This is a genomic window from Synechocystis salina LEGE 00031 (genome assembly GCF_015207985.1).
Lineage (GTDB): Bacteria > Cyanobacteriota > Cyanobacteriia > Cyanobacteriales > Microcystaceae > Synechocystis > Synechocystis salina.
This window is the reverse complement of sequence record NZ_JADEVV010000036.1, coordinates 1-42,194: the sequence shown is the minus strand read 5'-3', so window position 1 is coordinate 42,194 and position 42,194 is coordinate 1. Positions and strand designations below refer to the sequence as shown.

The window sequence follows — 42,194 nt, the reverse complement described above, 5'->3', positions numbered from 1 at the left end:
AAATAGTCCTTGGCCTGCTGAATTTCTTCTGGGGTCATAGATTTTTCCTGTTTTTCTTATTTTTACAGCAATTTTCTCTACTCACATCACTAAGCATTTATACTCAGGGCAAAAGTGGGATGCTCCCATTTATTTTGATGACTTACCGTGTTATTTGTTAATGATTTGGACAAATGAGTGGGCCGCAATTTGAGTTTGATCCCAGAAAAAGCAAATCTAATAAAATCAAGCATGGAATAAGCTTTACTGAAGCTCAATTTTTATGGTCAGACAATCAGAGAATTCAGATTCCAGCCCGCACCGATGATGAGCCTCGCTTTCTCGTAATTGGTATAATCGAAGATAAGCACTGGTCAGCGGTGATTACCTATCGTGGTAAAAAAAATTAGGATTATTTCGGTTCGTCGTTCCAGAAGAGAGGAGGTGATGCTCTATGAAGGCTGAGAATTTTGATCGTAAGTTTGACGCAGGAGAGTCAATTCTTGAATACTTGGATTTATCCCAAATTCAAAGAGGAAATAATCACGAAAACGAAGAAGAAATTATTGCGCTGGCATTGCCGTCGTCCATGATTCTTGCATTAAAAGCAGAGAGTCAGCGGAGCAACCTTCCATTGAATATAGTGCTAAAAAATTGGATTGAAGAGAAATTATCGGCTCCATTTTGAGCAAGCAATCTAAGGCTTTATGTAAATGTAGGTTGTTGGAATATTGGGTAAAAATTTTTATCAGTGTTAAGAACATTTTGGAAACGTATTTAAACGCCTTCCCTGGTCGTAACTTTGAGTAGAATTCGGATTGGAATTCTCCCATGTCGCCAGGAACTTTCTAACGCATTTCAAACACTATCGGAGGACATTTCCCCTGAGGTGGCATGGAAAAAACAAAGTTTCTTTTCTCTAATATTAATTCAACCAAGCAAAAATGCCGCAATTGGTTGTCCTTACTCAATAGCAATGCCGGTGAGATCAGCTAGTTTAGTTTAGTGTTTTTGTTTTTAAATCGTTTAAATTTACTGAAGTGGTCTAAATCTAGCTATAGTATCCCCATCAACCATCTTGATCAATGCCATGGGAAACACTATCAAAGCACCTCTGACTATCCAGGGAGTTGGACTGCACTCTGGAGTGGAAACCACCGTTACCCTCTGTCCAGTGATAGCGGGGAAGGGTCGCTATTTTCAGCGGGTTGATTTGCCAAAAAAGCCAATTATTCCAGCGGATTTGACCTGGGTGCGGGAAGCCATGCTTTCGACGGAGCTAGGGGAACCCGGGGCAACGATCAGGACAGTGGAACATTTACTGGCAACCCTAGTGGCCTTGGACATTGGTGATTTACGCATTGAAGTTAACGGTCCGGAAGTGCCTCTGCTGGATGGTTCTGCCTTGAGTTGGTTAACGGCGATCGCCAGGGTGGGGATTAGGCCCCAATCAAAGAAAAAGCAAGGGCAACCCATTGTGATTACGACCCCTTTGACCTGCCAAATAGAAGATGCGTTTGTAGCGGCTTTTCCCTGTGCAACTACCCGCTTCAGCTACGGTGTGGATTATCCCTATCTGCCCATTGGTAAACAGTGGTACACCTGGGAACCGGCCCAGGAAAAATTTGCCACGGCGATCGCCCCAGCTCGGACTTTTGGTTTTGCGGATCAGATTGAAAAATTGCGCCAGGCCGGACTAATTAAGGGGGGCAGTTTAGAAAATGCCTTGGTGTGCGACAAAGAGAAATGGCTCAATCCACCTTTACGTTTCCCCGATGAGCCGGTGCGCCATAAGCTCTTGGATTTGCTGGGGGACTTAAGTCTACTGGGTAAAATTCCCCAAGCCCATTTTGTCGCCTACAAAGCTAGCCACAAACTCCATACCCAGTTGGCGCAAAAAATTGCCGACACCTATGGTTAAAAAAGGCGTTTGCCGGGAACGCTCAATGCCCAGGCATGGGAGAAATATGTTTACTTCAATTCTTGCTAACTTTTTTTGATTTTTGAAGACTGTTCACAATGCCCCTTTGCTTACCCAAGCTTGGGGGGAAATCCGACAAAAGTACCTTAACATCAGGGTCGATTTAGGGGGCAAACCAGAACTTTGCTAACAAGCTTTTAGGGGGCCTTCGGTTCGGTCAGAATAATTTTCCGTTGTTGGGGATCGTGACGGGGGCTTAATTCCTCCATAATTTTGCGGCTCTGGCTGGGGTCAAAACTACGGTGGAAGTCACTACGGAGTTGCTTAACCCTGGCCTCCGTTTCTTCTACCTGCATCTGAATTTCGTTCAGTTTGGCCTGTTGGGTTTGTTGATGGGGCAACAATCTGGCGATCGCCATTATGGAAACCACGACAAAAATACCATTGAGGCCCAGCTTGAAAAGAATTTCCCACACTAGCCACTTATGCTCAGGCTGAAACTTTTGTTCAGGGCGCTTACGACTTCTGGAACGGGGGCGACGGGCACTACTGGGTTTGAACGTTTGGGCAGTCATGGCGGGTAATTTTTGAGCCGGAGATAGCAAGAGGTCTGACAACTCACACCGGACTCTAAAGATGCCAGCATTTCCCCTAAAAATCAATAGGGCGCAACGCATCGCGCCCCAAGGATCGGATTATAGGGCCGACGTTGGTCTACTTATAAAGTTCCGTGGAGAGACGGAAAGCTAGGAAAGCAGGCAGGAGAGCAACCACTAAGGCTGCCAAAATTTGGGTGTCAGATAATGCCATGGATAGTTAACTCCTAGATAAAAACAGATCGTGAGAAACATTAACAACACTTTGCAATATGGGGGCAGTTTTGGGAAACAAGTTGTTACAAGTCTTTAGAAAACTCGATACTTACCCAACTCCTATTCCCGGGGTGGCCAACCGGATAACCTAGTCTGGGCTAGAGTTCTCCCCGGATTTCCTCCACCACGCCATCCCGCAGCACCAACTCCACCCCCATTTTTTGCACCAGGTTATCCCCTTTTTGCAGACGGAAAAAGCTCTCCATCTGGCCCTGGATCACTTCCTGGTTGAGTTCTAATAACTGCACCTGTTGCATTTGTTGCAGAGCTTGGTTTTTTTGCTCGAGGATTTCGCTCTTTTGTTGATTGACCTGCATTTGAATGTTTTCAATTTGCTGGCTGACATTGGGGGGCAGGGGCACCAAGCTTTGTTTTTTGATCTCGGCGATCGCCCGTTGACTTTGGGCGTCGAGTTGTTGCACTTGATTATCCATCTGACCCACCTGGGCTTGGAGTTGTTGTTGCATCTCCTCTTTCCAGCGGGGGGTAACAATTACCTTGAGGGTGACGGGACGCTTGAGCAGTAATGTGTTGTTAGTATCGTCCATAAATTAAATTAAACCTAAAACTAGGGAAAGGGTTACATTGCAGTGCATCCCCAGAATATCTCCCCAGTGCGGTTAAACCAAGCTAGAAGCCCTACCAATTGACCCTAGAGGTCATCACCATCAACCAGGGGTGCCACCACCACAGCAGGGCAATAAAGCCCATTACCCCCACATAGGCTGGTTTGATAAATTCTTGCCATACCAGGGTCTGCTTTCCTTCCCAAATCGCTTGAAAGGGAATAATGGAAGTCCTTTGCTTGACCTGCAAAAAAGCTTCGCCATATTTCTCGTACCAACGGCGATCGCCATGCCAGACCGCAAAACAATGGTGGGCAATTAGCCCCAGACTGGTGACCAAAGTAAAAGTAGTTCCTAACCAGAGGGTATGGGCCATACACCAAATTACCTGGCCGACCATTTGGGGATGGCGACAAATGCGAATAATACCCGTTTCATATAGATGGATTTTCGGCTTTTGGATAGCGGCAATTTCCAAGAGGTTAAAAGTGGCGGGGAAAAGGAAGAAAAAGGAAAGGGCAGACAAAATCCACACCAGAGGTTTAACTCCCGTGACTCCCTGTACTTGCCAGAGTTGGAGGCCGTCGTAGCGATGGTTGAAAAAATAAATAATTAGACCCGTGGCCAGGGGAATACTCACCAAGGCAAATAGGACTCGATAGCCCCTAGCGCCAATTTTGCTTTCTCCCCAGGGTCGTAGGGCCGCTAACCCACTATGGGCCACTGCAAACAAGAGAAGATAGGCAGCAATAATGCCATGGCTGGGGGTCAACCAGGGCCAGGGGGAGGAAAGATTAAACAAGGCCAAGTAATTTAGTGGGGAGAATGGGGCAAAAACCATGGAAAAGTCTACTGGGTCAATGGCTAACGGCGAAACGGCGATCGCCAACGATGACAGTTAACCAACAATACATTTTCCCACACCCCCACAGCCAAAGACGGCCTAGAATTGAGCATTGCTGTTTCTGCACCGTCCCGCCCCCTAGGTAATTTGCCATGCAGCGCACCCGATTAAATACCATTGTTGAAGTTCGTGGCCAGCAACTTTCCCAATTTTTCAGGAATCCCTGGCGACGTATTTCTCTGAGTTTATTAGCCTTTTTGTTCGGTTTTTTTGTTGGCACTGCCGTAGCCACCACCGCCGGCCAGAATGCTCAATGGGACGTGGTTTGTGCTGCCTTTATTCTGCTTTTTTGTGAATTTGTCAATCGTTGGTTCTATCGCCGGGGGGTGAAAATGGGAGAATTGCGGGCTGACATATTGAATATTTTTAAAATGGGAGTTTCTTACAGTTTATTTTTGGAAGCTTTCAAATTGGGTTCTTAGGGAGGTATTCAAAAAATACTCCTGCCAAGTTGAGAACGAAAGCGCATATACTACCTGGTATTATGAAAGTTTTAATAGGGACAAATTAAAATTTTATAAACGGAGTTTTAAAGATATTTTCAGGGAAACCATGCTTGATTTAGGGGTTCAATTTAGGTTTAGAAAATGGCATCATTAATCAGCTTTTGGCTATTTTTTGCCTTCAGTTTACTGCAACCTCAACAAAGACAGTTTTTAGCTAGTAAACCTCGGCAAGACTGGTTGTTAGATAGCGCAGGCTTGATAGTGCAGGGGGCAATCATTCCCTTATTGCAATTATTATTAGTAATAAATTTTTATTCCCTCATTATTCCCCAGTGGCAACATAGTTTTAATCTGTTCTTCGGGGGTCAATTTTTACTGGGCTTTGTGGCCATTGATTACGTTTACTATTGGGCCCACCGAGCACTGCACGGCAAATTACTATTTACCATTCACCAAGTCCACCATACCGTTAGTCAAATGGATATGGTTAGCTGTGCTCGCAATACCCTCTGGTCTAGTTTGTTTTTACCCTACGTTTGGTTAAATAGCTTCATAATTTATTTATTGCAGGACGCTAGGGGATATATTTTGGCTATTAGTTGCACCTATTTGCTTGATTTGTGGCGACACAGTTCTCTGAATATAAATAAAGATTTTTTGTTACACCATTGCCTAAATAGTTGGTTGATTTTGCCCCAAGACCATAACCTACATCATCAACAAGCTGTCGGAGGAAATTTTAGTGCTAATTTAAAAATTTGGGATAAACTTCATGGCACTTACTTAAAGGATACATCACCTGAAGTAGTTAATCAGTCCAATAGTTTACAACCTGTGCCCATTAAACTTAACTTAACTCTATGGCAACAACTTGTTTGGCCCTTTGCCAAGAATGGACAAGAAAGTTAGCTCGATTGAAAAAATAGTGATTTTTTAATACTTCAAACTGAGTGGATTCAGCACAATGATTATGTCATCAAATAACTTATAACTTCGTTACTCCATGACTCTGTTAAGTAAACTCCTAGCTTTATTTCCAGGCTTAGTAGTCACTTTAGCCCTGATTTGTTTTATTGCTTGGGTCATGACTCAGGATTGGTGGTGGTTAATATTGCTAATACTAACCATTTACGGCTTACCTTTATTAACCTATCGAATTCATCAATTGTTTTATCCTCTCCAACCAGGGTTTAGCTATCTTGTCGGCAAACAATATAGTCCTTGGTGGGGAACTTATCAAATCCAACTGATTTATAGCGCCTTTCCTGCCCTCGAAAGATTACTACACTTTGTCCCAGGCTTATTTTCTCTTTGGCTCCGGTTATGGGGCTCCACCATCGGGCAAAAAGTGCTCTGGACTCCCAGCATACAAATCCTAGACCGGGGGATGTTACACATTGGCAACCAGGTGATATTTGGTCATCAAGTTACCTTCGTGGGCCACGCCATCAAACCAAAACAACATAATCTCCTGCTTTACGTTGACCGGATCACCGTTGGCAATAATGTTTTCATCAGTGCGGAGGTAGGCCTTAGCCCCGGAGTGGCGATCGCCGATGGAAGTTACATTCCCTTTGGCAAAAAGATTTTTCCACGGCAAAAGGTTGGACCCGAAAAGTAAATCACACCGGGCTAACGGGGGAAACGAGTCATCAAAGCCTGCACCTGTTCCGCATGGTAGGAACTGCGGGTCAAAGGGGAAGCCACCACCTGCAAAAAGCCAATGGACTCACCGTAAACTCGCCAAGCATCGAATTGTTCCGGAGTGACAAATTCCTTAACCCCTAAATGTTTTTGGCTAGGTTGGAGATACTGACCAATGGTTAAAATATCGCAGTCCACCCCTCGTAGATCTTCCATCACCTGTCGTACTTCGGCGTCCGTTTCCCCCAGCCCCACCATAATGCCGGATTTGGTGTAAACCTTGGGCAAAATTTGCTTAGCTTGGTTAAATAGCTCTAAGGACTGGCCATAATCTGCCTGGGGTCGCACGCGTTTATAAAGTCTGGGTACTGTTTCCATATTGTGATTTAACACCTCTGGAGCCGCTTCCAATAATGTTGCCAAAGCCTGCCAATTGCCGCATAGATCCGGAATTAAAACCTCAATGGTGGTGCCTGGGGAAATCCTGCGAGTTGCTTCAAGACAACCCACAAACTGGGAGGCTCCTCCATCGGGTAAATCATCCCGATTAACCGCGGTAATCACCACATGCTTGAGATTTAGCCTTTTCACCGCGGCCGCTAATCTTTCCGGTTCCGTCGGGTCGAGGGGCTGGGGTCGCTTTTCAAAGTCGATGTCACAATAGGGGCAAGCCCTTGTGCAAGCAGGGCCCATAATCAAAAAGGTAGCCGTCCCGGCCTGGAAGCACTCCCCAATGTTGGGACAGGAAGCTTCTTCACATACGGTGTTTAATTGCAAATCCCGTAGAATATCCTTAACACTGCCCACCCTCTGCCATTGGGGCGCTTTGACTCGGAGCCAATCCGGTTTGACGGTCACGTCCAATCTCTCCTGCTATGGGAGATCCGATTGTACCAAAAATTCCTAACAGCCTTTCTCCGCACCTGGGGGAAAAGGGAAGATTTCTGCTCCACTGACCCAGGCAAACGGGGAAATTTAGATTGACGGCTGAAAACTTTGTTCCATCTCTCCATTCATGGTCAAGGTCCGAAACCCTAAAACTACTTGGGTTTGCCGGTAAATTTAGCTCCCAGGATAAAGTTGGCAAACCAACCCTAAAAGTTAGAATGGTTGGCGGACAAGGTTTTCCCCATACCGCCATGACACAAGCCAATGCTGATCCCTGTTTTGAAACCGGACATATTTGCCCCATTCAGCATGTGGTGGATTTACTGGACAATAAATGGTCCATTTTGGTGTTGCGAGAACTGTTCAAGGGACAACGACGCACGGGGCAGTTGTTGGATGCTTTGCCCGGTTGCAGTACCAAAACCCTGACCCTAAGACTTAGGCAACTGGAAACCCATGGCATCATCAATCGGGATGTGTATCCAGAAATCCCCCCCAGGGTGGAGTACTCCCTCACTGCTAGGGGTAGGGAAATTCAGCCAGTGCTGATTGCCATGCACAAACTGGGCTCCGACTGGCTAGAGCAAGAATCCTGTGAATGCAGTATTGTGACCGGCGAGGGGGCCAACTGATACGCCCTGCAAGGTTTTCTCTCTGGGGTCAACTCTGCACTATGACCAGAGTTTCTGCTTGGCTCCGCTGTTGCATTAACTCAATCTTCCCACTCTAACCATGACCAAACGCAATTCTTTTGGCCTTGGGCATTGCTAGGAGCTAGGGAGATGGTAATCCTGGTTAGACCCAACCTAGACAAACCTAGACAGTGGTGGCCCAAGCAAATGCCAGACTGGCGATCGCCGTTGCCGGGAACTCAACAGCCGCTAGGATATTAAAAAGCCCATTTGCTTAATCTTGTTGAGAGTGCATCGCCATGAATCTAGTCAGCCTCGAAAATTTTTTAGACAATACTGCCTTCCTTGTGCTTTTGCTGACCATGTTTGCCTACTGGGTGGCGGTGGTGTTTCCTAAACCATGGTTAATGCAGGGGGCCAGTGGAGCCATGGCGATCGCCAATTTGACTATTACGGCTCTGTTGGGGGCTCGGTGGCTAGAGGCGGGCTATTTTCCCATTAGTAATCTTTACGAATCCCTATTTTTCCTGGCCTGGGGCATTACGGCGGTCCATTTCATTGCTGAGCGCATGAGCCAAAGCCGTTTTGTCGGGGCAGTCACCAGTCCGATCGCCTTGGGTATTGTGGCCTTTGCCACCTTGACCTTGCCGGTGGATATGCAACAGTCTGCTCCCCTGGTACCGGCGCTGAAATCCAACTGGTTGATGATGCACGTCAGTGTGATGATGGTCAGCTATGCCACCCTCATGGTGGGCTCCCTATTGGCGATCGCCTTTTTGTTTGTTACCAGGGGTCAGGCAGTGGAGCTCCGGGGTAGTTCCGTTGGTACGGGGGGGTTCCGGCAAGGATTGGTGAAAGGCAATAACCTCAATACAGTGAGTGGTCTAAGTCCTGCCCTGGAAGGGGTAAACAGTAACTCTGGCAATGTGGCGGTGCTGGAAAAAACCACTGCCGTTCCCACCATCACCCTTTCTCCCCAACGACTTACCCTGGCGGATACTTTAGACAATATTAGTTACCGCATTATTGGTCTAGGCTTTCCCCTCCTCACTATTGGCATTATTGCCGGAGCCGTATGGGCCAACGAAGCCTGGGGTTCCTACTGGAGTTGGGATCCCAAGGAAACCTGGGCGCTAATAACCTGGTTAGTGTTTGCTGCCTATCTCCATGCCCGCATCACCAAAGGTTGGCAGGGCCGCAAACCCGCTATTTTGGCCGCCAGCGGTTTTACGGTGGTCTGGATTTGTTACCTGGGCGTCAATTTATTGGGTAAAGGTCTCCATTCCTATGGTTGGTTTCTGTAATTCTTTTACAACCTAGGGTTGCTATCCAAAAACCTATAGGGCAGTGGAAACGCTGACACCTTTACCGGCCGCTCTTGCAATTCAAATATTTACTCAGGGATGTGTGCAAGCACATCTTTTTTTTGCTGAAAGTTGCGGCCAGAAGTGGAATTTCGGCAATCCCACCAACATCTTTCCTGGAAACCGAATCTAGCCTAGGAGGGGAAATTTTAAGATGGAACCATCAAAGGTTAATCAATCCCTCCCATACATTAGGAGTTAACATTATGTCTCTCATTCTTTACAATCCCCTGCGGGAAATGGATAGCTTCCAACGGCAAATGAATCAACTGTTTGATGAAGTTTTTGTGCCTTCAGAGCGTCATAGCGATCGCCAAGAATTTAGCCCTAAAGCAGAATTAACTGAAACCGAAGAAGCCTATGTGCTCAAGCTCGAATTGCCCGGCATTAGCCCCGACAATTTAGACATCCAAGCCACCAGGGATGCGGTGACCGTCAGCGGCGATCGCCAGGATACCCACAGCACGGAAAAAGATGGTGTGCGGCGTACCGAGTTTCACTATGGCAGTTTCCACCGAGTTATCCCTGTGCCTGGACTAATTCAAAATTCAGAAGTTAAAGCTAACTATGATGCTGGTATCTTAACTCTCACTTTACCCAAAGTGGAAGAAGCAAAAAATAAAGTAGTGAAAGTTCAACTGTCTTAATAGTTCCATTCCCTTAGCTGGGGCAATCACCATTTGAAATTTGTCAAACCTCCTTTCCCTAGGGATTGGAGGATTTTTTTGTTTCTTTATAAAAACATAATTAATAAAGTTATTATATATTGATTAATTTAATTGGATTGATAAAATTAATTTTTCTTAACTTAAAATTTGTCTTGTTTTAAATATTTAGATATTATCCAAGGGACTTGTTAGCCTTAATTTTTAATAGAAAATGTTCAGATCAGAAATTTTTCTGGAACTTCCAATAATCACCAAGGCAGCACCATTGCTTGGTCAAATTTCCGGTGACATGCCAAATATAGCCGGAGTAGCCGGAGAAAATCTAACGGAATCTCTCATTGGCTTGGGTAAAGCCCTGGTAATCCTAATTGTCGGTTGGCTGGTGGCCAATATCTGCCGGAGTATCACCACCAAAGCATTCCAAAAAACCCATTTGGACAATATCCTTGCCGCTAAATTTCTCGATAGCGACGAAGCTAAAACTCCCCCCGTGGAGCGATGGCTGGGGGACTTTGCTTTTTGGATTGTGCTCCTATTTACCCTAGTAGCTTTTTTTAATGCTCTGGATCTAGAAGCAGTATCGGAACCCCTGAACGGCCTACTTGAGCAAATTACTGTTTTCTTCCCCAGAATTATTGGGGCTTTAATTTTGGGTGCCTTGGCCTGGGCGATCGCCACCTTGGTGAAGCTTGTTTCCAGCAAAGCCTTGGGGGAATCGGGTTTATCCCAAAAACTGGGTCTGACATCCGAGGACGATGACTCAGAACAAGCCAGCAACGCCGCCAATAACCTGGGGGAAACCATCGGCAATGCCCTGTACTGGTTTATTTTTCTATTGTTCCTACCTTCAATTCTCAACACCTTGGGATTACAGGGAACTTTAGAGCCAGTGCAGGGATTGTTAGACCAAATCCTGCTGGTACTGCCCAACGTCCTCGGCGCAGTCATTATCGGCACCGTGGGCTGGGTGGTGGCTAAAATTGTCAGTCAAGTGGTCACTAATTTGGCCGATGGCATCGGCATTGATAGCTTAGGGGAGCGTTTCGGACTGCGGGGAGGAGAAGGTCGCCAAAATTTGGCCGATATTCTCGGTGTTTTTGTCTATGTACTAATCTTGATTCCAGTGGCCATCACGGCCCTAGACGCCCTGCAAATTAACGCCATTTCTGAGCCAGCTACGGCTATGCTTGACCAGGTAATGGCTTTATTACCGAAACTTTTTGCCGCCAGTGTGGTGATGGTTTTAGCCTTTGTGGCGGGTCAATACGTTGCCAACCTAGTTAGTAGCCTGTTGAGTTCCATTGGTTTTGACAATCTCTTTGAACTGCTTGGCTTTGATCTCAATAGCACCCAAGAGTCCATTGACCAATCCGTTGAAGTGGATGGGGAACCCAAGGTAAACCTTCCCTCCGGTGTGGCGTTGAAAACTCCCTCTCAGTTGGGGGGCATCATTGTCCTAGTGGGCATCATGTTGGTGGCGACCCTGACGGCGGTGGATATTCTGCAAATTGCCGCCCTCACCACGGTGATGGGGGTCATTCTCCAGGTGGCGGCCCAGGTGTTAATTGGCTTGGTGATTTTCACCTTTGGTCTCTATCTGGCCAACTTGGCGTTTAAGTTGATTACCAGCACCGGCACCCGTCAATCCCGTTTACTTGGTCATACCGCCCGTATTGCCATTTTGGTATTGGTTTCGGCCATGGCTCTGCAACAAATGGGCATTGCCCCCAATATTGTTAATTTAGCCTTTGGTCTTTTGACTGGTGGTATTGCCGTGGCGATCGCCTTAGCGTTTGGGCTTGGGGGTCGGGAAGTGGCCGGGGAAAAACTTCGCCAATGGCTGGATTCCTTTGATGAAGAGAAATAGAGCCATATTGCCAAATCAATATTTCCCCAGTCCCCGTTAAATAATGATGGGGGCTTTTTCTTAGCCAAAAGCTTCTACTTTTTGTAAAAATTCCTGGGTTAACTTGATAAAAGCCTTAGACCCCGCCGTATTGGGCATGGAAGTAACCACCGGCATAAAACTATCCACCGCCTTGGCCACATTGACATCTATGGGGATGGACTGCTGAAAAAGTTGTCCCGGGGTGAAATCCGTTTGCACCCGCCGCATTACTTGGTTATAGTAACGACTCATCAGGCCGCCACCGGAGAGGATGAATACCACTCCAATTAGGTTGATGTTCAGGGGATCATCAGACGCTTTATGGCTTTCTTTCAGTTTTTCAATCCTTCTTTCTAGTAACTGCATCCCCACCACCGATAAAGGTTCCGGGCGGGCTGGCAACAAATAAAAATCACTGGCCGCAATGCCACTGCGGGTCAGCAGATTATAACCAGGGGCACAGTCGAGGATGACAAAATCGTATTCCTCCAGCACTGGCGCTAACATTTCCTTGATCAACGTCCCCTCAAACTTATTCCACACCGTCTCAAAGTTCGGATTTTCCGTGGCGATCGCCGCTTGGTGGAGCTTTTCCGAAACCAGGTATTCATCGTAAAGTTCAATGTCTCCGGGTAGTAGTTCCAAACCCTCAATCTGACAAATTTCTGGGCAGATAATATCGAAAATATCTAATTTACTGTAGGGATTGGGCTGGATAGCATTACCCAACAAATAACTGAGGGTTTTACCTTTTTTGCGGATGCCAGCAAAATCATGGGGCGCCATCAAACTGAGGGTGGCACTAATTTGGGAATCCAAGTCCAGCACCAAAACCCGTTTTTGAAAATATTTAGCCAGGCAGGTGGCCAAGTTAACGGTCAAAGTGGTCTTGCCAACTCCTCCCTTCATATTGACGGTGCTGATGATTTTGGCCATGGGCAATAGGAGTAATGAAAAACTTTGGCAATGGTACAGGCAAGGGGAACCATGGTAGGTAGCCCTTCTAGCAGACAGGGCACTCCCGGTCCGAGGTTCCAGCCCAGCAATCAAATAAAAAATCAATGGATTTCATTGATCCCATAGGTGGAAGCTATGCCAAGCCGAGCCGCCATAAAGACGATAAAGTTGGACCAAACCTTGGCCAATGGCTGTTTGGCGTGCCATGGACAACCCTTAAGCAAATGTTAAGAAGTCCTCACTTAACTCGGTAAACCTTGACATAATTTTGCAAAAACGTAAAAATGGATACAGAAAGTAAATCGTTCATCTTCTCTTTTTGAAGAAGACGGAAGTAGGGATATATTCCTGAAGGAACGCGCCTCCTCTACCTTCAACAACAATTAGGAGCGCACTATGCAATTAAGTTACCGTGGAGTCAGTTACGACTACAATCCCCCCAAAGTGGAAACCGAAGTTTTGGGGCTGGCCGGCAGTTACCGTGGTTTGGACTATCGTTTCCGTCGCACCACCGCCAAAAACGTCATTCAACCTAACGTCAATCTAACCTACCGGGGAGTTTCCTTTAACCCCGCTCGGGATTTGCAGCCCGAACTGTACACTGCCACCAAAAAAGTGGAAGTTGCTGCGGCCCTCAGCCAAATTTCTTTCCAGGACCGGGTCCGGGCCCGTCTGCACAGCAAAACCCAGGCTATTAAAAAACGCCAGCAATCTTTGTTGGTACGTTTAGCTGAGGAAATTGGTTTGAACACCGACCAAGCTGTCAACAGTGCTGTCCGCATCCAAGGTAAAGTTTTGGCTAATTTTCGTTCCGACTATGCCAGTCAAGGCGTGGCCATGAGCTAGTTTAATTTGACTTTCGGGGCCCAAGTTAGTTACTCTTACCTACTAATTAGTCGCCTCAATTATTCTATTTCCCCCTTGGGCACTGCGCTTGGGGGAATTGTTTTGCCAAGTTACTCATTCATGTTGCGATAAGTCGCCACGGCGGAGGGAGAAATGCCGTTCAAATAACGGAAGATCCAATATTTAAAGACTGTGTCTAAAATTACCGGAAAAGTAGCAATGAAAAGAAAGTTAAAATCTTGATTTTCCGGCAAGCCAAAATGACGGGCAATACTAGCCAAAATCACTTCCCAACCGTGGGGAGAGTGAAAACCCACAAACATATCCGTAAAGAGAATAATCAAAAATGCCTTAGCTGAGTCGCTCAAGCCATAGACAATTTCGTCAATAAATTCTTTTAAAACTTCGATTTCCCGTTGACTATTAATCAAAACAACCGAAAAGGCCACCAGGGAAAAAATATCAGCAAAAATGTTGGCGATCGCATTAGTGCTAACCTGGCGGTAGGTTTCGGAAATTTCCTTGGCTTTTTCCGCTAGCTTTTCCTCTTTCTCTGCCGGCGAAAGTTTGTTGCCAAAGCCCAACAGTTCTCGAAAGCGGAGGGATTCTTCAAAATGGCTCAATTCCTGATAGGCTTCTGCTTCCATACTCTGGTTAATGAACACAATTTCATTATTGCGCTCAAAAAATGATTCCACTGAAGGCAAAAGAAAAAATGTTTTAGTTAATTGGTGGGCCAGCAGAGGCACAATAATTAAGGTTAAAATAAATTTAATGGAGAGGGCAGTTTTATAGCGGGAATTGCGATACTGTTTGAGCACCTTTTGCTCTGTGTCGCTGGACTGGGGGTCCATTTCCTGCTTCAAACGATCGATGGTACGTAAAAAGGAACGGGGTAAAACACCAGACTTCTGGGTAGCAGTGTCGACCTTTTGTTGGGTATCTTCCCGCCGAATGTATTGAAAACCTTCCCGACGTTTTTTGCTGACTTGTCGTTGTTTGTTAACAGCTATGGCAGGTAAATCTAGCACCCCACCATTGGCAATTTGCTTGGGGGGATGAATCTGGGGGAGTTCGCCATCGTAGCGCTGTAATATGTCATCAATAAATTGCAGTCGATCAAGAATATATTCCGTTTCTGGATCCTGTTTAACCGCCGGATCTAGACCAAGAATTTTGACAAATTCTTGGTCACTGTTGAGGTGGTAAATTTCCTGCTCTATTTTCCTCAAATGCCGTTGAATTTGGTTGGCAAAATAAGTGACGGTGTCGGCACTGTAATCGCAATTTTCTGGCCCTATTTTTTTGCCTTGAAAGTATTGATCTTCAATTTCCTTTATTTTTAGTGCAGACCGGAAGGCTTGCTCCAGGGATTTTTGTGAAGATCTGCCAAACCACTGGGTTGCCCCTTGCCACCAATTTGTTAAATCCATTGACTGATGATTGGGTGAAAAAACAGCTAAGATGTTGTTTGATAAGGTTGTCTGATAAAGTTTTGGTTTACGTTCAAGCTGCCCAAACTACGGTGGCCTAGGGTTTGACCCGTAAGGTTTTGGGATTGAGCAATACAGGGAATCTTAGCAGAACCAACGGGAACTATCAGGGGTAAAAGATTTGGCAGAAATAATCTGGCTAGAAGGGCGATCGCTCAGCGGCAAAACCCATCGATTAACCCAGTTATATGGCCAGTGGTGGCGAAGTTTAGAATTTCACCGGGGTCTGGATCAACCGACATTGGCTTTGGTATTGGCGGCCAATGGCCAAACCCGACGGCGCTTAAGCCGTAGTTTGGAGCGGGAAATCGGCGGCGACGCACCGGTAATGGGCAAAACCCCCCTGGGACTGATGAGGGAGGATGTGCATTTATTTTGGCCACTATTGCTAGGGGAAGGGATTACCCAGCAACTTTTCCCTACCCAGTTGCGACCGGAAACGGAACAATGGTTGGCGGTGGAGCAATGGCAGAGTCAATATCCAGGGCGGGATAGCTCCTTAAATGCGGCCCAGAGGTCTAGGTTAGTCCGTAATTTGTTGGATTTGGGTCAGTTGGCGGGGGCGGCGGGTTGGCAAGATCGCCAGGTGCTAGAACGATTAACAGCAGGGGAAATCAGGGTAACCCCAGGGGAAATTACCCCAGAAGAGGCGATCGCCTTTTGGCAACATTGGCGGCAATGGTGTTTGGAAAAAGGATTTTTGACCTACGGGCTGATTTTTCACTGTTATGGGCAATATTTACTGAAAAAAACTCAATATCAGCAATATTTACGACAACGCTACGACGCAATTTTTGCCGATGACGTGGACGACTATCCGGCGATCGCCGTGGATTTATTTAGTCAGTTCCAGTCCCATTGTTCCTGGGCTGTCTTTAGCTTTAATCCAGACGGTCAGGTGCGTTTGGGGTTAAATGCCGATCCCGATGCTTTGGCGGTGCTGGCCCAGGGGGCTAAGGTGGAACGGTTAGAAAGACCAACAGGCATTGTGCCCCAATTATCGGCCCAGGTGTTGACTCTGCTCAAAGACCCCCGATCGCCGGATAGATTGCCGCCTCAAGTACAGACTCTGCAAACCTTTTCCCGGGCCCAACTGCTCCGACAAACTGCAGATCAGATTATTGCGGCAGTGCACCAAGGGGAAATTAGGCCCCAGGACATTGCCATCATCGCCCCCGGTCTGGACGAAATTGCCCGCTACAGTTTTTTGGAAATTTTTAACAAAGCTGGCATTGACACCATTGCCCTCAATGAGCAACGCCCCCTTAGTAGTGCCCCCTTAATTCGCAGTTTATTAACCCTGTTGGCCTTGGTGTATGACCTGGGGGAATGGGCCCGCCGAGAACAGGTGGCGGAAATGTTGGTAATGCTGAGTGAACGACGCTCTCGAAGTCACACCACTCTGGCGATCGATCCTGTGCGGGCAGGGCTATTGGCGGATACCTGCTACGCCATTAATCCCCAAGCCCCGGCTTTGATGCCCATAGAGCAATATCCCCGCTGGGACCGTTTCGGCTACCAAGCTAGCCAAGCCTATGGCGCTTTACGGGATTGGTTAAGCCAGCAAAAACAGGCCTTGGCCCAGGAGATTTTATCACCAGTCACCATGCTGGATCGGGCGATTCGTGAACAATTACCTCCAGAACACCAACTTACCTATGGGGAATTGACTTCTTTGCGGGAATTGATGGAAACTCTTCAGCACTTTTGGCGCGTACAAAGCAAACTCCAGGGTAATTCCTACCCCAACGGGGAAAGCCTGCCCCAGATACGGGAAAAGCTGGCCCTATTTTTGCAACTGCTTAGTCAAGGCACCGTCACAGCCCAACCCCGACCGGATATTCCCGATTGGTTACCCCCACCGCCGGCCATTACCCTGGCCACCATTTACCAATATCGTTCCCTCCGTAGCCAACACCGCTGGCACTTTTGGCTTGATGCTGGCGATCGCCTCTGGGAAATGGGGGGAGCATCCCAGCTATTTGGATCGCCACTGTTACTACGCCATCGAGAACCAAAGCCCTGGACGGAACCAGAACAATTACAGTGGGACCAGGAACGCTTTGAGCGCATCGTGCGGGATTTATTAGCCAGGGTGACGGAAAAACTAGTACTCTGTCACAGTGAAATTAGCGTGCGGGGCACAGAACAGGTGGGTAGGCTCTTAAATATTATTCAACGGGCGGAAAATTTATCCATTTAGCAATAGCCATGGCAACAGAACAGTTTCAAAACTTAAACCATTGCTTGTGGAAGAATCATCAATACTTAAGCTGGATTAAAGCAAAGGCAATAAAAGCTTTTAGCGGGCTGGTGCAGGATAAATTCTGACTACCAAAGGAGAGGTAATAATGGTGGTAATAATTGCCATGATCACAAACATGGTAAAAATCACCGGAGAAATTACACCTAGTGTTAGACCCACGTTGAGAATAATCAATTCCGTCAAACCCCTTGTATTCATTAGCCAGCCCAAGGCCTTAGCCTCTTGTTTTTCCACTCCCATTACCCTGGTAGTCACATAAACCCCCCAATATTTACCGGCGATCGCCGCCGCCACCACTAAGGCGCACACTGCCCAGAGATAGGGTTTATTTAGCAAACCAAGATCTGTACTTAATCCACTATAGGCGAAGAAAATAGGTAAAAGAAATGTGGAAACAAAATCTTCAGTTTTAGTGGTTAATTCTGCGTTTAGGTTTGTATTTTTAGGTAAGATTGCCCCCAGAATAAAGCCACCAAAAATCATATCAATGCCAATCCACTGCGTGATCATAGCTGAGAGAACAACCATAATATAAATAAAAGTTAATAATCCTTTGTTGAGGTAATTAGTTTGGCCATAATTACGAAGAATATATTTAAATAATTTTTGTCCCAGGGTCACCATAAAAACGGTATAAACAGCGATGCCCAATAGGGTGGGTAAGGCACCGAAAATATTGTCCGTACGGGTCACCGCAATGGCGATCGCCAATAAACACCAAGCACTGATATCATCCACCGAAGCACAGGTTAAACCCAGGGTCCCGAGGGGGGTTTTATCCAGACCGGTGTCTTTTAAAATACGCGCCAGCACCGGAAATGCCGTAATCGACATGGCGGCTCCAATGAAGAGGGCGAAGGGAATAAAGCTGGTTTTATTGGGTTGATTGAGGGAGTAGAGGACAAAAAAAGACAGCACTACCCCCAGCACAAATGGAAAGAAAATACTGACATTAGAAGTGACAATGGCAACTTTTAATTTTTGCCGCAGATGTTGGGGATTAAGCTCTAAACCCACTAAGAACATATAAAAAATTAAGCCAATTTCCGAGAGCAAATATAGAAATGGCTGGGTAGTGGCGGGGAAAAAACTTTTTTCTAGGGTAGGGGACAACAGACCGAGGAGAGAAGGCCCCAACATAATCCCCGCAATAATTTCCCCGATCACAGGGGGCTGTTGAAAGCGGGCAAACAGCAGACCAATCAGGCGAGCCAAGCCAATAATCACAACGATATTGGCAAGAATTAGCAGTAGAGTATTGGTGTCCATGGTTGTTGTGACCCATCCAGGCCTTGATTTCCCAAAGTTTGATTGGGAAAAACAATATCCTGCGAAAAGCACAATATACCAGATACCAAGGTAGACGATGAACTACTAACTACTGCCCCAGGTTTATCAGATCAAGTCTGTTCAGTAAAGAGCAAGCAGTAACTCCCTTTGACATCAGTTACAACAGGTTATAGGTAGTCCCTTTAATTTTGTGTAAACTGGGATTCTAGTGATAGAAAAACGGGACTTCTGGCCAGGTCAAAAGATCAAAAACAACTTAGTGATTTTATGATCATGCCCAACCCTAGGCGGAGGTCACTTCCCGCAAATTGGTTTTGACTTTTAGTAATAAATCCTGAGGTAAAAAAGGCTTTTGCAGATTATCATTCACCCCAGACATTTTGGCCTTGATGCTATGGACTAAATTGTCATTCTCCACCATTAACATAATGGGCACCTGTTTAAGCTGGGGCGATTTACGACATAGAGAAGCTAACTGGTAGCCATCCATTTTTTCCATGTCAGCATTAATCAAAATTAAATCAGGACTTTGACCTTGGAGGGAAGCCAAAGCCTTAAATGGGTCAGTAATGGTGTTAACTCGATAGCCACCTTTTTCTAAGGTATATTCGACAACGTGCTGATGGGTTTGGTTTTCGTCCACACTAACCACCAAAGGACGGTTATCAATGGCAATTTCCTGGTAGGGGAGCATAGTAATATCCCCGGCTTTGATTAAATTCCGCATGGCGATCGCCAATTGGAGAGTGCTCAATTTGGTGGCACTGGCAATGTCATAAAGACAATTCAAATTCTCCAAACTCTGTTGAAAAGCTTTCCAGAACTCTTCTGTGGTCTCGAAATTAGCCTTTGCTAAAGTCCCCTGCAACTTCCGGACATCCTGCACCAAAGGCCGTTGAAAGGGAGAATTAATTTCTGAACGTAATTCCCACCAGTAATTTACTTTCTTCTCAATGGGCCCCACCGCCTGCTCCAAATTCAGATTCAAGAAAAGATGTCTTAATTTGTTGTTAGGATCTAGGCGATATTCAGTTTTAGGTAGGGAAAGGGCCTGGACTAGAGCCTCTTGGGTAAACTGGGTTAACACTGACCGAGTTTGCTGAAAGGAAAAATACTTTTTTTTCCATAGCTCACAGATATAGTTATAGTCACTATCCAACTGGGCGGGCAGTTGCAGATGACCCTGCTGGAACAACTTGCCCAACATATAATTCAGGCGCTTCCCATTACCCACCGCGCTGTTAGCGAAGTGAATTTTGCCGTTACCCAGGTAAATTTGCCAATCAACAAATTCATCGAAGGGATTGCGGATAACCAGTTGACCGGTGAACTGCTCGGCCATTAACTGCTCCAATAGCTCCCGAGGAATCGCCCGTTTAATCTCATTATCTTGAGATTTTTGGAGCCTAGGAAGTTGCAATTGATTAGCCATGGCACGATCCTCGGAAAAGGGCAGGGTCAAAGCGGTCATAAAATTTTTAATTTAGTTATTGATTTAGCTAAAGACAAATAACGGAGCTGATGCCCGAAATTTTAAAAACCTAATGGGCGGCGATCGCCTTGCTCGAAGTTTTGGTGGAACAACAATGGTGGAGATAATGGGTCATCTTGTCTTCGTTCAGGGGGCAACTGAAGAAAAAACCCTGGAGCACATCACACTGCAAAGATTGAAGTAAATGGAGTTGGCTTTCTGTTTCCACACCTTCTGCCACCACAATCAATTGCAAACGTTGACCAAGGTTGATAATGCTTTCGAGGATAACTTCCGCCTTTTGGTGCGTCTCCAGATCCGCTAAAAAAGATTTGTCAATTTTTAACGTGTGGACGGGCAGTTCCTTCAGCACTGATAGGGAAGAGTAACCAGTGCCAAAATCATCGATCGCCAAATATACCCCCAATCGTTGTAGGTCCCGGAGAACCCCAATGGTGTGCTGTAAATCTTTAAAAATTAATCCCTCGGTCACCTCCAACTGTAGTTGGGCTGGGGGCATGTCAGTTTCCTCCAGAATCCGCTGGACCGTCTCGGCAAAATCAGCTTTCTGCAACTGCTGCAAGGATAAATTCACCCCCAACAAAAAGGGAGGCACCCCCTGGGCTTGCCACATTTTATATTGACGACAAGCGGCGCCTAGGACCCACTCGCCAATGGCCGTTACCAGTCCCGCTTCCTCCGCTATGGGAATGAATTCTGTCGGGGAAACATTACCCAACCTAGGATCTTGCCAACGCACTAGGGCTTCTACCCCCACCAGATTAATTCCCTGCCCATCCCATTGGGGTTGAAAATCTAGCCTAAATCCACGCTCTGTTACCGCCTTAGCTAGGGCCTGCTTAATATATTGCTTGCGATCAGTGGAGGCTGGGGTGGCAATCTCAGCCTGAGAAAAACTATTCTCAGCCAAGGACAGGGGAAAGCGTGGAAATATAAACATAGATTTTCCAGGATTCAATAGGGATGGCTCCAGGGGAGGAACTTGGCGACCGGCGGACTCTCTTTGGAGGTCTAGGTCTAGGCACAGGACAGAATCAATACATGGGATTCAGGAAGGGAAATCTTAAGATTTTCTTAAGACTTTACACTAAGATTCTTAAGGGATTGTTAAGCCAGCGTTAAGAATTGTAACAGAGTCTCAGGATAGAAACAATCAGCCAATCGATTTAATCCTCTTGCCAGGCCAGACAGAATCCAAGCTTTGTGGATAAATCTAAATTAACTGGAGCAGATGGTAGCTAGCCTGGCGATCGATAGTCCGTAACATTCAGCACCTTTGCCCTTTGAAAGGGGGGTAACATGCACAAAAGTTACTTTAAGATTGCGTTATTTGCATTTAAAGGTTGACTTCGACCGCAAAATACGAACAGAGGGTCATTAATGTCAAAGCTGGAGTGGGGTTGAGCCGTTGTGTTTGTTTGGGTAATGGTTTTAGAAAGTTGAATTGAGTTTATTCTATTCACTGCGGTTCGCGATGGTCGGTATCAACTGTCACCTTTGAGCCTTAAGTCGGGGGGGAGTGGAGCCGTTAGAGTGATGGTTTCTTGGGTACGGGGATGGAGAAAACCCAGTTGGTAGCTGTGGAGAATATAGCCACTGTCACTTGGCCGGGCGTTGGTTTGATGGTTGAAAGGGACACCGCCGGGGCCGTAAAGGCGATCGCCAAGCAAAGGGTAGCCCAAGCTGGCCAGATGAATGCGAATTTGGTGGGGTCGGCCAGTGGTAATTTCCACCTCGAGCCAAGTTTTGTCCGCAGATCGAGCCAGGATTTTGCCGTAGCTGTGGGATTGTTTCCCATTGGGGGTGGCAGCGTAGATGTATCCCAGTTGGGGGTAGGGACTCTTGCCGATCGCCTGGTGACATTCAAATTGTTCCGGCAAAGTACAGGGACCGATGAGGGTGCGGTAAATTTTGCGGCAACGACGTTCCCGAAATTGACGACTGAGTTCCCGCCGCCCCAGGGCAGAACGACCAAGCAATAAAAGCCCTGAAGTGCCGGTGCCCAAACGATGCAGGGGAAACAACGACTCCTGGGAAAACTGAATTTTTAATTGTTCTAAGACGGTGTGGTAAACAAAATCTCCCCCCGGTAACACCGGTAATCCCGCTGGCTTATCAATGGCCCAGATGTCTTCATCCTGGTACAACACCGATAAGCTTAGGGGCACATCCGGCTCAGCCCAGGGCGATCGCCAATAGGTGAGAATTTGTCCTGATTGCAGAGGGTGATGGGGATTGATGGGCTGACCATTGAGCTGAATTTGTCCCCGTTCAATGCGTTCTTGCCAAGTTTGGCGATCGGAGTGGCCATAGCGTTGACTGTAGAAATCCAACACTGTTTGACCTGCCCCTTTGACGTTGATCCGGTCAGTGTAAAGCCAACCTTGATTAAGCTTATTTCCCAATCAATTGCTCCTCAATTTTCCCCCTTAAGCATAGTGTCACCCATTAGCATTGAATAAAGTCTATTGATATTTTATTGATCATTGACATATGACTGGGTAACTTTAATTCTACTAACTGCCCATTTTGGGTCAAAACTGTTCCATAAATTGACGGTCAATGTAGTCCTTAAGCCTCCACCAACACTGGCAGTAACTAGCCCAAGGCCCCCAAAGGGCGATCGCCTTGCCATCTCCGGTGCCCAGCAAACTCAGGTATTGGGACTGGGGGATAAATGGTTTTAGGTCTTTGCCTAGGCCAAATCTGCACAGATTGTCGAACAATGGCTTTCCTTGGCGCACAGCAAATACCCCCGCCTTGGGTCGAGGCTCGTCTACCATGGTTGCCACATCCCCCGCCGCAAAAATATGGGGATGGGAATAGCTCTGTAGGGTTGGTTTGACCGAGATAAAGCCCCGGCTATCTAGACTTAAGCCGGATTGGGCTAACCAAGGGGCCGGACTAGCTTGGGTTACCAGAAACACAGCGTTAACCGATCGCCAATGGTCATTACTCTCAAGTTTGTAACAGGTTAATTGATTGTCATCGGGGGAAAACTCGCGCTCAATGGTGGTGACAGGACGATTTAGTAACACGGTAATATTTCGCTTCGCCAACAATTTCTCAATCAGTTTTCTGCCCTGGGCACTATGGCGCGATAACAGGGTTGCGCCCCGTTGCCAAATTTGCACATCTAACTCTATGGCGGGGAAAAACTTCGCTAAACGAGCTTGCACATTAAAAGCCAACTCCACGCCCCCGGCCCCTCCCCCGGCGATCGCCAAGGTGAATTTTTCCGGTCGATGCTGGTCAATGTTTTGCAACAGAGCTTGCCAAGCGGCTAAAAATTGGGGCACCGGCTTAGCGGGAATGCCATATTCTGCCCCGACAATATCGTCAATAAAGGGGGTGCTGCCAATGTCAAGGGAAAGGTAATCAAACCTCCACTGTCCCCGCTTCTGGGTGGTTAGTAAATTGCGCTCTGGGTCAATGGCGATCGCCTTATCTTCCCCAAAGTTAACCCCCGCTGAAGCACAGAGCCTGGGTAAATCAATATGACTTTCGGCATGGGAATAAAAGCCCGCCACATGCCCCGGTAACATACCGGAATAGGGAGTTTGGCTAACATCGCTGATTAACGTTAGGTCCACAGCGGCCAGGGGATGACGACGCCAATGTTTGAGCACCAAAGCATGGCTATGGCCTCCCCCCACCAGCAGTAGTTTCTTGGCCATTTTTGTTGATCAACTAGATCAGCATTAGGCGCATTAAATTTCCGCCACAGCCCTTTCAATTAAACGGTGGGCTAGGGTTTGGATGCCCGTATGCTCGTAGTAATTGGTGGACATATCAATAAAGGCGGCCAGGTAATCCATTTTATCCTCCGTCACCTCCATGAAATTCCGCAATTTGCCCAACACTTTCTCCCTAGTAAGCTGGCGATCGCCGACAAAACCGGTCATCCAACCCTGCACAGAACCAAAACTTTCACCGATAAAATCCAGTTGACTGCTGGTGCTATTGCCGGGAATGAGGGGCTTAATTTTGTTAAAAGTCTTGTTTTCTTCCAACTCCTTGGGGGTCAACTTTTCCAAAAAATCCATGGTGGTCAGGACAAAACTGGGACCAAAGGGAATGATGCCGTCAAAACTGATCAGCGCGGCCATGCGCATCAAGGACTCACCGCTGTAATCCGTCAGGGAACGGACAAAATCCCCAATGCTATTGCCGGGAATGCCGTTAATTTGGCAGAAAGCCACCAATTCCGCCACCAATTTAATGGACAGGTCAATGGCCTGGGCCTTTTGGGGATTGGGGGTAATTTTATTTAAAAAACCGAGGAAATTAATACTTTCTCCCACCTTATTGGCCAGGGCCGCCGCTCCCAGAGCACTGTCGGTGGAGTCCACGGTTTGGTAGAGCCAGAGGGCATTTTGATAACCCTGGGACTTATCGTTAAACAACCACACTGCCCGATCGCCAATTTGTTTCACCAAAGCAGGATCAGTTTCCCCAGTCACTTTTTTGATTGTATTTTCAAAACCAACCAAATTTTCCCATTGCCCCGGCACAACAAAATCCAGGGAATTGAGCAACATCACCGTCAACCCGCCCGTAGGTAGGTCATCCACTAACTTAAAAATTGGCTTACTCACGCAAAAAACTCCTGTTTGATCGGTGGACTATGGGTTGGGAACTTTGGTAACTAAACGGTTTTAACTTTTTTTCTAATTTCCTGTTAATTCCTGGCGCTCAAATTTTCTAGCCCCTTGAGATCAAACTTAGCCAGCCAAGCTTCCCGGTCCTGGGGAGTGAAAGACGGCGAACGGGATAAAACCTTGACCTGATAACGATCGCCCACTAACAAAGCCGTGCCAGTGGTACCCTGTTGCACTACGGGAAAACCATCAATCGCTTGGGTGCTGGCCTTAAATTTATCCGCTGCGGTGGGATTATTTTTGACGTCATTGATGGACATTACCGCCACATCTTGACCATTTTGTTTGAGTTTAATTTCCGCAAAGCCCTGCTTTTCCTGGGCAAAGACCCGTTCATACTCCCCCTCAGCTTGGGGGAAAAAGACATTGAACTCTCCCCCTTTGGAGGATTCCTTGGTGACTGCCTCAGCGCCCCGTTGGGTGCTTTCCTGTTGGGCCTGGTCAAACTGGGAAGGGGGTTGACTAGCGCAGGCGGCGGTGCCAAACCAGAGTAGGCCCAGCACCAGGGTGAGGGAAAGGAAGCGGGTGAGTCTTTTTCTCATGGTTAGGGGGGTGAGTGTTGACAGCAAAGGGAAAAATGGTAGATAGGAAGCGAGGTTGGCCGGAGTCGAACCGGCGGCCCAGCGCTTAGGAGGCGCTTGCTCTATCCGTCTGAGCTACAACCTCAGGTCAACAACTTATTCTGCCATATCCCCTAAATCATACCCTGAGCGGTGAAACCGGCCCCCGGTCAATTTCCCTGGTAGGGTACAATTCTTAATTGGCTTAGCTTTGTTTAATTTACAACCCGCCTGTCTTGGACAACGAGGGCCCGACCGGTACCCAGGGGCGTTTAGGATCGAGTGCAGTGGATTTATTTCAAACTTTTCAGACCCATAATCCTGTTATTGGCGTTGTACACCTCCTACCATTGCCAACTTCGGCCCGTTGGGGGGGCAATCTCACCGCCGTCATTGAACGGGCGGAACAAGAAGCCACGGCCCTTGCCGCTGGGGGGGTGGATGGCATTATTGTGGAAAACTTTTTCGATGCCCCTTTTCCCAAACAAAGGGTAGATCCGGCAGTGGTCAGCGCCATGACCTTAATTGTCGATCGCCTGCAAAATTTGGTGGTGGCCCCGGTGGGGATCAATGTTCTGCGTAACGATGCCCATAGTGCTTTGGCGATCGCCAGTTGTGTGGGGGCAAAATTTATCCGGGTTAATGTGCTCACGGGGGTCATGGCCACGGATCAGGGCTTGATTGAAGGCAATGCCCACGAACTGTTGCGCTATCGGCGGGAATTGGGCAGTGACGTGGCCATCCTGGCTGATGTGCTAGTGAAACACGCCCGACCCTTGGGGACGCCCAATTTGACCACCGCTGTAACGGATACCATTGAGCGAGGTTTGGCCGATGGCATTATCCTTTCTGGCTGGGCCACGGGCAGTCCCCCCAATCTAGAAGATTTGGAACTGGCCACCAACGCCGCCAAAGGCACTCCAGTGTTCATTGGCAGTGGAGCAGATGAGGACAATATTGGCCAGTTGATCCAAGCGGCCAATGGGGTAATTGTGGCCAGTTCCCTCAAACGCCACGGCAATATTAACGAAGCCATTGACCCCATCCGGGTCTCCGCTTTCATTGAAGCCATGGCCGAGGGGTTAAAGGCCAAGCCCACTAAGTCGACAGGGGTGGATGCTCCCGCGGGGACAAAATCAGTGGTTTGTTGAGGATTTTGTCGTTTAATTGCAAAATTTTGCTGGATTTAGCCAAATGAGTTTCCCTAGCATCAACTTGGGGACTAAATCTGGCGAAAAACCCGTTTTTTCCTATCTGAGCTAAACAGATGCAACAATCTTCCCCCATGGCGATCGCCAGAATTTTGGATGCCAATTTGAACCGGGCCCGGGAAGGGTTGCGGACAGTGGAGGAATGGTGTCGTTTTGGTCTGAACCATCAGCATTGGGCAGAGGAATGTAAACAACTGCGGCAAGCCCTGGCTCCCTGGCATCAAGACGATCTGCGAGCGGCGAGGGACACCCCTAATGATGTGGGCACCCAGTTGACCCATCCCCAGGAAAGCCAACGGACTGATGTGCGGGCGCTGTTGCAGGCCAATCTATGTCGGGTGCAAGAAGCGTTAAGGGTGCTGGAGGAGTACGGCAAACTACGAGATCCGGCCATGGGAGCCTGTTGCAAACAGTTACGCTACCGGGTTTATGCCCTGGAAAGCGGGTTGTTGGGGGCTAAACTAGTGCAAAAATTAAGACAATGTTCCCTTTACTTAGTCACTTCTCCCCAGGAAAATTTACTAGCTACAGTGGAAGCGGCCCTCCAATGGGGATTGAAGCTAGTCCAGTATCGAGATAAGGACACGGAAGACCAGTTAAGGTGGCAACGGGCGAAGGATTTGCGGCAATTATGCACCCAGTACGGGGCTTTATTTTTGGTCAATGACCGTGTGGACTTGGCCTTAGCAGTCAATGCTGATGGAGTACATTTAGGACAGCAGGATCTACCCATTGCGGTGGCTCGTCAACTACTGGGGCCCGATAAAATCATTGGCCGTTCCACCACTAACCCAGAGGAAATGGCCAAGGCGATCGCCGAAGGGGCAGATTACATTGGTGTGGGCCCCGTGTATGCCACCCCCACCAAAGCTGGGAAAAAACCCGCTGGTTTGGATTATGTACAGTATGCGGCCGCCAACTCCCCGCTGCCCTGGTTTGCCATTGGCGGCATTGATTCAGGGAACTTAGGGGAAGTTATGGAAGCCGGTGCCAACCAGGTGGCGATCGTCCGGGCCATTATGGAAGCCCCAGATCCCAGTCAGGCCACAGCCCAATTGTTAACTCAGTTAGGCAGGATAAATTCTTAGGCGACGGTTCGGTTCATCCCCAAAGCTATCCGACTGCAAACGGTAATGTTCCACCAGTTCGTGTTGCATCTTCCGTACATGGGGCGATCGGGGTAACAGTTCCACCGGTTGCCCTGTGGGAATAACAATCTGCTCCACAGCTAAACGGGCTTCCTCCAGGGCTTCTAACTCATCGTTACTGCCACTGCGGGTAAATAAACGCAGATCGGCCGCCTCAGCTTTGTGGGGTTCGTCCATGCCCAAAATCCGTTTCAGAGCCCGGCTAATTTGGGGAATGGTGTTGGATTTAACCCCATAGACGGGCACTTGGATGCCCTTGGCCATCTGTCGTAATTTCTGGTTGCCTTTGACGTGGGAGCGGAGGGCCAACACTGCATCGGCCTGGTGGACATCTTTGGTAACAGCCACTGGTAATTGCAAAATTTCAATCACCTGGTCTAACTGCGATCGCCCGACGCCGTAGGGGTAAACATAAACCGGCAAATCTTCACCGTTGGGCCCTGGTACCCTGACTTTGGGTTCATCATCCCCTTCCCACTGTTGCCAAGATTGTTCCAGCAACCGCTCAAAATCCCGCACTTGGTCGGCGTTGGCATGGAGAGGGGCTTGGGGTTTCATCCGCCCAGTGGAACGTAAACCTGTGGGTCTTGGCCGCAACTGGCGATCGTCCACTAACCCCAAAGAAAAATAGGGGGGTGGTTGGGGCGTTTTTTCCTGGGATTGGGCTTCCACCGTTTCGATTTGTAGCTCCCCTTGCTCATTCATATACCGTAACTGTTCCACCGGAGGGCGGCCCCGCAACAGATTATCGATGGTCAAAGCCACATCACTATGGATAGTCCATTTTTGCCGCTCCAACATTTCCACTGCCATGGCAAAGGTGGGGGGAGCTTTCCTTTCCAACACGGTTTTTTGGGAACCCCGTCGCCGGGCTTCGTCATCCCCCAATGTCACCGCTTGAATGCCCCCCACTAGGTCTGAGAGGGTAGGATTTTTGATTAAATTCTCCAAACGATTACCGTGGGCTGTACCGACCAACTGCACTCCCCGTTCGGCAATGGTGCGGGCGGCCAAAGCTTCCAATTCGGTGCCAATTTCGTCAATGACAATCACTTCCGGCATATGGTTTTCCACTGCTTCAATCATCACCTGATGTTGCAATTCCGGCCTGGCCACCTGCATTCTCCGGGCCCTACCGATCGCCGGATGGGGAATGTCCCCGTCCCCGGCAATTTCGTTGGAGGTGTCGATGATCACCACCCGTTTATGCAAATCATCTGCCAGCACCCGGGCAATTTCCCGCAGAGCAGTGGTTTTGCCTACCCCAGGTCGCCCCAGCAGCAGTAGCGATTCGCCAGTTTCCACCAGGTCTTGGATGAGGTTAATGGTGCCAAAGACCGCCCGGCCTACCCGACAGGTCAAGCCGATAATTTCGTTGGTGCGGTTACGAATGGCGCTGATGCGGTGCAAGGTTCTTTCAATACCCGCTCGGTTATCACTACTGAACAGCCCCACTCGGTCGATGGCATATTGCAAATCTTCCCTGGCGATCGGACTATCCCCCAAATAGACAGCGGTGCCGGGGAAGCGGGCCTCCGGTAATCGCCCTAGGTCCATGACCACTTCCACTAACTGTTGCCGCTGGGGGTGATCAGCGATGATGGCTTGAATAGAACGGGGCAGAATGGTTAATAGCTGTTCGAGGTCGTCAACGGGGTAATCCTGATGGGCCAGGCTAAATTCCGACATTATGATGGTAAGGGCTGAGTTTATAAAATTTTCTAATTACCTACGAAGATAACAAAGTAATCTCCAAAACTGGGATGATTTCTGCCAAAATCGACTAGTAACGTTGAAGGGCAATGGTTCCCACCGCAGTCAGAGAAAGTCTTGACCGGGAATCGCCCCAAACCAAGGGGACTAAAAATGACAACCACCATATACAGCAGAGTTATCCGCCCATTATCCCTCGGCGATCGCCGGAGTTTGTCCAAGTCTTTACTGAAAAAAATGATGGCAGTGGGCCTGGGATTAACTTTGGCTAGCTTCGGTGTGGCCCCTGCCTTTGCCCAAACCCTGAGCGAAAAAATTGTCGCCATGGAAAAGGCCCGGGAACAGGAATTTGCCGCCTATTTTGGCGAAAGTCTGGCCGAAGTGACCCAAACCCCAGAGGATATTGCCCTCACTCTACAAAAAATTGCCGCAGAAACGGGCAAAAAACCCGCCGTGTTATGGATCATTCCCGAAAAGGAATTTTTACATTTGGTACTAGTTACCCCTGACCTAGACCCCGTGGTGGTGGATTTACACGACGTACCAGAGACAGTATTAAGACCGGTAGTGGCCACCTTTCAGCGGGAATTACAACTATCCCAAACCGTCAATCGCCGGGAATCGGCCCAACAATTGTACCAATGGATTATTGCCCCCTATGCTGAAACCTTAGAAGCCCAAGGCATCGACACCTTGCTCTTTTGCTTGGGTAATGGGGTGCGGGGTTTACCCATGGCCGCTCTATTTGATGGCCAAGAATATCTCCTGGAGAAATATAGTCTGACCAATATCCCTGCTTTTAATTTGATTGATAGTAACTACAAACCACTTCACCCGGGCAATATTTTGGCCATGGGGGCATCGGAGTTTGCTGACCAAAGTCCTTTGCCAGCAGTGCCAGTGGAATTGGACAATGTCCTTTGGGCAATGACCATGGATCGTACAGACGAAAAACGTTGGCAGGGGGAAACTTTTCTTAACCAGGATTTCACCATTGATCGTTTCCAGACAGAGTTGGCCGAAAGGCAACCAAACATAGTTCACCTGGCCACCCATTCTTTTTTTCGTTCCGGTAAACCCAGTAACTCCTACATCGAGTTTTGGGACGATAAGTTGAATTTGGACAAAATGAGCCAAATAAATTGGCCGTCCTCAACTTTAGAGTTATTAGTACTGAGTGCTTGCCAAACTGCCCTGGGGGATGATGAGGCGGAACTAGGTTTTGCTGGCCTAGCCCTCAAGGCTGGGGTTAAATCGGCCTTAGCTAGCTTTTGGAATGTGGATGACGGGGCGACATTGGTACTGATGACTGAGTTCTACCGACAATTGGGTCAAACCTCCACCAAAGCCGAAGCCCTACGCCAGGCCCAACTAAAAATGCTCCGGGGAGAATTGACCTCTGAACTGGAACAGTCGGGCATTTCTCGGGGGGCGATCGCCCTGCCACCATCCCTAATTGATCTGGGGCAAACGGATTTTTCGGCTCCCTACTACTGGGCATCTTTCACCATGCTTAGTAGTCCTTGGTAAGCGTTGGTGAGCACCGGTAATCCATTAAGTTCTTGGCAGTACCCTTTGTTACTCCAGGTGGAAGCTTGGTAAATTCCACCCATAGAGGGGTGCGCTTAGACTCAATGTTATGATCTATTTAACACCCTCTCCTATCCTATTTTTTGGCAATGGCTTCTGTTTCCTCCCGGCCCAGTAACGGTCTTTCCGCCCCAGAATCCAGCACTGTTCCCTCCCCCCAAAAGATCAGTGCCCAGAGGAGTATTGCCTCTCCGGACGCCATTTCTCCCCGTATTCCCGCTGCTAACACAGCCCAAATCATCAAACTCCAGCACCATCTGGAAGGACATCGGGGCCAACGGTTTATTTTGGTAATTCAAGATTTTCCTGACCCCGATGCCCTCTCCAGTGCCTGGGCATTTCAACTGATTGCGGCCCAGTACGAAATCCAGTGTGAAATTGTTTATGCTGGCACCCTTTCCCACCAAGAAAATATTGCTTTGGTGAAGCTGACCGGCCTGCCCGCCAAGCGCTGGGGCCCGCAAACGCTCAAGGATATTGACCTCTCCGATTACCAAGGCTGTGTGTTGGTGGATAGTCAGGGCACCAATAGTCAACTGATGCCTTTAGTACAAGAAGCCGATATTCCCGTTGTGGTGATTATCGACCACCATAGCCAGCAAGAGGAAGTAGAAGCGGAGAATGCCTTTGTGGATATCCGTCCGGGCAGTCGTTCCACCGCCACCATTTTGACTGAATATCTCCAGGGGGGCACTTTAGATTTCAATAGCAGTAACCCCACCCACGTTAAATGCGCCACCGCTTTGATGCATGGCCTGCGCTCCGACACCATTAACTTGCTCCAGGCCCAGGAAGCGGAGTTTATGGCGGCGGCCTACCTCAGTCGCATCTATGATGCCCAGTTACTCAATGCAGTCTTGCAGTCGGCCCGCTCCAAACGGGTGATGGAAGTGATTGAGCGGTCTTTACAAAATCGAGTCGTACAAAATAACTTTTCCTTGGCGGGGGTAGGTTATCTCCGCTACGAGGAACGGGATGCCATTCCCCAGGCCGCGGACTTTTTAGCCACGGAGGAAAACGTACACACCGCTTTGGTTTACGGCATTGTCCATGACCGGGCCAATGATATTGAGTTAGTCATTGGTTCCCTCCGCACCAATAAGCTGACTCTAGACCCCGATGAATTTTTAAAAGATAGCTTGGGGATGGACGGTGCTGGACGCTACTACGGTGGTGGCCGCGACATGGCCGGGGGGTTTGAAATTCCCGTCGGTTTTCTAACGGGATGTAATGACCAAGCGGAATATACCAAGCTGAAATGGGAAGTGTTCGATCGCCAGTTGAAGCAGAAATTTTTCCGCCTCATTAACCCCGACCATCGGGTGGTCCATTCCTAATGCCGACTAGGATTTTTATGGCCCAGGGAAAATTGGGTTTCATCGAACTAGGCTTAACCTAAATTGACAGATTCCCGACGGGATCCTGGGCAAGGAACATGCGGTCAGTAGGCAGGGAAGCTACTGGTTCCGTGAGGGAAAAGGTGCCAGCCTCTAGCCAAGCTTTGAGGGTTTCCGCCACTTCCCGGGAACGGGCAATGCTGGCCAGGGGCGCCACCCGTACGGTTTTGCCTTCAATGGTAATTTTGCCGCTTTTGAGCTGGCCGTAGGTAACTAAACCAAAGGTGGGCCTGACCCGACGGGGAATGGAAAAATCCACCACCGGAGCCACAATGTCTTCATCCGTGACGGCACATTGCTCAATTACTTGTTCATTCAACACAGGAATGGGCACCCCCACCCCCAACATCAAAGAGGGACCATAGTTTTTCAGATAACAACCCCTCACCCAATAGGCATCCATTTGTTTGGCATCACCAATTAGGGCTAGGGTGGCTGCCGGGCCAATGGGAGTGTGGTTGGGCAGACGTTTCTGCAGAGGAAAATGTTGGGTGCCTTCCCAGGCAATGTAACCCACACCGCCCCCCAGGAAGATTTTGGTGCCAATGCCGATCGCCTGGAGGAGGGGGTCGTTAAACAGGGGGCCAATGGCGCCGGGGTTGGAGTACACCGCATTGCCCAAGCGGGGTTGCAGAGGGCCTAGGTAGGTATAAAGTAGGCGATCGCCACCGTTCACCCCCACAATGAAATTCTGATAAAGATTGCGGGGATTGTAGAGGTAAAACTGATTGATGCGGTCGGTGCTAATTACCGTTTCCAAGGTAGTGCGGGGGTAGCAGTCGGTGCCCTGGCCCACAGCCCGCAGGGGCAAACTTTTACCAGCAATTAAATCTTCAATAATATGGCCACCGCCCCTTTCCGCCAGACCTTCTCCTTCGTTGAGGTTATCACCAGTGTTGGTAATGTCCGCCGCCGCCGTTGCGCCTAAATATAAATCCACCGCTCCAAAGCCTGCATAGGCCGGGATGCCATCTAGCCAGCATTGACGAATTTTAATGGGGGGATCCGTTTGTCCGAGGTTAATCACCGCCCCGGAGGATTCCATTGGCTCAAAAGTTCCAGTGCAGACCACATCCACCTGTGCTGCTACCTTGGCAATTCCCAGTTCCCCTACTTGAGCTTTGACCTGCTCCGCTGTCCAAACCGTTGCTTGTCCCCGGCTGAGTTTATCGTTAATTTCGGCGATCGTCCGCATGGCGATGGCCCTACTAAAACTTTTCTAGCCAGTCAAAAATTCGGTCTAATTCTTCTAAACTGATCAACCCATACTGCCAAAGAATGATGGGGAGATTGTTGCTGTTGTCGATGGCGTTACAGGCGGTACGCTCGGCGATCGCCAGGGATTCGGCCGGCAGGGAAAGGTCTTGGCGGAGAAAATTTAAAAGATTTTGATAATAGTTGGGTTGACTCATGGGGGACGGAAAAAATTTTATAAAATTTGGTCTCTATTTCGGGTTGGCTGGCTGGATGCAACCAAAATTTTCGCTACGGCCATTGCAACAATCCTCCCGGCTCCATCGTCGCTGAATGGTAATGGAAAGAAGGATTAAGTTTTTATTCCACACACCCAAATATTGAAGGTTTTGGCCAGGGGGCAACAATGGGACACAGCCCAAACAGCCAAAACTTTGCAACCATTCTAGGACTGAAGTCCTGTAGACAAATTTAGGCAGGCTACAGATTATGTACCAGCCTAGGACAGTCTTATCTGCTTGCAATCTATCTTGCGATATATTTGGGCTTTGGAACCGGGGCAATAGTTAAATAAAGCTTAAGGTTCCGCAATGACGTTGGCGAAACAAGGAATCGTTTCCCTCGGGCTACTATTCTTACCACACTCCCACCCCAAAAGCTAGCCGACAAAAATTTTTTGCAATAAAGCTTGATGTTGGAGAGCAGATTTTTGCAATGGCTCCGCCTCTTTCCAAGGTTGCCGTTGCTGGAAATGATTCTGCCAAATTTGACTGAGTTCGTTGCTATCCATGGGTAAATTAGCCAGTTCCCAACCCGGTATTTCCACCTCTGCCATCAAACGACTAACTTTGGGGTCATAACTAAGGGCAAAGCAGGCACTGCCTTCTGCTGCCGCCATAATTAAACTGTGGAGTCGCATGCCAATGGTGAATTCCGCCCCCCGGAATAATCCCTTACATTCCCTAGGGTCTGGGCGGTAAAGAATTTCATAACTCCCCGGCAGTTCCACGGCGATCGCCTCGGCAATGGCTAAATCCTGGGATTTTTGCAGGGGAATGAGCCGCAAATGGGTTTGGGTCTGTTGTTGAAAGTCTTTGAGGGCTTGGGTGATTACCGCCAAACGTTCCAAGGTCAATAGACGATGGGCTCGCAAATTCACCGCCACCATGGGCAAAGGACTAGGGGAAGGGGACGCATTTTCAGCGGCTAAAGACCACACAGGGTCTGCAGCTAAAAAAGCCTTTAAGTCCCATCTTTCCACCAGCCGGAGAGAGGCCTCATCCCGCACGCTGATGCCGTTACAACCCCGCAGTACCTGTTGGGTAAACCAGCGCAACGGTGGCCTTTGGAGGGGGCCAATGCCCTGGGCCCAGGCGATGGTCTTTAAACCCCGCATCTGGGCGATCGCCATCAAACCACCGTAATAGAGGGGACTAACCACACTGGTCACATCCTGCATTAAACTGCCTCCCCCCCAGACAAAACCGTCACATTGTCCTAAAAGTTGCCAAATTTTAGGACAATCTCGGTTGTAGTGGGCTTCAACACCGTATCTCTCCTCAGTAGTCTGGGGATTGGCAGATAGCACCACTGGCTCCACCGTAGCAGGAAGCATTTGCAGTAAACAGACCAAAAGGGCCTCATCCCCGGCATTATCTTGACCGTAGTAACCGCACAGAATGACACGCATTGTTATCGGACTATTTCCTCTTGTGAACTCGCTGGCAATGGGGAAGAATTTGTTTAATTACCTTTTGGGATAACTATGGCCTTTTTGCAAACCTGGCTGGCAGACTATCAAATTCCCCTCACTCTGGCAGTTATTGTTTTTGCGTTGGTGATGTTTGTGCTGGAGTGGTTGCCCATCGACACTACCGCCATTCTCGTGGCTGTGATTTTAATGGTGTTGGGTTTAGTCACCCCCACGGAGGGTTTAGCGGGGTTTAGCAGTTCCGCCACCGTCACCATCATGGCCATGTTCATTTTAAGTTACGGCATCACCCGCACCGGCATCATCCAGGTTATTCGGGATAGTTTAATCAAATTTGGGGGCAATAGTTTACGGCGGCAACTGCTACTGATGGGGCTGATCGTCGGGCCTAGTTCCGCCTTTCTCAACAACACGGCGATCGTCGCCATTTTTTTGCCCATTGTGGAAGAGTGGGCCCGGCAGAGGCAGATTTCCGTTTCCAAGTTATTAATTCCCCTTTCCTATGCCACTATTTTGGGCGGCATGATTACCCTCCTGGGAACGTCCACTAGTATTTTGGCCAGTGGTTTGGCGGAGAAACTCACCGGGCAGGGGTTCAGCATTTTCCAGTTCACTCCCCTGGGCTTACTTACTTTTAGCCTTGGTATGACCTATGTTGTGCTGGCGGCCCCGGCTCTGTTACCAGCGAGGCGCAGTGTGTCCGATGGCAATGTGGCGGCGGAGTATCAAATTAAGGATTACGTCAGCGAAATTATTATTCCCCCCCGTTCTAGCCTGATTGGCCAAACCCTCAGACAGAGTGAAATTCAACGCAAATTTGACATCGACGTGCTGGAAATTATCCACAACGACACCCATTTCCCCCAACCCTTGGCGGACCGGGTTTTGACCATGGGGGATATTTTATTGGTGCGGGCTGGACGGGAAGATTTACTCAGAATTAAGGATGAACGGGGCATTGAAATCCTGGCCGATGTGCAATTTGTCGGTGCTGAAACTAGCCAGGCAGGCCCCCTGGAATCCTCGGAGGAAAAGGTGGCGGAGGTACTGATTCTGTCCAACTCCCGCCTCATTGGTTCCACCCTGAAGGATTTGCGTTTCCGGCAACGCTATAACGCTACGGTCATTGCCATTCGTCGGGGGGAAGAATTAATCCGTCAACGTTTAGGGAAAGTGCGCCTAAAGTTTGGAGATTTATTACTGCTCCAGGGCCCTAGGGAAAGTTTTCTTGGTTTGCAGACCACCAGGGAGCTATTGGTGTTGGAGGAAAAACCCCTGGATAATCTCCGCCTAGATAAGGCCAAAACGGCGATCGCCATTGTCGCTTTGGTAATTATCACAGCGGGGTTAGATATTTTGCCCATTAGCGTCACCAGTTGGGCTGGAGTAATGGCCATGGTGATTAGCGGTTGCCTGAAGCCGGGGGAGATTTACGGGGCCATTCGTTGGGATGTGATCTTTCTCTTAGCAGGGTTAATTCCCTTGGGCACCGCCATGGAAAATTCCGGCACCACCGCCTGGTTCGCTAGTTTTTTGGCCGATACAGGGGGGCACCTTTCCGGCTACGCTCTGCTACTTTTGTTTTACCTGGCCACGGCCCTGCTAACGGAAATTTTGTCCAATAATGCCACTGTGGTACTCATGCTCCCCATTGCCTTCCAGGTGGCCCAAAGTTTGGCCTTAAACCCTTTGGCGTTTATGTTTGTGGTTACCTTTGCCGCTTCCAATAGCTTTATGTCTCCCATTGGCTACCAAACCAACACCATGGTTTATGGCCCCGGTGGCTATCGCTTCACAGATTTTGCCCGCATTGGTGCCCCCTTGACTGTTATTCTCACCCTGGCTACGCCCCTATTGGTCATGCTGATTTACGGTGTCCAGCAAACAAATTAAACCCCTTCTCCATGGCCAAACTGAACCTTGCCCGCCGTCTTGATCGCCTGCCGCACTTTGAATGGTGGCTCTGGTTGGGCATTTTTTGTCTGGGTTTGATAGGAACTTTAAACCATGCTCCTTGGCGAGATGAAGTCAATGGCTGGTTGATTGGTCGGGATAGCGTTAATTTTGCGGATTTTTGGCGTAATGTGCGCTACGAAGGTCATCCCCTGCTGTGGTACGGGTTGCTCTGGTTATTAAACCAATTGACCCCTAACCTGCTGGCCATGCAGTTATTTCATCTGGTCTTGGCCATGGCGGCGATCGCCATTTTTTTGCGTTATAGTCCCTTTCCCCGCTGGCAAAAGTTAATCTTCTGTCTCGGTTATTTGCCTTTTTATGAATATCTCCTCATTAGTCGTAACTATGCGTTGGGCATCCTAGGACTGTTCGCCTTTTGTGCCCTGTTTCCCCGCCGCCAACAGACCTATCTCCCCCTGGCTTTTTGTTTAGCCTTCATGGCCAACAGCAACGCCTATGCCTTAATGATCAGTGTCTGCCTGGCGATCGCCTTGGGGATGGAATGGATTTGTCAAAAACCTTTGGGGGTAAACTTACAGGCTCCTTGGTGGGACAGGGGGGTAAGTGTTCTATTATTCACTGGGGCGGTGGCCCTGTCGGTGATGGTAATGGTACAACCGGGGGACAGCACCCTCCATGGCGGGGCGGATCAGTGGATTTTGCAATGGGATTGGTATCGTTTAGGGCAGGCTTTGAGCCGAGTTTGGAATGGTTACATCACAATTTTAGTTCCTTCCGATCGCCGACCTTTGGACTTGGGAATTTTTAGTCTGTTTTCCCTGATTTTTTTGGTGATTTGGTCATTATATTTCAGTGATTATCCGCTGATTTTCCTTTTTTATTTGTTAGGTAGTGGGGGAATTTTATTGTTCACCTACGGCAGATTTTTAGGTGCCCCCAGACATTTCGGTAGCCTTTATCTAGTTCTAATTGCTAGCTATTGGTTAAAATTTTACCTATCTCCCACGCCCCTGTTGCGACAAAAGTTTTGGTTGGGAATGAAGCAATGGAGTCAGAAATTAGTCCCCTATTTATTTAGTTTAATTTTAGTTTGTCAATTAATTGGGGGTTTAGTGGGATATACCAGGGATTTACTTTTACCCTATTCCGCCAGTCGGGCAGTGGCAGATTATTTAGTCAATCAAGGACTTCAAGAAGCAACTTTAGTGGGGAGTAATGATTTTATGGTTAGCCCCATTGCCGCCCACCTCAATAGAAAGATTTATTATCCAGAAAGCCAAGCCTTGGGCAGTTTTGTGATTTTTACAGCCCAAAGACAGGAAGTGGATCAACAGCAAATTTTGCAACAAATTGATCAACAATTAGGGCTTAAGCTCGCTCCACCGGTAATTCTGATTTTAAACTATCCTTTAGGGGTAACCCAGCCTGGCTTAACCATCACTCCCTTGGCAGAATTTCGCCATAGTTTTATCCAAGAGGAGCAGTATTATCTTTACCAAATTAATCGGCAAAACTAAAGTGACGGTTACGACCGGCCTTTTTCGCTTTAAATAGGGCCCGATCTGCCTGGTCAATTAATTCTGTAGGCACCATATTTGGGGATGGCACCATGGTGGTGCTGCCAATGCTCAAGGTGAGATGGGGTTGAATGATGGAACCACGGTGGGGGATTTGAGCCTGCTTAAAAATTGTCTGCAGATGGGCTACCAAGACCTGGCAACCCTGATGATTAGTTTGGGGTAACACCAAGGCAAATTCTTCCCCGCCATAACGGGCCACTAAATCAGTACCCCGCCTGATCACTCTTTCCATCAACTTAGCCACTTGTTTGAGGCATTCGTCCCCCTGGAGATGGCCATAGGTGTCATTGTATTGTTTAAAAAAGTCGATGTCACACAATACTAGGCTGAGATATTGATGGCTTTTAGCTAATTTTTGCCATTGTTGTTCCAAAAAATGATCCAAATAACGGCGGTTGCCAATGCCCGTCAGCCCATCCATGTTAGCCAGGTAATGCACCTGGGCAAATAGAGCCGATTGTTGAATGGCGATCGCCACTTGACTGCTGAGATGGCACAAAAATTCTATCTCCCAGGGTAACCATGACCGTTGTTGGTCTCCAACCCGGACCACCAGTTGCCCCCAGAGGCGATCTTCTTGATGGGGCTTTTTCTGCCAGATGGGGACTATGAGCACTCCATCCTTAGCCCTCGGTCCTAGGGTGATTGGAGCAATGGGAAGTGGGTGGAGAGAGTTAATGGTTTGGCAGGGAATCGGCTCCGTGGGCTCTCCGTTGGAATCCGGCCCCCGCTGGGGACTATGACGGCGATCGCCACTGGTTAGCAGAGATGAACTAGGTGCTGCTACTAGAATTCTGCTCGTAGTGGGGGAATAGCAACGGTAAATAACCACTTGATCAACCTGGAGAAATTTGCGAACTTCGTCCACAGTGGTCTGTAAAACAACCGATAAATCTAATGACTGCCGAATTTCTTCCAAAATACGACCCATTAGTCGTTCCCGCTCAATTTGTGTCTGCAATTGACGTTTAGTTTTCTTTCTTTCCAAGCCATAGATAATTGCTTTGGCGATCTGACTTTCCCTCAGGTATTCTTTTACTAAATAATCTTCCGCCCCCTTTTGTAGTGCCGCTAAACCCATATTTAAATCTGTGGCTGTCGTCAGTACAATAATGGGAATATGGGGAGCAAATTTTTGTATGGTGGTTAAAGCGGGAATGCCCTGACCATCCGGTAAAAATAAATCCAGCAAAACGGTGTCGAAAATACCACTCTGGAGCCGATTAATACCCTGAGCCAGGGTCCGGGCCACCTGGAGCTGTACCGCAAAAAAAGATTGACTTTCCAGCAAAATCTTGAGCAATTCCACCTGGCATTGCTGATCTTCAATCAGTAAAATTTGCAGTCTTCGCTGGCAAAAAGTCACAAAAATTCACAGATATTCTGAGGTAGAGGTTAACCAAGACAACGGTGGCGGGCAGAGGACTTCCTAAGTGCGCTGACATTATCTGATACTTGGGCTTAGGGAGTTCAATATTGCCGGGGTTCTCTCAGGGGCTAAAAGCCCATTAGATCAAGCATTGAGAGAGCCGCAGAACTTTTGCTGATGGACAAATTCTAACACCGGCCAAACCGGTTCCGCCCCAGTAAATTAACGGAAGGAAAAATAAATTAGGCGTTACACTAAAAATCGCCCTTGATCTTTTTTTCCTGTTAGTACCATGGCTCAAACTCCCCTCCGCATTGGCATTGCTGGCCCTGTGGGCTCTGGCAAAACGGCCCTTTTGGAAGCTCTTTGCAAAGCTTTAAGACAAAAATACCAGTTAGCTGTGGTCACTAACGACATTTATACCCAGGAAGATGCCCAATTTCTAGTCCGGGCAGAAGCCCTTACCCCCGATCGCATCCTTGGGGTGGAAACAGGGGGCTGTCCCCACACAGCGATTCGGGAAGATGCCAGCCTTAATTTAGCGGCGATCGCCGATTTAGAGGCCCGTTTTATGCCCCTGGATATGGTGTTTTTGGAGAGTGGGGGAGATAATTTGGCGGCTACATTTAGCCCAGAATTGGTAGATTTAACCCTATATGTGATCGATGTGGCGGCGGGGGACAAAATTCCTCGTAAGGGCGGCCCAGGAATTACCAAATCAGATTTATTGGTGATTAATAAAATAGATTTAGCACCCATGGTGGGAGCAGATTTACAGGTGATGGACCGGGATGCAAAAAAAATGCGTGGAGAAAAACCCTTTGTGTTTACTAATTTAAAAACAACTACAGGCTTAAACACTGTGGTAAACTTCATTGAACATTATTTACCAACTAAGGCTTTGGTCTAAAAGCTAAATTTAACTCAAAAAATCACAAATATTTATGAGACTAATAGATCTTCTAGGGAGCTACTCTCCAGCCATCTACCAAGTCGAACGCAGTTATTGTCCGGGGGAGTTCCTCTGTAATTTATTGACTGGAAGAGTATAAAATCTTCAAACATTTTGAGGGGAAGTAGAACAGCCTCTACTTCCATACCATCCTCAAAACCAATTATTTCAAACTGAAACCTATGCCCTGCCCATTTTATGGTTGCAAGTCTGTTATTAGTCATTATTTGAAGATTATCGATTATGCAGTTATTAATTGGATCAGGATTCCTTGTTTCGTAAACAATCCACCAATATGTGTGATGTCGAACAAAATAGTTGCCATCTGAGTTTACGCAAATTTCAACTTCTATATTTGCTGGACTTATGAAATGGCGCTGTAATATTTTTTTGCCTTGACTGTTCATTGAAACTACGATTAGTTTTAAATTGAATATCCCTTAAACTTATTTGATAAATGTAATTTTGAGCGGATAACGGTATCGAATTCCTTCATTGGCTTTAACCGCCGCCATAATTGTTACTACTAGATCAAAAACTAAAACGGCAATCAAAAGAGGGATACCAATTAATAACAGGATTAAAATGCCGGAAACAATCACATAAATCAAAATACTAATCTGGAAATTTAACGCTTCCTTAGCCTGATCATTGACAAATTCCAGCTCATCTTTCTTCATCAGCCACACCACCAACGGGGCAATGATGTTACCGAACGGCACCAGGTAACCCGCAAAGGTGCTCAAATGGGCAATCATGGCCCAGTTTCTGCTTTCTGGATCGACTTGGTTAGGTTGATTGGTCATGATTAGTACCCCACTGCGTATAGTCGGCTAAGATCAAGTCCAGTATACAGAGATTTTTTGATGGTAAAGGTTAAGTCTGCCCAGAGCCTAAATTTCTCCATCATTTCCCACTAATTATCGGCTTGACTAAGCACTAAAGTATTATTACTCTCATCCCCCCTTTCCCAGACTATGGCCTACTCTTCCCGCCCCTTGCCCCCTCGTTCACTCCCCGTACCAGCCACCGTTAGCCCAGCATTGAAAGAGGCGATCGCCCAACCGTTGCAGGG

39 protein-coding genes, 1 tRNA gene and 1 riboswitch are annotated in these 42,194 nt (G+C 48.0%); of the genes, 19 read left to right on the top strand and 21 right to left on the bottom strand.

The annotated features are described in order from the left end of the window. Window positions 1-173 precede the first annotated feature (173 nt). The 3 genes from IQ217_RS12790 (at window position 174) to lpxC (ending at window position 1,900) form a co-directional block, all read left to right on the top strand. The gene (locus IQ217_RS12790; protein WP_228024077.1) at window positions 174-389 is read left to right on the top strand and encodes a BrnT family toxin; all 216 of its coding nucleotides are present in this window, start codon (window positions 174-176) and stop codon (window positions 387-389) included. 44 nt (window positions 390-433) lie between these two features. Next, the gene (gene brnA / locus IQ217_RS12785) at window positions 434-667 is read left to right on the top strand and encodes a type II toxin-antitoxin system BrnA family antitoxin (protein ID WP_194020231.1); all 234 of its coding nucleotides are present in this window, start codon (window positions 434-436) and stop codon (window positions 665-667) included. Window positions 668-1,069: 402 nt separating this feature from the next. Further along, the gene (gene lpxC / locus IQ217_RS12780) at window positions 1,070-1,900 is read left to right on the top strand and encodes a UDP-3-O-acyl-N-acetylglucosamine deacetylase (protein ID WP_194020230.1); all 831 of its coding nucleotides are present in this window, start codon (window positions 1,070-1,072) and stop codon (window positions 1,898-1,900) included. Between the two features lie 197 nt (window positions 1,901-2,097). Here lpxC and IQ217_RS12775 read toward each other — a convergent pair whose 3' ends face one another. From IQ217_RS12775 to IQ217_RS12760, 4 genes are all read right to left on the bottom strand, one after another. After that, window positions 2,098-2,475, bottom strand: a complete 378-nt coding sequence (locus IQ217_RS12775; RefSeq protein WP_194020229.1) for a slr1601 family putative cell division protein — start codon at window positions 2,473-2,475, stop codon at window positions 2,098-2,100. Between the two features lie 139 nt (window positions 2,476-2,614). Continuing rightward, entirely contained in the window at window positions 2,615-2,710 is a 96-nt protein-coding gene (gene psaM / locus IQ217_RS12770; protein ID WP_010871633.1) for a photosystem I reaction center subunit XII, read from the bottom strand. A gap of 160 nt (window positions 2,711-2,870) precedes the next feature. Continuing rightward, a complete protein-coding gene (locus IQ217_RS12765; protein ID WP_190598306.1) occupies window positions 2,871-3,320 on the bottom strand; it encodes a YlqD family protein in 450 nt (149 codons plus the stop codon). Window positions 3,321-3,411: 91 nt separating this feature from the next. Continuing rightward, window positions 3,412-4,140 (bottom strand): NnrU family protein, encoded by a 729-nt coding sequence (locus IQ217_RS12760; protein ID WP_194020234.1) that lies wholly within the window; start codon window positions 4,138-4,140, stop codon window positions 3,412-3,414. A 194-nt stretch (window positions 4,141-4,334) separates the two neighbouring features. Between IQ217_RS12760 and IQ217_RS12755 the strand changes: the two genes are divergently transcribed. The 3 genes from IQ217_RS12755 (at window position 4,335) to IQ217_RS12745 (ending at window position 6,309) form a co-directional block, all read left to right on the top strand. Then, window positions 4,335-4,664 (top strand): DUF565 domain-containing protein, encoded by a 330-nt coding sequence (locus IQ217_RS12755; RefSeq protein WP_190598298.1) that lies wholly within the window; start codon window positions 4,335-4,337, stop codon window positions 4,662-4,664. A gap of 165 nt (window positions 4,665-4,829) precedes the next feature. Then, window positions 4,830-5,597: a sterol desaturase family protein gene (locus IQ217_RS12750; protein WP_194020228.1), complete on the top strand. Its 768-nt coding sequence runs from the start codon at window positions 4,830-4,832 to the stop codon at window positions 5,595-5,597. 94 nt (window positions 5,598-5,691) lie between these two features. Continuing rightward, window positions 5,692-6,309, top strand: a complete 618-nt coding sequence (locus IQ217_RS12745) for an acyl transferase (RefSeq protein ID WP_194020227.1) — start codon at window positions 5,692-5,694, stop codon at window positions 6,307-6,309. 11 nt (window positions 6,310-6,320) lie between these two features. Here IQ217_RS12745 and lipA read toward each other — a convergent pair whose 3' ends face one another. Then, window positions 6,321-7,190 (bottom strand): lipoyl synthase, encoded by an 870-nt coding sequence (lipA, locus tag IQ217_RS12740; protein ID WP_194020226.1) that lies wholly within the window; start codon window positions 7,188-7,190, stop codon window positions 6,321-6,323. Window positions 7,191-7,438: 248 nt separating this feature from the next. Here lipA and IQ217_RS12735 point away from each other — a divergent pair, with 248 nt between their 5' ends. The 4 genes from IQ217_RS12735 to IQ217_RS12720 all read left to right on the top strand — a co-directional run bounded on the left by IQ217_RS12735 (window position 7,439) and on the right by IQ217_RS12720 (window position 11,751). After that, window positions 7,439-7,852 (top strand): winged helix-turn-helix transcriptional regulator, encoded by a 414-nt coding sequence (locus tag IQ217_RS12735; protein WP_194020225.1) that lies wholly within the window; start codon window positions 7,439-7,441, stop codon window positions 7,850-7,852. A gap of 299 nt (window positions 7,853-8,151) precedes the next feature. After that, a complete protein-coding gene (ccsB, locus tag IQ217_RS12730) occupies window positions 8,152-9,156 on the top strand; it encodes a c-type cytochrome biogenesis protein CcsB (protein ID WP_194020224.1) in 1,005 nt (334 codons plus the stop codon). Window positions 9,157-9,422: 266 nt separating this feature from the next. Then, entirely contained in the window at window positions 9,423-9,863 is a 441-nt protein-coding gene (locus IQ217_RS12725) for an Hsp20/alpha crystallin family protein (RefSeq protein WP_194020223.1), read from the top strand. Window positions 9,864-10,095: 232 nt separating this feature from the next. Beyond that, window positions 10,096-11,751 (top strand): mechanosensitive ion channel, encoded by a 1,656-nt coding sequence (locus tag IQ217_RS12720; RefSeq protein WP_228024079.1) that lies wholly within the window; start codon window positions 10,096-10,098, stop codon window positions 11,749-11,751. 60 nt (window positions 11,752-11,811) lie between these two features. Here the strand turns inward: IQ217_RS12720 and IQ217_RS12715 are convergent, their stop codons facing one another. Beyond that, window positions 11,812-12,708, bottom strand: a complete 897-nt coding sequence (locus IQ217_RS12715) for a ParA family protein (protein WP_194020222.1) — start codon at window positions 12,706-12,708, stop codon at window positions 11,812-11,814. Between the two features lie 322 nt (window positions 12,709-13,030). Next, a riboswitch (Glutamine riboswitch) is annotated at window positions 13,031-13,092 on the top strand. Between the two features lie 33 nt (window positions 13,093-13,125). Here IQ217_RS12715 and IQ217_RS12710 point away from each other — a divergent pair. Continuing rightward, window positions 13,126-13,575 (top strand): DUF4278 domain-containing protein, encoded by a 450-nt coding sequence (locus IQ217_RS12710; protein WP_194020221.1) that lies wholly within the window; start codon window positions 13,126-13,128, stop codon window positions 13,573-13,575. A gap of 110 nt (window positions 13,576-13,685) precedes the next feature. Here IQ217_RS12710 and IQ217_RS12705 read toward each other — a convergent pair whose 3' ends face one another. Then, complete coding sequence (locus IQ217_RS12705) at window positions 13,686-15,008, bottom strand: proton extrusion protein PcxA (RefSeq protein ID WP_194020220.1); 1,323 nt, start codon at window positions 15,006-15,008, stop codon at window positions 13,686-13,688. Window positions 15,009-15,189: 181 nt separating this feature from the next. On the opposite strand from IQ217_RS12705, the gene IQ217_RS12700 reads away from it, so the two are divergent. Then, window positions 15,190-17,271 carry a PD-(D/E)XK nuclease family protein gene (locus IQ217_RS12700; RefSeq protein WP_228024080.1) on the top strand — a complete coding sequence of 694 codons (2,082 nt, stop codon included), beginning with the start codon at window positions 15,190-15,192 and terminating at the stop codon, window positions 17,269-17,271. 99 nt (window positions 17,272-17,370) lie between these two features. Here the strand turns inward: IQ217_RS12700 and IQ217_RS12695 are convergent, their stop codons facing one another. From IQ217_RS12695 to IQ217_RS12660, 8 genes are all read right to left on the bottom strand, one after another. After that, the gene (locus tag IQ217_RS12695) at window positions 17,371-18,603 is read right to left on the bottom strand and encodes a cation:proton antiporter domain-containing protein (protein ID WP_194020219.1); all 1,233 of its coding nucleotides are present in this window, start codon (window positions 18,601-18,603) and stop codon (window positions 17,371-17,373) included. 304 nt (window positions 18,604-18,907) lie between these two features. Further along, the gene (locus IQ217_RS12690) at window positions 18,908-20,095 is read right to left on the bottom strand and encodes a response regulator (protein WP_194020218.1); all 1,188 of its coding nucleotides are present in this window, start codon (window positions 20,093-20,095) and stop codon (window positions 18,908-18,910) included. A gap of 70 nt (window positions 20,096-20,165) precedes the next feature. Continuing rightward, window positions 20,166-21,056 (bottom strand): putative bifunctional diguanylate cyclase/phosphodiesterase, encoded by an 891-nt coding sequence (locus IQ217_RS12685; RefSeq protein ID WP_194020217.1) that lies wholly within the window; start codon window positions 21,054-21,056, stop codon window positions 20,166-20,168. A gap of 544 nt (window positions 21,057-21,600) precedes the next feature. Beyond that, a complete protein-coding gene (locus tag IQ217_RS12680) occupies window positions 21,601-22,521 on the bottom strand; it encodes an RluA family pseudouridine synthase (protein WP_194020216.1) in 921 nt (306 codons plus the stop codon). 129 nt (window positions 22,522-22,650) lie between these two features. Next, window positions 22,651-23,793 carry an FAD-dependent oxidoreductase gene (locus IQ217_RS12675; protein WP_194020215.1) on the bottom strand — a complete coding sequence of 381 codons (1,143 nt, stop codon included), beginning with the start codon at window positions 23,791-23,793 and terminating at the stop codon, window positions 22,651-22,653. Between the two features lie 33 nt (window positions 23,794-23,826). Beyond that, a complete protein-coding gene (locus IQ217_RS12670; protein WP_190597080.1) occupies window positions 23,827-24,714 on the bottom strand; it encodes a hypothetical protein in 888 nt (295 codons plus the stop codon). Between the two features lie 83 nt (window positions 24,715-24,797). Next, window positions 24,798-25,319, bottom strand: coding sequence for a hypothetical protein (locus tag IQ217_RS12665; protein ID WP_194020214.1), 522 nt, complete (start codon window positions 25,317-25,319; stop codon window positions 24,798-24,800). A gap of 50 nt (window positions 25,320-25,369) precedes the next feature. Further along, window positions 25,370-25,443 (bottom strand) — tRNA-Arg (locus IQ217_RS12660). A gap of 181 nt (window positions 25,444-25,624) precedes the next feature. Here IQ217_RS12660 and btpA point away from each other — a divergent pair. Both btpA and IQ217_RS12650 read left to right on the top strand, forming a co-directional pair. After that, window positions 25,625-26,488, top strand: coding sequence for a photosystem I biogenesis protein BtpA (gene btpA / locus IQ217_RS12655; RefSeq protein WP_194020213.1), 864 nt, complete (start codon window positions 25,625-25,627; stop codon window positions 26,486-26,488). Window positions 26,489-26,604: 116 nt separating this feature from the next. Next, window positions 26,605-27,636: a thiamine phosphate synthase gene (locus IQ217_RS12650; RefSeq protein WP_194020212.1), complete on the top strand. Its 1,032-nt coding sequence runs from the start codon at window positions 26,605-26,607 to the stop codon at window positions 27,634-27,636. On the opposite strand, the gene IQ217_RS12645 is transcribed toward IQ217_RS12650, so the two are convergent. Continuing rightward, the gene (locus IQ217_RS12645; protein ID WP_194020211.1) at window positions 27,616-29,385 is read right to left on the bottom strand and encodes a R3H domain-containing nucleic acid-binding protein; all 1,770 of its coding nucleotides are present in this window, start codon (window positions 29,383-29,385) and stop codon (window positions 27,616-27,618) included. The two genes, IQ217_RS12650 and IQ217_RS12645, sit on opposite strands and share 21 nt — an antisense overlap. A 177-nt stretch (window positions 29,386-29,562) precedes the next feature. Between IQ217_RS12645 and IQ217_RS12640 the strand changes: the two genes are divergently transcribed. Continuing rightward, a complete protein-coding gene (locus IQ217_RS12640) occupies window positions 29,563-30,939 on the top strand; it encodes a CHAT domain-containing protein (RefSeq protein ID WP_194020210.1) in 1,377 nt (458 codons plus the stop codon). Between the two features lie 149 nt (window positions 30,940-31,088). Further along, window positions 31,089-32,336: a DHH family phosphoesterase gene (locus IQ217_RS12635; protein ID WP_194020209.1), complete on the top strand. Its 1,248-nt coding sequence runs from the start codon at window positions 31,089-31,091 to the stop codon at window positions 32,334-32,336. 58 nt (window positions 32,337-32,394) lie between these two features. On the opposite strand, the gene IQ217_RS12630 is transcribed toward IQ217_RS12635, so the two are convergent. The 3 genes from IQ217_RS12630 to csaB all read right to left on the bottom strand — a co-directional run bounded on the left by IQ217_RS12630 (window position 32,395) and on the right by csaB (window position 35,280). Continuing rightward, window positions 32,395-33,591: a homocysteine biosynthesis protein gene (locus IQ217_RS12630; RefSeq protein ID WP_190597091.1), complete on the bottom strand. Its 1,197-nt coding sequence runs from the start codon at window positions 33,589-33,591 to the stop codon at window positions 32,395-32,397. Window positions 33,592-33,604: 13 nt separating this feature from the next. Beyond that, on the bottom strand, window positions 33,605-33,808 hold the full coding sequence (locus IQ217_RS12625; protein WP_190597093.1) for a DUF2949 domain-containing protein: 204 nt from the start codon (window positions 33,806-33,808) through the stop codon (window positions 33,605-33,607). Between the two features lie 440 nt (window positions 33,809-34,248). Next, a complete protein-coding gene (gene csaB, locus IQ217_RS12620) occupies window positions 34,249-35,280 on the bottom strand; it encodes a polysaccharide pyruvyl transferase CsaB (protein WP_194020208.1) in 1,032 nt (343 codons plus the stop codon). A gap of 75 nt (window positions 35,281-35,355) precedes the next feature. Here csaB and IQ217_RS12615 point away from each other — a divergent pair, with 75 nt between their 5' ends. Both IQ217_RS12615 and IQ217_RS12610 read left to right on the top strand, forming a co-directional pair. Beyond that, entirely contained in the window at window positions 35,356-37,194 is a 1,839-nt protein-coding gene (locus IQ217_RS12615; protein WP_194020207.1) for an SLC13 family permease, read from the top strand. Between the two features lie 11 nt (window positions 37,195-37,205). Next, the gene (locus tag IQ217_RS12610; protein WP_194020206.1) at window positions 37,206-38,735 is read left to right on the top strand and encodes a hypothetical protein; all 1,530 of its coding nucleotides are present in this window, start codon (window positions 37,206-37,208) and stop codon (window positions 38,733-38,735) included. On the opposite strand, the gene rre8 is transcribed toward IQ217_RS12610, so the two are convergent. Further along, window positions 38,719-40,164 (bottom strand): high salinity-induced biofilm formation responseregulaton Rre8, encoded by a 1,446-nt coding sequence (gene rre8, locus IQ217_RS12605; protein WP_194020205.1) that lies wholly within the window; start codon window positions 40,162-40,164, stop codon window positions 38,719-38,721. The two genes, IQ217_RS12610 and rre8, sit on opposite strands and share 17 nt — an antisense overlap. A gap of 295 nt (window positions 40,165-40,459) precedes the next feature. Between rre8 and ureG the strand changes: the two genes are divergently transcribed. Then, a complete protein-coding gene (gene ureG, locus IQ217_RS12600; RefSeq protein WP_194020204.1) occupies window positions 40,460-41,077 on the top strand; it encodes an urease accessory protein UreG in 618 nt (205 codons plus the stop codon). 488 nt (window positions 41,078-41,565) lie between these two features. Here the strand turns inward: ureG and IQ217_RS12595 are convergent, their stop codons facing one another. Then, complete coding sequence (locus IQ217_RS12595) at window positions 41,566-41,925, bottom strand: DUF4870 domain-containing protein (RefSeq protein ID WP_190597105.1); 360 nt, start codon at window positions 41,923-41,925, stop codon at window positions 41,566-41,568. Window positions 41,926-42,194: the final 269 nt, after the last annotated feature.

Bases quoted from the DNA above. Each gene is read 5' to 3' on its own strand.
- IQ217_RS12790 (WP_228024077.1), top strand. From the start codon at position 174: ATGAGTGGGCCGCAATTTGAGTTTGATCCCAGAAAAAGCAAATCTAAT.
- brnA (WP_194020231.1), top strand. From the start codon at position 434: ATGAAGGCTGAGAATTTTGATCGTAAGTTTGACGCAGGAGAGTCAATT.
- lpxC (WP_194020230.1), top strand. From the start codon at position 1,070: ATGGGAAACACTATCAAAGCACCTCTGACTATCCAGGGAGTTGGACTG.
- IQ217_RS12775 (WP_194020229.1), bottom strand. From the start codon at position 2,475: ATGACTGCCCAAACGTTCAAACCCAGTAGTGCCCGTCGCCCCCGTTCC.
- psaM (WP_010871633.1), bottom strand. From the start codon at position 2,710: ATGGCATTATCTGACACCCAAATTTTGGCAGCCTTAGTGGTTGCTCTC.
- IQ217_RS12765 (WP_190598306.1), bottom strand. From the start codon at position 3,320: ATGGACGATACTAACAACACATTACTGCTCAAGCGTCCCGTCACCCTC.
- IQ217_RS12755 (WP_190598298.1), top strand. From the start codon at position 4,335: ATGCAGCGCACCCGATTAAATACCATTGTTGAAGTTCGTGGCCAGCAA.
- IQ217_RS12750 (WP_194020228.1), top strand. From the start codon at position 4,830: ATGGCATCATTAATCAGCTTTTGGCTATTTTTTGCCTTCAGTTTACTG.
- IQ217_RS12745 (WP_194020227.1), top strand. From the start codon at position 5,692: ATGACTCTGTTAAGTAAACTCCTAGCTTTATTTCCAGGCTTAGTAGTC.
- IQ217_RS12735 (WP_194020225.1), top strand. From the start codon at position 7,439: ATGGTTGGCGGACAAGGTTTTCCCCATACCGCCATGACACAAGCCAAT.
- ccsB (WP_194020224.1), top strand. From the start codon at position 8,152: ATGAATCTAGTCAGCCTCGAAAATTTTTTAGACAATACTGCCTTCCTT.
- IQ217_RS12725 (WP_194020223.1), top strand. From the start codon at position 9,423: ATGTCTCTCATTCTTTACAATCCCCTGCGGGAAATGGATAGCTTCCAA.
- IQ217_RS12720 (WP_228024079.1), top strand. From the start codon at position 10,096: ATGTTCAGATCAGAAATTTTTCTGGAACTTCCAATAATCACCAAGGCA.
- IQ217_RS12715 (WP_194020222.1), bottom strand. From the start codon at position 12,708: ATGGCCAAAATCATCAGCACCGTCAATATGAAGGGAGGAGTTGGCAAG.
- IQ217_RS12710 (WP_194020221.1), top strand. From the start codon at position 13,126: ATGCAATTAAGTTACCGTGGAGTCAGTTACGACTACAATCCCCCCAAA.
- IQ217_RS12705 (WP_194020220.1), bottom strand. From the start codon at position 15,008: ATGGATTTAACAAATTGGTGGCAAGGGGCAACCCAGTGGTTTGGCAGA.
- IQ217_RS12695 (WP_194020219.1), bottom strand. From the start codon at position 18,603: ATGGACACCAATACTCTACTGCTAATTCTTGCCAATATCGTTGTGATT.
- IQ217_RS12690 (WP_194020218.1), bottom strand. From the start codon at position 20,095: ATGACCGCTTTGACCCTGCCCTTTTCCGAGGATCGTGCCATGGCTAAT.
- IQ217_RS12685 (WP_194020217.1), bottom strand. From the start codon at position 21,056: ATGTTTATATTTCCACGCTTTCCCCTGTCCTTGGCTGAGAATAGTTTT.
- IQ217_RS12675 (WP_194020215.1), bottom strand. From the start codon at position 23,793: ATGGCCAAGAAACTACTGCTGGTGGGGGGAGGCCATAGCCATGCTTTG.
- IQ217_RS12665 (WP_194020214.1), bottom strand. From the start codon at position 25,319: ATGAGAAAAAGACTCACCCGCTTCCTTTCCCTCACCCTGGTGCTGGGC.
- IQ217_RS12650 (WP_194020212.1), top strand. From the start codon at position 26,605: ATGCAACAATCTTCCCCCATGGCGATCGCCAGAATTTTGGATGCCAAT.
- IQ217_RS12645 (WP_194020211.1), bottom strand. From the start codon at position 29,385: ATGTCGGAATTTAGCCTGGCCCATCAGGATTACCCCGTTGACGACCTC.
- IQ217_RS12640 (WP_194020210.1), top strand. From the start codon at position 29,563: ATGACAACCACCATATACAGCAGAGTTATCCGCCCATTATCCCTCGGC.
- IQ217_RS12635 (WP_194020209.1), top strand. From the start codon at position 31,089: ATGGCTTCTGTTTCCTCCCGGCCCAGTAACGGTCTTTCCGCCCCAGAA.
- IQ217_RS12630 (WP_190597091.1), bottom strand. From the start codon at position 33,591: ATGCGGACGATCGCCGAAATTAACGATAAACTCAGCCGGGGACAAGCA.
- IQ217_RS12625 (WP_190597093.1), bottom strand. From the start codon at position 33,808: ATGAGTCAACCCAACTATTATCAAAATCTTTTAAATTTTCTCCGCCAA.
- csaB (WP_194020208.1), bottom strand. From the start codon at position 35,280: ATGCGTGTCATTCTGTGCGGTTACTACGGTCAAGATAATGCCGGGGAT.
- IQ217_RS12615 (WP_194020207.1), top strand. From the start codon at position 35,356: ATGGCCTTTTTGCAAACCTGGCTGGCAGACTATCAAATTCCCCTCACT.
- IQ217_RS12610 (WP_194020206.1), top strand. From the start codon at position 37,206: ATGGCCAAACTGAACCTTGCCCGCCGTCTTGATCGCCTGCCGCACTTT.
- ureG (WP_194020204.1), top strand. From the start codon at position 40,460: ATGGCTCAAACTCCCCTCCGCATTGGCATTGCTGGCCCTGTGGGCTCT.
- IQ217_RS12595 (WP_190597105.1), bottom strand. From the start codon at position 41,925: ATGACCAATCAACCTAACCAAGTCGATCCAGAAAGCAGAAACTGGGCC.